The organism is Bradyrhizobium septentrionale, assembly GCF_011516645.4.
Taxonomy (GTDB): Bacteria; Pseudomonadota; Alphaproteobacteria; order Rhizobiales; family Xanthobacteraceae; genus Bradyrhizobium; species Bradyrhizobium septentrionale.
Genome location: NZ_CP088285.1, coordinates 3,752,688 through 3,809,382, shown reverse-complemented (window position 1 = coordinate 3,809,382; position 56,695 = coordinate 3,752,688). Strand labels below are relative to the sequence as shown.

Below are 56,695 nucleotides of genomic sequence, written 5' to 3'. Positions count from 1 at the left end.
ATCGTGCGCGATGCGACCACGATCGTGCACGCCAATGCGCATCATATGGCGACGGCGGTGGAGAACACGCAGGCCGCCATCGCGCGGATCAGGGCCGCCGGCAGCGGCGTCCTGGCGATCAAGCGGCTTTAATCAGCGCCACATGCCACACTCAATCCCGTCATCCTGAGGAGCGCGAAGCGCGTCTCGAAGGATCGACGGCCCCACTCGGGCCACGCCCCCTTCGAGGCTCGCCCAGCGGCGCAAGTGCGCCGCAAGGCTCGCACCTCCAGCGACAACGGCGAAGCCGTTGCGCGGGGTGACGTGGAACGAGAGAGCTACGTCGCCACGGTCCCCTCGCCGGCCGCTTCGATGCGGAACGCGGCGGCGAACAGCGCGCGGGTGTAATCGCTTTTTGGATTCTTGAAGAGCTCGGAGGCCGGCCCCTCCTCCTCGACCTTGCCGGATTTCATCACGATCAAATGGCTCGCGAGCGAGGCCACCACACGCAGATCGTGCGAGATGAACATGTAGGTGAGGTCACGCTTGCGCTGCAGGTCGCGCAGCAGGTCGACCATCTGGGCCTGGAGCAGCATGTCGAGCGCACTGGTCGGCTCGTCCAGCACGACGAAGTTCGGCTCCAGCACCACCGCGCGCGCGATCGAGATGCGCTGGCGTTGGCCGCCGGAGAACTCGTGCGGATAGCGGAAGCGCCATTCGGGATCCAGGCCGACATCCTTGAGCGCCTTGATCACCCGCGCCTCGCGCTCCTCGCGCGACAGCTGCTTCTGGTGCACTTCAAGTCCCTCGGCGATGATGTCAGCCACCGACATGCGCGGGCTGAGCGAGCCGAACGGGTCCTGGAACACGATCTGCATGTCGAGGCGGAACGGCAGCATCTGCTTGAAGCGCAGGCCCTGGATGTCCTTGCCGAGGAACACGATCGGACCATCCGACGAGATCAGCCTGAGCAGCGCCAGCCCAAGCGTGGTCTTGCCGGAGCCAGATTCGCCGACCACGCCGAGCGTCTCGCCCTTGCGCACCGCGAGGCTGACGCCATCGACCGCCTTGATGTGGCCGACGGTCGAGCGCAACAGCCCGCGCTTGATCGGAAACCAGACCTTGAGATTGTCCGTCGATATCACGACCGGCGCATCGGGCTGCGGCGGCGCCGGGTCGGGCTTCGGCTCGGCCGCCAGCAGCGCCTTGGTATAGGCGTGCTTCGGCGCGGTGAAGACCTGCTCGACCGGGCCCTGCTCGACGATCTTGCCGCCGTTCATGACGCAGACCGTGTCGGCGATACGGCGGACGATGCCGAGGTCGTGGGTGATGAACAACAGGCTCATGCCGAGCCGCGCGCGAATCTCCGCCAGCAAGGCCAGGATCTGCGCCTGCACGGTGACGTCGAGCGCGGTGGTCGGTTCGTCCGCGATCAACAGATCGGGCTCGTTGGCGAGCGCCATCGCGATCATCACGCGCTGGCGCTGGCCGCCGGACAATTGGTGCGGATAGCTCTTGAGCCGTGTCTCCGGCTCGGGGATGCCGACCTGGCCCAGTAGCTCCAGCGTCCGCTCCCGCGCCGCCGCACCGCTAATGCCGCTGTGCAACGACAGGATCTCGCCGATCTGGGATTCGATGGTGTGGAGCGGATTGAGCGAGGTCATCGGCTCCTGGAAGATGATCGAGATATCGTTGCCACGAATCCCGCGCATCTCGCGTTCCGACGATCCCAGGAGATCGCGGCCCTTGAAACGGATCGCCCCGGAGGGATGTGACGCCGCCGGATAGGGCAGCAGCCTCAATACCGACAGCGCGCTGACCGATTTTCCCGAGCCGGACTCGCCGACCAGCGCCGTGCATTCGCCGCGCTTGATCGAGAAGGAGACGCGATCGACCGCAAGCGAGTGGCCGAAGGCGACCGAGAGGTCGCTGACGTCGAGCAGAGGCTGGTTGGTCGCGTCCATGCGTCAGCCCTTCGAGAATGTCTTGCGCGGATCGAAGGCGTCGCGCGCGGCTTCGCCGATGAAGATCAGCAGCGACAGCATGATCGCGACCGAGAAGAAACCGGTGAGTCCGAGCCACGGCGCCTGCACATTGGCCTTGCCCTGCGACAGCAATTCACCGAGCGAGGGCGAGCCGGGCGGCAGGCCGAAGCCGAGGAAATCCAGCGCCGTCAGCGTCATCACCGAGGACGAGACGATGAACGGCAAGAACGTCATGGTCGCGACCATCGCGTTCGGCAGCAGATGGCGGAACATGATCACACGGTTGGAGACGCCGAGCGCGCGCGCCGCCTGGATGTACTCGAAATTGCGGCCGCGCAGGAACTCGGCGCGCACCAGACCGACCAGCGAGACCCATGAGAACAACAGCAGAATGCCGAGCAGGATGAAAAAGCCCGGCGGCAGCACCGCCGAGATGATCAGCAGCAGATAGAGCGAGGGGATCGCGGTCCAGATTTCGATGAATCGCTGGAAGCCGAGATCGATCCAGCCGCCGAAATAGCCCTGCACGCCGCCGGCGGCGATGCCGATGATTGAGGACAGGATGGTCAGCGTCAGGCCGAACAGCACCGAGATGCGGAAGCCGTAGATCAGCCGCGCGACGACGTCGCGGCCCTGGTCGTCGGTGCCGAGCCAGTTGTATTCGAGGTCGCGGCAGCCGGTCAGGCCCTTGCGCTTCACCACGTCCTTGCACTGCGCTTCGGTCAACAGCCAGGTCGGCTTCGACGGCACCGCGGTCGGCGGGTCGAGGTTGCGGCTGTCGTAGGAGTAACGGATCGGCGGCCAGATCATGCTGCCGCCCTTGTCGGCGATCTGCTTCTGCAAGTACGGATCGCGATAGTCGGCCGCGGTCTCGAAGTCGCCGCCGAAGGTGGTTTCTGCGTAGGTGAACACCACCGGCCAGTAGAGACGGCCGTCATATTTGACGACGAGCGGCTTGTCGTTGGCAATGAAATTGGCGAACAACGACAGCACGAACAGCACGACGAAGATCCAGAACGACCAGTAGCCGCGACGGTTGGCCTTGAAGTTCTGCCAGCGCCGCTTGTTCAGCGGCGACGGCGCAAAGCCGTGGCGGGTGGCGGGCACCGCCTCGCCGAGCGGCGATTGCGTCGTGGTTTCGACCGGCTGGGGCGCGAGCATCGTCATCAGACCTCCCGCGCCTCAAAGTCGATCCTGGGATCGATCCACATATAGGCGAGGTCGGACAGCAGATTGACCACCAGTCCGACCAGCGAGAAGATGAACAGCGTTCCGAACACCACCGGATAGTCGCGGTTCAGCACGCTTTCGAAGCCGAGCAGGCCGAGCCCGTCGAGCGAGAAGATGGTCTCGATCAGCAGCGAGCCGGAGAAGAACGCGTGGATGAACGCGCCCGGGAAGCCCGCGATCACGATCAGCATGGCGTTGCGGAAGATATGGCCGTACAGCACCTGCCCCTCGCTGCAGCCCTTGGCACGCGCGGTCATCACATATTGCTTGCGGATCTCGTCGAGGAACGAGTTCTTGGTGAGCAAGGTCATGGTGGCGAAGGCGCCGAGCGCCATCGACACCAGCGGCAGCGTCAGATGCCAGAAATAATCGATGATCTTCCAGTACCAGGGAAACTGCGCCCAGCCATCCGAGGTCAGGCCGCGCAGCGGGAAGATATTGAGGAACGAGCCGCCGGCGAACAGCACGATCAGGAGGATCGCGAACAGGAAGCCCGGTATCGCAAAGCCCACGATGATCACGGCCGAGGTCCAGGTGTCGAACCGCGACCCATCCTTCACCGCCTTGCGGATGCCGAGCGGGATCGAGATCAGGTAGGTGAGCAGCGTCATCCAGATGCCGAGAGACATCGAGACCGGCAGCTTTTCCTTGATCAGCTGCAGCACGCTGACGCTGCGGAAATAACTTTGACCAAAATCAAAGCGCGCAAAATTCCACACCATCAGCGCGAACCGCTCCGGCGCCGGCTTGTCGAAGCCGAACTGCACCTCGAGCTTCTTGATGAAATCCGGATCGAGTCCCTGCGCGCCGCGATATTTCGAGTTGGTGGCACCGGCTGCGCCCGCGCCCTGGCCGCGCTGCGCGCCGAAATCGCCGCCGCCACCCGACACGCGCGAAGTGCCGCCGGTGTCGGCGCCGTTGATCTGCGCGATGACGCGCTCGACCGGCCCGCCCGGCGCGAATTGCACGACCACGAAGGAGACGAACAGGATGCCGAGCAGCGTCGGCAGCATCAGGAAGATACGTCGGGCGATATAGGCGCTCATCGGCTATTTCTTCGCCTGTTCGAGCTTTGCGGCCTTGGCCGCATCATACCACCAGTTCTCTGGCGCCCCGACGCCCTGGGTATATTTCGCCAGCTTCTCGGTATGACCGAACTGGTCCCAATAGGCGACCGGATGCGTGTTGCGGTACCATTGCGGCACCCAGTAACGGCCGGCGCGAAACACGCGGTCGAACGCACGGCAGGCAATCGTCAGCTCCTGGCGATTATTGGCGCCGATGATCTTCTCGATCAGGGCATCGATTGCAGGGTTGGAGATGCCCGCCAGATTGTAGGAGCCCTTGGTCTTCGCCGCCTGCGAGGAGAAGAACGGCCGCATGCTGTCGCCAGGCGTCGCCGAAAAGTTGAAGCGCTCCATGGTCATGTCGAAGTCAAAATCTTCCACCCGCGCGCGGCGCTGCACGGCGTCGACGAGGCGGAATGTAGCCTCGATGCCGAGCGTGCCGAGATTCTTGATGTAGGGCCCGTGGTGCGGCTGCAGCGAGGGCTCATCGTTGAGGAACTCGATGGTCAGAGGCTCGCCGTTCGGCAGCACGCGCTTGCCGTCCTTGATCACGCAGCCGGCCTCGTTGAGCAGTTGCACCGCCTTGCGCAGCAGCGCGCGATCCTGGCCGGAGCCGTCGGACATCGGCGGCACGAACGGCAGGCCGAACACCTCGTCGGGCACCTGGCCGCGGAACGGCTCGAGCAGCGCGAGTTCCTCCGGCGGCGGCGGACCCTCGGCTACCATGTCCGAATTCTGGAACGGCGAGACGGTGCGCGCATAGGCATCGTACATGATGGTCTTGTTGGTCCACTCGAAGTCGAAGGCGTAGATCAGCGCCTCACGCACGCGTGGATCCTTGAACTTGTCGCGGCGCGTGTTGATGAACCAGCCTTGCGCGCCGGACGGCGTGTCGTCCGGCAGCGTCTCGCGCTTGACGCGGCCATCCTTCACCGCGGGGAAATCGTAGCGTGTCGCCCAGACGCGCGCGGTGAACTCCTCGCGGAACAAATAGCTCTTCGAGGTGAAGCCCTCGAACGCCACATCGCGGTCGCGGTAGAATTCATAGCGCACGGTGTCGAAATTGTAGCTGCCGCGATTGACCGGAAGGTCGGCACCCCACCAATCCTTGACGCGGTCGAATTCGACGTAGCGGTTGACCTCGAACCGGCCGACCTTGTACGGCCCCGAGCCGAGCGGCGTATCGAGCGTCGATTCCTCGAACGATCGCGTCGCGTAATAGGCCTTGGAGAAGATCGGCAGGCCCGCGACATAGAGCGGCACGTCGCGGGCGCGGCCCGCCGCGAAGGTCACGACGACGGTCGCGTCATCGGGCGCCTCGGCCTTGACGAAGTCGCGCAGCTGCACCTGGATCAGCGGGTGACCTTTTTCCTTCAGCGTGTTGAGCGAGAAGGCGGCGTCCTGCGCGGTCAGCTTGGTGCCGTCATGGAAGCGCGCCTCGGGACGCATGGTGAAGCGATAGGTCAGCTTGTCCGGCGAGATCTGCACCGACTTCGCGGCATAGCCGTACATCGCATCGGGCTCGTCATTGGCGCGCGACATCAGCGTCGCGAACGTCATGTCCATGCCCTGCGCACCTTCGCCCTTCAGGACATAGGCGTTCAACGAGTTGAAGGTGTAGTAGGACTGGTTGTAACCGCGCACCCACGGAATCACCGAGAAGGCACCACCCTTCGGCGCCTTCGGATTGATGTAGTCGAACTGCTGAAAATCCGCCGGATATTTCAGGTCGCCGAACACCGACATGCCGTGCATCTCGGTTCCGTTGTCGGCTGCCGCCGGCGCAGCACGCAATCCTGCAGCACTCAATGCACCGATGCCGAGACCGAGTGCGTGCCGACGGGTAAACAGCGCCATGCGCGAATCCTTAATCTTATGAACGCTTGAGCTTGGCTGCCCTGTCGGCGTCGTACCACCAGAGATTCGGGAATCCCGAGACGCCGTATTTCGGCAGCGGATCGGGATGGCTGAAGCGATCCCAATAGACATAGCGCTGCTTGTCGTAATTGAAGTGCGGAACAAGATAGAAGTTCCAGAGCAAGACCCGGTCCATCGCCTTGGCGGCGGCGATCTGATCGGCGCGGCTGTTGGCGAAAATGATCCGCTCGATGATGGCATCGACGGCCGGATTCTTGATGCCGGGGAGATTGTTCGAGCCTGGCCGGTCGGCAGCCTGCGAGCCGAAATTGTCGCGCTGCTCGTTGCCGGGCGAGATCGACTGCCCCCACACCTGGGTGGTCATCTCGAAGTCGAAATCGCGCACCCGGTTCTGGTACTGCACGGTATCGACGGCGCGCAGATTGACGGTGATGCCGAGACGCTCCAGGCTCGGTTTGTAGAACAGCGAGATCCGCTCCATCCCGGCATCGCCGCTGTTGCCCAGTATCTCGACCGTGAACGGCTGACCGGAAGCATCGACCAGCTTGCGATCGCGGATCTCGAAACCGGCTTCCTTCAGGAGCCGCGTCGCCTCGCGCAGATTGGCGCGGACGTTTTCTGGCGTGCCGCCGACCGGATCCGTGTAGGGCGTCGTGAAGACTTCCGGTGGCACCTTGTCGCGCACCGTCTCCAGGATCTCGAGTTCCTTGCCTTCCGGCAGGCCGGTCGCCATCAGATCGGGGATGCCGTCGAAATAGCTGGAATCGCGATGATACTCGCCGGTCGAGAGCACCCGGTTCATCTCTTCGAAATCGAACGCATAATTGAAGGCGCGGCGCAGCCTGGCATTGGCGAACTTCGGACGCCTCAGGTTGAACACCCAGCCCTGCATCCGGCCCTGATTGCGGACGGTGAAGAGCTCCTTGAGCAGCCGTTTCTCGCGCACCGGCGGAACGTCGTAGGCCGAAGCCCATTCCTTTGCGCTGCGCTCGCCGTACCAATCGAACTGGTCGGCCTTCAACGCCTCGCGCGCGACGGTGTCGTCGCGGAAATACTCGTAGCGCAGCTCTTCGAAATTGTTCTGCCCGATCGCGATCGGGATGTCCTTGCCCCAGTAGTCCTTGACGCGCTCCAGCGCCACCGATCGTCCGGCAACGAACTCCTTGATCCGGTAAGGACCCGAGCCGAGCGGCGGCTCCAGCGTGCTCGCGGTGATGTCGCGCTTCTTGCCCTGCGCGTCGGTGCCTTCCCACCAATGCTTGGGCAGGATGATGAGCTGGCCGGTGATCATCGGCAGCTCGCGGTTGCCCGGGCTGTCGAACGTGAACTTGATGTCGCGATCGCCGATCTTCTCGGCCTTTTCGATATGCCGATAATAGGCGCTGAACATCGGGCTGTTCGTCTTCCACGCCTCGAAGGAGAAGATCACATCCTCCGGCGTGACGGGCTTGCCGTCGTGCCAGCGCGAACCCGGCCGCAGCCGGTAGATCACATAGGAGAAATCATCGGGAAAGGCCGCAGCCTCGGCGAGTTCGCCATAATACGTGTCGGGCTCGTCGAGCGAGGCTTCCATCAGCGAGTCATAGATGCGGCTGACCGCCGCCGAGACCGTGCCCTTCAACCCGGCGACGACCAGGTTGAAGCTGTCATAGGTGCCGGGCTGGAACAGCCGCACCACGCCGCCCTTCGGCGCGTCCGGCTTGACGTAATCGTAGCGCTTGAAGTCGGCCGGGTACTTGATTTCGCCGTAGGTCGAGAGGCCGTGCCGCCATTTCAGCCCGTTGGGGGCGTCGTCGGCGAGCGCCGGCGTGATCGCCGAGATGCCGAGGTTAAGTCCGAGCGCCGGAGCCATTGCCGCCAGTGCGCTGCCTTGAAGGAGGTGTCGTCGGGTGATCGGCAAATTCGCTCTTCCTGCTTGCGGCCCCGGTTACATGGGACCCAATATAAGGCAACGGTTCGACAAATTACGTTGCTTTTTCCTCATGATGTCAGCCCGGGAACAATATCGGTGCGGCGAAACGTCCCTATAACAACCCCGCGACAGCGGATTGCCCATGCGAAAACGGCCAGGCATTGCCTGGCCGTTTCATCCACATGCTTGCGCGAAGCAAATCGTTACTTCGAAGCGGTCGGGAGCGGCGCCGGATGCTCCGAGTTCGAATTCAGATAGGCGATGATGTCGGCGCGCTCGCTGTCCTTCGGAACGCCGGCGAAGCCCATCGCGGTGCCCGGGATGAAGCCCTTCGGATTGGTCAGGAACTTGTTGAGGTCGTCGAAGCTCCAGTTGCCGCCCTTGGCCTTCATGGCCGCCGAGAAATTGAAGCCACGGCCTTCGCCCCTGGCCTCGTTCACGACGCCGAACAGGTTCGGACCGACGCGGTTGGGACCGCCCTTCTCGAAGGTATGGCAGGCCTGGCACTTCTTGGCGGCCGCCGCGCCCTTCTCGACCGAGGCGGTCTGCAGCAACTTCTCGATCGGCTCGGATGCGGCCGCAGCCGCCTCGCCGCCACCATGGGACTCTTCCTTCACCGCGATCTCAAAGCCCGGCTTTTCCGGCAGCTTCGCGGAAAACACCGATCCGGCGGCAAAGCTCATCACCAGGACGACGATGCAGGTGCCGAGAAGCGCACCGAGAATTTTGTTGAGTTCGAAGGAGTCCATTTCGGGTCAGGCTCCGGGCCTTGAATGTCGACTTCAGGCCGGGAATACGGCCGCGGGGAAAGACTTGGGAATCGGCCTTATCGCACCGCCCCAAGCAGGGTTGAGATATCGGTTTGCCCGCGCTCTGGCAACCCGTATAAACGCGCCGAATTCAACCTCCTCCCCGGCAATTTCCGCAGGCCGGACGGGCCCCGACACGAATGACCCAACCCCGCACCCTGGTGCTGATTCCGGCCCGCATGGCCGCCACCCGACTGCCCGGCAAGCCGCTGCTCGATATCGCGGGCGCGCCGATGATCGTCCACGTGCTGCGGCGGGCCGAGGAGGCCGGGATCGGCCGGGTCGCGGTCGCCACCGACACGGCTGAGATCGCTGAAGCGGTGAAGGCTGCCGGCGGCGAGGTCGTGATGACCCGCACCGAGCATCCCTCGGGCTCGGACCGGATTCATGAAGCAATGACGACCCTCGACCCGGACGGCCGTGCCGAGATCGTGGTCAATCTGCAGGGCGATTTTCCGACCATCACCTCTGAGACCATCCGCAGCGTGATGCCGGCGCTCGACGATCCCGCGGTCGATATCTCGACCCTGGCCTCGCGCATCCATACCGAGGAGGAGGATCGGGCCCCCAGCGTCGTCAAGGCGGTGGGCTCGCCGATCGGGGCAAATCGTTTGCGCGCGCTGTATTTTACCCGCGCCACGGCGCCTTATGGCGACGGACCGCGCTACCATCATATCGGCCTCTACGCCTACCGCCGGGCCGCTTTGCAGCGCTTCGTGGCGCTGCCGCCCTCGCCGCTGGAGCAGCAGGAGAAGCTCGAACAGCTGCGCGCGCTGGAGGCCGGGATGCGGATCGACATCACCATCGTCGACACCGTACCGCGCGGCGTCGACACCCCGGCCGATCTCGAAACCGCCCGCAGAATACTTTCCAAAGCCTGACCGGGTGCTAAAAGGCGCCGCAGGAAAGAACCCATGACCAAGAAGCTGAAAATCGCATTCCAGGGCGAGCCTGGCGCCAATTCCCATATCGCCATCGTCGAGGCCTATCCCGACGCCGAGCCGATGCCTTGCGCGACCTTCGAGGACGCGCTGGCCGCGATCACCTCGGGCGAGGCCGATCTCGGCATGATCCCGATCGAGAATTCGGTCGCCGGCCGCGTCGCCGACATCCACCATCTGCTGCCGGATTCCGGCCTGTTCATCGTCGGCGAATGGTTTTTGCCGGTCCGCCACCAGCTGATGGCGGTCAAGGGCACCAAGCTCGCCGACATCAAGAGCGTGGAGAGCCACGTCCACGCGCTCGGCCAGTGCCGGCGTATCATCCGCAAACTAGGGATCAGGCCGATCGTCGCCGGCGACACGGCCGGCAGCGCCCGCGATATCTCCGAGCGCGGCGACAAGAGCGTGGCGGCGATCGCCTCCCGCCTCGCCGCCGATATCTACGGCCTCGACATTCTCGCCGAGGACATCGAGGACGAGGCCCACAACACCACCCGCTTCGTGGTGCTGGCGCGCGAGGCCAAATGGGCGGCGCAGGGCTCGGGGCCGCTGGTCACCACTTTTGTTTTCCGGGTGCGCAACCTGCCCGCCGCGCTGTACAAGGCGATGGGCGGCTTTGCCACCAACGGCGTCAACATGACCAAGCTCGAGAGCTACATGGTCGACGGCAATTTCTTCGCCACGCAATTCTATGCCGACGTCGACGGTCATCCTGACGACCGCGGGCTCGCCTTTGCGCTGGAGGAATTGAAATTCTTCTCGCGCGAATTCCGCATCATCGGCGTCTATCCCGGCCATCCGTTCCGCGCGACGTTTAGCGAGACGCAGGAGTAGGCGGAGCGAGCGCAGTCTCTCTCCACGAGTCGTCCCGGCGCAGGCCGGGACCCATAACCACCGGCCTTCGTAAGCGGCACGGCGACAACCAGCTTGTTCAATAACCGGCGCCGCGGCGTATGGGTCCCGGCCTGCGCCGGGACGACGATCATGATGCGGCGTCGTTCTTCGCAAGCCCGAATGCCTCGGCCAGCAGGCTGTAGGACTTCTTCCGTGCGTCGTGATCGTAGACCGCTGATATCACCATCACTTCGTCCGCCTGGCTCACCGCGATCAGCGGCTGCAGCTTGGTCATCACGGTCGCAGGGCTGCCGACGAACAACCGGGCGCGGTTGCGCGCGATCGAGGCACGCTCGGCGTCGGTGTAGGGATAGGCTTGCGCCTCCTCGACGCTCGGCAGCGGCAGATATTGGCCACGGTCGCGGCGCAGCCGGTTGAGATCCATCGACATCGCGAGCTGCTCGGCCTCCGCGTCGGTCTCCGCCGTGACGACGGCGACTGCGAGAATCGCCTGCGGCGTCGCGCGCCAGCCCGACGGCTTGAAATGCGCACGATAATTCGTCATCGCCGCGACAGCGTCATGGGTCGCGAAATGATGCGCGAACGCAAAGCCCATCCCGACTTGCGCGGCGAGCTCGGCGGAATAGTCGCTCGAGCCGAGCAGCCAGATCGGCGGCAGCGGCGAATCGTCCGGCATCGCCACCACGTTGTTGTAGGGATGGCCGGCCGGGAAATCGCGCGTCTCCCACAAGGTCAGCTCATGCAGCCGCTCGAGGAAATCGTCGCCCTCGCGGCGATCGAGCCGGCTGCGCAGCGCGTAAGCCGTGGCGCCGTCGGTGCCGGGCGCGCGGCCAAGCCCAAGATCGATCCGGCCGGGAAACAGCGCCTCCAGCATCTTGAAGCGCTCAGCGATCACGAGCGGCGCATGGTTGGGCAGCATCACCCCGCCGGAGCCGACGCGGATATGCTGCGTCACCGCCGCGATCTGCCCGATCATCAGATCGGGTGCCGGGCTCGCGACGGAAGCGAGGTTGTGGTGCTCGGCGAGCCAGTAGCGTGTGTAGCCGAGACCATCGACATGGCGCGCCAGATCGATGCTGTTGCGGAGCGCAACGGCTGGCTTGAGCCTGTGGTGACGACGGACAGGTCGAGGACGGAGAGCGGAATCATGGCCGTCAACCTAGTGTGGCGCCACGGGGCGACAAAGGCCCCGGCCGCGCAGGGCAGCCCCACACCGGAAGGTCGGCATCGGCAGCCACGGATTTTGGGACGAAATACAACGATTCACTGACGTACCTGACTGCCCATAGCCGCTTTTTGACCTCCAACCAATCGCATAACATAGTTTTTATCTATATAATTCAAGTTATTAACCGCACCACTATCAAAGAGAACGCCTTGCCCACTATCGGCTCGCGATGGTCAATTTTTGCCATCTCGACGCATTCAATGGGCAATTTCCCATATCCGATGGGCTGTTTGATCCAACCCGTTTGGCCTATCTTACGCAGATCATATCCAGGCCAGACGTCTGCCCTCCAGTTGCGGAGCCCTTGCGTATCATGACCGAGACGATTTCCTCCGTGCCGAACGGGCAGCGTGCGCCGAAGACGCCGAAAATCTCCTTCGAGTTCTTCCCGCCGAAGACCGAGGAGATGGAGCGCAATCTCTGGGAGACCATCAACCGGCTGGCGCCGCTGACGCCGAACTTCGTCTCGGTCACCTACGGCGCCGGCGGCTCGACCCGCGAGCGTACCCATTCCACCATCACGCGCATCCTGCGCGAGACCGATCTGCTGCCGGCCGCGCATCTGACCTGCGTCAGCGCCTCGCGCGGCGAGATCGACGACATCGTCGACCGATACCATGAGGTCGGCGTCCGTCACATCGTGGCGCTGCGCGGCGATCCGCCCGGCGGCATCGGTACGCCCTACTTCACCCATCCCGACGGCTACCAGAGCTCGGCCGAGCTCGTCGCCGCCATCAAGCGGCGCCACGCCGATATCGAGATCTCGGTGTCCGCCTATCCCGAGAAGCATCCGGAAGCCGCTGACTTCGACGCCGACATCGATACGCTGAAGGCCAAGGTCGACGCCGGCGCTGCGCGCGCGATCACCCAGGTGTTCTTCGACAACGACCTCTACCACCGCTATGTCGACCGGGTGCGGGCGCGCGGCATCGAGATTCCGATCGTGCCGGGCATCATGCCGATGCACAATTTCAAGCAGGCCCGCAATTTCGTCACCCGCGCCGGCACCAGCGTGCCGGACTGGCTCGCCGAGAAGTTCGAGGGCCTCGACAACGACGCCGAGACCCGCAAGCTGGTCGCTGCCACCGTCGCCGCCGGTCAGGTGCAGAAGCTGTTCAAGCACGGCGTCGACACCTTCCACTTCTACACCATGAACCGCGCTGACCTCGTGTTCGCGATCAGCCATTTGCTCGGCATCCGGCCGAACGGTGCCCAGAAAGCTGCCTGACACATGTCCGTTCCCGTTTCTCCCAAGCGTAACGCTTTGCTCGCGGCTGCCCGCGAGCGCATCCTGGTGCTCGACGGCGCCATGGGCACAATGATCCAGGGCCTGCAGTTCGATGAAGCCGCCTTCCGCGGCGCGCGCTTTGCAGACTTCCACCGCGACATCAAGGGCAACAACGATCTCCTGATCCTGACCCAACCTGAGGCGATCACGGACATCCACGCCGCCTATCTGCGCGCCGGTGCCGACATCGTCGCGACCAACACCTTCTCCTCGACCTCGATCGCGCAGGCTGACTACGACATGTCGGACCTCGCCTATGAGCTCAACCTGCAGGGCGCGCGGCTGGCGCGCACCGCAGCGGAGCGGGTGAGCGCCGAGGACGGCAAGCCGCGTTTCGTCGCCGGCGCACTCGGCCCGACCAACCGCACCGCCTCGATCTCGCCCGACGTCTCCAATCCCGGCTATCGCGCGGTCACCTTCGACGATTTGCGCAAGGCCTATGGCGAACAGGCCAAGGGCCTGCTCGATGGCGGCGCCGACCTGCTGCTGGTCGAGACCATCTTCGACACGCTGAACGCCAAGGCGGCGCTGTATGCGATCGCCGAGATCATCGAGGAGCGCGGCATCGACGTGCCCGTGATGATTTCCGGCACCATCACCGACAAGTCAGGCCGCCTGCTCTCCGGACAATTGCCGGAGGCGTTCTGGCATTCGGTGCGGCATGCCAGGCCCATCACGATCGGCTTCAACTGCGCGCTCGGCGCCGAGGATTTGCGCGCCCACATCGCCGACATCGGCCGCGTCGCCAACACGCTGGTCTGCGCCTATCCGAACGCCGGCCTGCCCAACGAGTTCGGCCAGTATGACGAGACGCCGGACTACATGGCGCGGCTGATCGGCGAGTTCGCCGCCGCCGGCCTCGTCAACATCGTCGGCGGCTGCTGCGGCACCACGCCCGACCATATCGCCGCGATCGCCAGGGCCGTCGCCCCGCACAAGCCGCGCGCGGTGCCTGACATCGAGCCGCGGCTCAAGCTCTCCGGCCTCGAGCCGTTCACTTTGACCGACGCAATTCCATTCGTGAATGTCGGCGAGCGCACCAACGTCACCGGCTCGGCGCGCTTCCGTAAGCTGATCACCGCGGGCGACTACACCGCGGCGCTTCAGGTCGCACGCGACCAGGTCGAGAACGGCGCCCAGGTCATCGACGTCAACATGGACGAGGGCCTGCTCGATTCGGAAGCGGCGATGGTGACGTTCCTCAACCTCGTTGCGGCCGAGCCCGACATCGCGCGCGTGCCCGTAATGGTCGATTCCTCGAAATTCCACGTCATCGAGGCCGGCCTGAAGTGCATCCAGGGCAAGCCGATCGTGAACTCGATCTCGATGAAGGAAGGCGAGGAGAAATTCCTGCACGAAGCGCTGGTCGCCAAGCGCCACGGCGCCGCCGTGGTGGTGATGGCGTTCGACGAGACCGGCCAGGCCGATACGTTCGCGCGCAAGACCGAGATCTGCAAGCGCGCCTACGACATCCTGGTCAACCGGCTCGACTTCCCGCCCGAGGACATCATCTTCGATCCGAACATCTTCGCGATCGCGACCGGCCTCGAGGAACACAACAATTACGGCGTCGACTTCATCGAGGCGACGCGCTGGATCCGGCAGAACCTGCCAGGCGCCCACATCTCCGGCGGCGTCTCCAATTTGTCGTTCTCGTTCCGCGGCAACGAGCCGGTGCGCGAGGCGATGCACTCGGTGTTCCTGTATCACGCCATCCATGCCGGCATGGACATGGGCATCGTCAATGCCGGACAGATGATCGTCTATGACGACATCGACCCCGAGTTGCGCCAGACCTGCGAGGACGTCATCCTCAACCGCGATCCCGGCGCGTCGGAGCGGCTCTTGGCGCTTGCCGAGAAATTCCGCGGCAAGGAGAAGCAGACCAAGGAGCAGGATCTCGCCTGGCGCGAATGGCCGGTCGAGAAGCGGCTGTCGCATGCCCTGGTGCACGGCATCACCGAGTTCATCGAGCCTGATACCGAGGCCGCCCGCCAGAACGCCACCCGCCCGCTCGACGTCATCGAAGGTCCGCTGATGGCCGGCATGAACGTGGTCGGCGACCTGTTCGGCGACGGCAAGATGTTTTTGCCGCAGGTCGTGAAATCGGCCCGCGTGATGAAGCAGGCGGTCGCCTATCTGATGCCGTTCATGGAGGAGGAGAAGGCGCGCAACCTCGCCAACGGCATCACCGGCGGCCGCAATGCCGCGGGCAAGATCGTGCTCGCGACCGTGAAGGGCGACGTCCACGACATCGGCAAGAACATTGTCGGCATTGTGCTCCAGTGCAACAATTTTGAGGTCATCGACCTCGGCGTGATGGTGCCCGCCAACAAGATCATCGAGACCGCGAAGGCCGAGGGCGCCGACATCATCGGCCTGTCCGGCCTGATCACGCCCTCGCTCGACGAGATGAGCTTCCTCGCCGGCGAACTGGAACGGCAGGGCATGAACCTGCCGCTCCTGATCGGCGGCGCGACGACGAGCCGCGTGCATACCGCTGTCAAGATCGACCCGAACTATCCGGGCGGCCCGGTCGTGCATGTCAACGACGCGAGCCGCGCCGTCGGCGTCGCCTCCTCGCTGCTGTCGGCCGAGAAGAAGCAGGCCTATGCCGCCGAGGTGCGCGCCGAATACGCCAAGATCTCGACGGCGCATTTCCGCGCCCAGGCCGACAAGAAGCGGCTGAAGCTTCCTGACGCGCGCGCCAACAAGGTCGCGATCGACTTTGCGGCAGCGCCGCCGAAGCAGCCGGCCTTCTTCGGGCTGAAGAGTTTTGACGCCTACGACCTCGCGGAGCTCGCCCAGTACATCGACTGGACGCCGTTCTTCCAGACCTGGGAATTGACCGGCCGCTTCCCGGCGATCCTCGACGACCCCAAGGTCGGTGAGGTCGCCCGCTCCCTCTATGATGATGCGCGCACGATGCTCGACCGCATCATTGCGGAGAAGTGGTTCACCGCGCGCGCCACCATCGGCTTCTGGCCGGCGAATGCCGTCGGCGACGACGTCGAGGTCTATGCCGACGAGACGCGGAAGCAAAAAATCGCGACCTTCCATACGCTGCGCCAGCAGCTCGAGAAGCGCGAGGGCCGCTTCAACGCCGCGCTGTCGGACTTCGTCGCGCCTGTCGACAGCGGCGTACCCGACTATATCGGCGGCTTCGTCGTCACCGCCGGCATTGGCGAGGACGCGGTCGCCGACCGCTTCAGGAACGCCAATGACGACTACTCCTCGATCCTGTGCAAGGCGCTGGCCGATCGTCTCGCCGAAGCCTTTGCCGAGCGCATGCACCAGCGCGTGCGCAAGGAGTTTTGGGGCTACGCGCCGGACGAGAGCGCGTCGCCGGACGAATTGATCCTCGAGAAATACGACGGCATCCGCCCCGCGCCCGGCTATCCGGCGCAGCCCGACCACACCGAGAAGCGGACGTTGTTCGCGCTGCTCGATGCCGAGACCACGGCCGGCGTGAAGCTGACCGAGAGCTTTGCGATGTGGCCGGGCTCGTCGGTCTCGGGCCTGTATTTCTCGCATCCCGACAGCTTCTATTTCGGCGTCGGCAAGATCGAACGCGACCAGGTTGAGGACTATGCCGCGCGCAAGAGCATGACGGTCGCCGAGGTCGAGCGCTGGCTTGCGCCGGTGCTCAACTACATCCCGTCGCAGGACGGCGCCAAGGGGCAGCCGATCGCGCCCGCCGCGACGCCCGCCAATGACGAGGAGTTGGCCTCGCATCCGCAGGGCTGCACCTGCGCCGTGCACCTCGCCTGGCGGAAGAAGAAGGTGGGCGCGGGGTAGGCCTCGCCAAGACGTGTCATCGCCGGGCTTGACCCGGCGATCCATCTTCCAACAATCTTCTTGCGAAGATCGATGGATGCGCGGGTCATCTGCGCGAAGACGCGCTTCGCGCTTTTGCACGCGCATGACGAGCGGAGTTCCCCCATGCAATTCTTCTCCTTCTGGCGGTCGCTGGCGAGCTTTCGGGTCCGGATTGCGCTCAATCTGAAAGGCGTGCCGGCCGAGGTCGTGTTCGTCGACATCGATGCGGACACGCATCGCGCCGATGCCTATCGCAAGATCAATCCGCAGATGGCGCTACCGGCACTGGTGACGGACGACGGCACGGTGCTGTTCCAGTCGCTCGCGATCATCGACTATCTCGACGAGATTTATCCAACGCCGCCGCTGCTGCCGGCCGATCCGCTTGGCCGCGCCCGGGTGCGCGGGCTTGCGCTGATCGTCGCCTGCGAGGGCCATCCGCTGCTGACGCCGCGGGTGCGCCGCTATCTCGACCGCGAGCTCGATTTGCGCGACAGCCAGCAGAATGCGTGGCGGCGGCACTGGACAGTCGAGACGCTGGCGGCGCTCGAGGGCCACCTCGCCGGCCACAAGGCCACCGGCCAGTTCTGCCACGGCGACACGCCGGGCCTTGCCGACATCTGCCTGGTCGGCCACGTCACCGCGGCGATCAATCAGCAGATCAGCCTGTCGCCCTGGCCGACCGTGAAGCGCATCCACGAGACCGCAATGGCGCTGCCGGCGTTCGCCAGGGCACATCCGTCCGCGCAACCGGACACGCCCGAGGCAATGCGGGCGAAGTAGCGGGCGATGCAGCGATCTGCGTCGAACCGATTTCAAATTCGAATGTCAAACAGCTTGTTCGGTGTCATCACCCGCGCATGCGGGTGATCCAGTATTCCAGAGACGCCGGAGCATGAGCCGAGAGGCCGCGGCGTACTGGATCGCCCGGTCAAGCCGGGCGATGACAGTTGTGAATGTGGACGCAGCTTCGCATTCTCGCGACATGAATTGTCCGAGGCTTGCTTCTCGTTCCACCCTCTCTTCAAGCAGAGGGCGGAGGGAAAGCCGGGTGCCGATCGGTAAGCCCCGGTTGCGTGGGGAGGGAGCCTAAAGGGCGTGCTCACCTCACGCTCTCCATGCTCCGGCGAACACGCTCTTTGACCGTCTGCGCGATCGCGGCCGGCGCCTCGTCGGGGATCGCGAAGCACGAGCTCGCATTGATCTCGCAGAGCACGTAGGTGTCGGCGCCATCGGCATCGCGCGGACCGTAGAGGAAGTCCGCATCCCAGATCACCGGCAGCGACGCTTCATCGATCACCAGCGTCGCCATCAACTGCGGGATCCATTCGTCCTCCATCAGCCGTCGCAACGTCCTAAATTGCGGGGCATCGGGACCGTGCATGATGCGCGGTCCGGGTTGGGCCTCGGGTGCGTCGGGGCCCTCTGGAGGCGGCGGGATCAAGGCCTTGATCAGCTGGTGCCCGAAGCCCGCGACCTTCGATCCGCTGACATAGCAACGGATCATGCCCTCGGGCAGCCGCGGCTGGAAAGCCTGATCGATGATGCAGCCGCCCCATCCGAAATACGGCTCGCAATGCGCGATGAAGGCGTCCAGCGGCATCTCCTCGGGTTGGCTGCCGCGCAGCGCGTGGAGCACGCGAACCGTCGCGTCCGCATTCGGCAACGCTTCCACCTTCCAGACGCCCTGCCCGCCATTGCCGCGGTTCTGCTTGAGCACGCGTGGACCACCTGTGCGCAGGCGCGACGGGAATTCGGCGCGGAAGGCGTCGGCGGTGGCGTAGCGATGCGTGTCGGCGCCCCAACCCAGATGACGGGTCCGGTAGAGCACCTCCTTGACGCCCATCTTGAGGATGACGTCCGGATGGGCGCTGACCCACGGATGTTGCGTCGGATGTTTCGACGCGACCTCGCGCAGCAGTGGATCGAGCGCCGCGCGCGTCTTGCCTTGATGGATCGGATCGACCCAGACGAGGACGCCGTCCATCGTCAGCAACTGGTCGCGGACGGCATCGGCGAAACTCTCGTCATAGACGACGGGACAAGCCTCGATGCCGGAGGCTTCGAGCGCTTCGAAGACGCGGACGAAACGGTTGTTGTGTGGGGTCGCCTCCCGGCGCGCCGCGGCATCGCCACGCCACAGGATAGCTATTCTGGAACGACGGGGTGTGTGCTGTTCGGTGTCCATATCAAAGCTCCACGACGGGTTGGGTGTCGCGCAGAGCTTGGACCGAGGTCTCACGGGGAGTCTGCCTTTTCCCCGTAGCGAGGAATCTAGACGACCGCGCGCAGGTTTCAAGATGGAAGTGGAACCAATCCCGCTGAGCGGTTGAGAGCGAGGTTCAGCACCGACACCGTCCCTGTCATAGACGGTGAACTTTTGGTGATCCGCTTCAATCGCTCATGAATCCGCTTCGGCAAGACCGTTGACAGCAACGGACATTCGTCTTTTATTGCAGCCACGGGGATGTGCGATCTCCCCGCGAGGCGACATGCCCAAGAATCGCGTCCTGTTCACCAAGGGCGCACCATGTCGTCATACACATCGATCTCATCCGAAAAATTGTCTCGTCTCATCGGCACCGCCAAGGCGCCGACGCTCGTCGACGTTCGCCTCGATGAGGATTTCGCCGCCGATCCGCAGCTGATCCCGGGCGCGATCAGACACTCCCATCGCGACGTCCAGGACTGGGCTTCCCGCTTCTCCGGCCAGTCCGTGGTCGTCATCTGCCAAAAGGGGCAGAAGCTCGCCGAAGGCACCGCCGCCTGGCTGCGATGCGGCAACATTGCTGCCGAGGTTCTCGAGGGCGGCCATCTCGGCTGGAAAACGGCGGAGCTTCCCACCGTTCCCGCCGACAAGATTCCGAAACGCGACGGGCGCGGCCGTACCGTCTGGGTGACGCGATCACGGCCGAAGATCGACCGCATCGCCTGTCCGTGGCTGATCCGCCGCTTTGTCGATCCCGCGGCCGTATTCCTGTTCGTCGCATCAGCGGAGGTCGAGGCTGTCGCCGAACGCTTTGGGGCCACGCCGTTCGACATCGAGAACGTGTTCTGGAGCCATCGCGGCGAACTCTGCACCTTCGACATCATGGTCAAGGAATTCGGTCTCTCGACGCCGGCGCTGGAGCGGCTCGCCACCATGGTGCGGGCCGCAGATACCGCGCGGCTCGATCTTTCGCCGGAGGCGCCCGGATTGCTCGCCGCCTCGCTCGGCCTGTCGCGCATGTTCGACGACGACCTCGAGCAATTGAGCGCCGGCCTTATGCTCTACGACGCCTTCTATCGATGGTGCCGCGACGCGACCCGGGAAACGCACAATTGGCCGACCAGCAAGGTGAAGCCATGACCGACGTCGCAGCGGACCCAAAGGCGCGCGGACAGGAGCACGCCCACGGCATCTCGTTCAACGAGGCGCTTCTGGTGTGGATGCGCGTCGCCATCCTGAGCTTTGGCGGACCGGCCGGCCAGATCGCGGTGATGCATCGCATCCTGGTCGAGGAGAAGAACTGGATATCGGAGGGGCGTTTCCTGCACGCCCTCAACTACTGCATGCTGCTGCCGGGGCCGGAGGCGCAGCAGTTGGCGACCTATATCGGCTGGCTGCTGCACCGGACGCTCGGGGGCATCGTGGCAGGCGGGCTGTTCATCCTGCCCGGCATCTTCGCCATCATGGGCCTCAGCTATATCTATGCCGCGTACGGCAATGTCGGGTTTGTCGAGGCGCTGTTCTTCGGCCTGAAGGCAGCGGTGCTTGCCATCGTCATCCAGGCCGTGGTGCGGGTCGGCAAGCGCGCGCTGCGCAACCGGGTGATGATCGCGCTCGCGGCGACAGCCTTTGTCGCGATCTTCTTCTTCGCGGTGCCGTTTCCGCTGATCATCGGATTAGCGGCTGTCACCGGCCTCGTGGGGGTACGCCTGGGCCGGAGCGAATTTGCGGCCATCGAACATGGCGGCAAGAATTCCGCCGTGATCGACAGCATGCTTGGCGAGGCGGTGCCGGATCATGTCCGGCCCAGCGCGTCACGCGCCTTGCGGGTCGGCGCCGTGTGGCTCGCGCTCTGGCTGGTTCCGGTGTTCGGGATTCTCATTGCGCTCGGCCCCAACGACGTGTTCAGCCAGATCGCGATCTTCTTCAGCAAGATGGCGATGGTGACATTCGGCGGGGCCTATGCCGTGCTCGCTTATGTCGCGCAGCAGGCCGCGGAATATTACCACTGGGTCAGCCCGCGCGAGATGCTGGACGGGCTCGGCATGGCCGAGACCACGCCCGGACCGCTCATCATGGTGGTGCAGTTCGTGGGCTTCATGGCCGCGTTCCGCGAGGCCAGCGGGCTGCCGCCGATGCTCGCCGCCACGCTCGGCGGGTTGCTCGCGACATGGGTCACCTTCACGCCATGCTTCCTGTGGATCTTCGTCGGCGCGCCCTACATCGAAGCGCTGCGCGGCAACAAGGTGCTGGCCGGCGCGCTGTCGGCGATCACCGCCGCCGTAGTCGGCGTGATCCTCAACCTCTCGATCTGGTTCGCGCTGCACACGCTGTTTCGGCAAACCTTCCCGGTGCACGGGCTTGGCCTGTCGTTCGACGCGCCGGTGCCAGGCAGTATCGACTGGCCGGCGCTTGCGCTGTCGGTGGCCGCCGCGATTGCGATCTTCCGCTTCAATGTGGGGATGCTCAGCGTCCTCGCCGCGTCCTGCGGCGCGGGCGTGCTGCTGCGCCTGGCGGGCATCATCTGAGCTGAGACAGGCGCGCATCACAAGAACCTGGGGCAGCACAACACAACCAGGAGAACCGACCATGCAGAAGCGAAAACTCTCTCACCTGATCCTTGCGCTCGCGATCGCGGGCGCCGCCGTGCCCGCCCATGCCATGACCCAGGACGAGCTCGTCACAAAACTTCAGGCCGCCGGCTACGCCGACATCAGCGACGTCAAATCGACGGCCGAAGGCATGACGGCCAAGGCGATGAAGAACGGCAAGCCCGTGAGGCTCGTGATCGACAGCAGCGGTCAGGTCAAGGAACAGAACTGAAACCTCAGCGAAACACCGAAATCGAAGCGAACGAGGAACGATCATGACCAAATCAACTTTGGCGCTGTGCGTTGTCATACTTTGGCCTGCGATGGCTCTCGCGGCACCAACCGAGGTCAGCGAAAACCAGCAAGCCGTCGTCGCGTTGGCCGAGGCGGCTGCCATCCATCCGCCGTCGACCCAGACCTTGCGCGGCGTCGTCGACAGCATCGACGAACGCAACGATACGATCAGGATACGTCTGTCACCGGATCGGACAGAACCGTTCAAGGTTCAGGATGGCCTGCTGTTCAACGCGGTCCGCTTCGGCGATCCCGTCGCGTTCTCGGTGCAGGATATCTCGGGATTCCGGACCATCGTCGGGCTTTCGAAGGAATAGCGCCGCGGCCCTGACGCATCGAACTTTCGCACCTTTGATCCAAGCGAACCGGCATTGCTCAACATCAGGAGGAGCCGATGACCATCGACACAGAGCGCCGCAACTTCATCGCCGCGGCCGGCGTAGCCACAGCATCGGCAGTCGTGCTGGGTGCAAACCGCGCCGCTGCCGAAACCAACCAGCAGACAGGAGCCAGGGCCATGTCCTATCAGGCAAAACCGATGTCGTTCGATCCAAAATCGATCAGCGGCATCTCCGAGAAGATCCTCATCAGCCACTACGAGAACAATTACGTCGGCGCGGTGAAGCGGCTCAACGCCATCGGCACACAGCTAGCCGAACTCGACTTCGCCAAGGCACCGAACTTCGTGATCAACGGCTTGAAGCGCGAGGAGTTGATCGCAGCGAACTCGATGATCCTGCATGAAGTCTATTTCGATGGGCTCGGCGGCGCGGGCAAACCGGGCGGTACGCTCGCCGAGGCGATCACGCGCGACTTCGGCAGCATGGAGCGCTGGCGGGCGGAATTCGCGGCGATGGGCAAGGCGGAAGGTGGCGGTTCCGGTTGGGTGATCCTCGCCTACTCGCCCCGCGACAAGCGGCTGGTCAACCAATGGGCCGCGGATCACACGACGACGCTCGCCGGCGGCCGCCCGGTCCTGGTGCTCGATATGTATGAGCACGCCTATCACATGGACTTCGGCGCTGCAGCGGCGCGCTATGTCGACGTCTACATGGAGGCCATTCGCTGGGACAATGCAGCCCGGCTTTACGAGCAATACGCGAAGGAGACGTGAGGAGAGACGTGGAGCGGCACGGCTGGTTCCATTCGGCGGGCATGTTACCAAACACTGCCGCGTTATCGGCATTGAGAACGTGGCTCGACCACTCTAAATCAGAGCTTGCCCCTCCCCCGGCGCTGTCACCGCGCCGCTCCACCGAAGAGTTAGCCTATGCGACCCCACATCATCTGCCACATGGGCACGTCGATCGACGGCCGGCTCCATCCCAGCCGCTTCACCAAACCCGCCGCCGGCATCCCCGCCGACGTGCTGCGCTCTCATTACGAACGGATCCATGACGAATTCGACGCCGACGGATGGATCATCGGTCGCGTCACCATGAACGAGATGGCGAAGGGATCGCAGCGGCACATCGCCAACGCACCGAAACTGTCGCGCGAGCCGCATCTCGGCCATCGCGATGGCCGCAAGCTCGCGATCGGCATCGATCCGTCGGGCCGCGTGCATTTCGGCAAGGACAATGTCGGCGGCGATCACGCCGTCGCGGTGCTCGGCGAACAGGTTTCCGATGCCCATCTCGCCGAACTGCGCGAGGACGGCGCGTCCTACCTCTTTGCCGGCGCGCAGGGCGATGATCTGGCGAGCGCGATGGCGCAGCTTGCCGCCCTGTTCGGCGCCAGGACGCTGCTGCTCGAAGGCGGCGGCGGGATCAACGGCGCCTTCCTCAAGCACAGGCTGATCGACGAGTTCAGCACGCTGATCCATCCGGCGGTCGACGGCGTCGCCGGATCGCAAGGCATCGTCGACTATCATGGCCCGGAAGGCGACCGGCCCGGCGCCGGGCAGTCGCTGCGGCTCACCCATTGCGAGACGCTGGAGGGCGGCATGGTGTGGCTGCGGCATGCCGTCGAGCGCGCGCCGGGTTGACCGCTGGCCTGCCGCAAGGCAGCGATCTCAAATGCCGGCCGTGGCAGCAACGATGGTGTCTCTCAGCCAGCGGTGCGCCGGCATATCGTCGAAGCGGCGGTGCCAGCTCATGACGCTCTGCAGCTTCGCTGCGTCGAACGGCAATTCGCGCATCTCGATCGGATAGGCGCGGCGGAATTCGAGCGCGAGCTTTCGCCCCAGGATCGCAACCATGTTGGATTGCACCAGGACCGCGCCGGCGGACAGATAGGGGACATCGGCGGCAATGGTCCGCTCGGCATTGCGGGCCTGCAGCCAGGCGTCGACGAAGTCCAGATTCTCGCCGCTGGAGGTGATCGCAAGATGCGGCAGGCCGGCCAGCAGCTCGGCGGTCAGCTTCTTCCTCAAGGCCGGATGCCCGGCCCTCAGCACCGCGACGAAGCGGTCCTCGATCAAGCGCTGCGAGGCAAAGCGCTCGCTCTCAAGCGCGCGTGAGGAGATCGCGAGATCGAGCTCTCCGCGGTCGAGCCGGTCGGCAAGATTCAAGGTGCCACTCGGCAGCAGCGTCAGCCGCACCTTCGGCGCCTGCGCCCGCGCGGCCGCGAGGATCAGCCCGACCGCGACCACCGCGGCATAATTGTTCACCGCGATGGTGAAGCGCCGGTTCGCCTGCGCCGGATCGAACTGATCGCCCTCGACCGCGAGCTGCAACTCGTTGAGCGCCTTGCGGATCGGCAGCGCCAGCGCCTCCGCGCGCGGCGTCGGCAGCATGCCGGATGGCGTGCGGACGAACAGCCTGTCCTTGAGCGCGTGACGCAGCCGGTTCAGTGCGTGGCTGACCGCCGGCTGGCTGAGGGCAAGCGCGCTGGCCGCGCGCACAGCGCTGCGCTCGCGCATCACTGCGTCGAACACCAGGAGCAAATTGAGGTCGAGATTGCGCAGCCGCATATACCCATCATGCACGAAATGAATTGGTGAATAAAGACAATTCATTTGAATAATATCGCGGCGAGGCCCAGCTTCCGGGCATGTCCGAGATCCTGCACAGCGCAGTTCCCGCAAGACCGGTTCGCACCCCTGCGAGCGTGCTGGTCGGTGTCCTGGTCACACCGGACGCACCGGCTGTCGCCATCCCCGAAACCTTCGCGCGCTGGCGGGCGCTGACGCCGCTTGCGACGTGGTTGCCGATCATGCTGGGTGAACCGGGCTATGCCGACATCCTGAGCGGCGTTGCGGCCGCGCTCAGCCGCTCCGGCATGACGCCGCGCCAGCTGATCCTGCTCGGCGAAGGGCCGGTCGCGCGCAGCATGCTCGAACTGGCGCTGCAGGGCGAATTGCCGTGCGGCGGCATCGTCGCGATCGACGTCCCCTGCGGCGCGCTGCCGTTTCGCATCGTGCCCACGGTCACGGCGCTGCGGCTTGTCATTCGCCGCGACGGCGATGAGGAGCTGCGCGGCAATCTCATCGGCGCGCTGCGCTCAGCCGACCTCGACGCACGCATCATCACACTCGACCTGACGGCCGGCCGCGGTGCGGGCGCGGCAGCGAGCGTCACTGAAACCTTCGTTCTCGAGCTGGTCGCAACGATCAGCCGCCGGACAAAAGATGGAGTTGGCGACCTATGACACCGAAGGCCCTCATGATCACCAGCGCTTGTCTGGCGATCGCCGCCGCAATCGGCGCCGGCGCGTATCTCGTGCACCTGCGCGACGGCCGCACAGATCACGTGCCCGCGGCGGCCCAGGCCAAGGCGGCCACACCAGCCGTTCCGGTGACGGCGGCCAAGGTCCTGCAGCACGACGTGCCGATCGTGCTCGAAGGGCTCGGCACGGTGACGCCGATCAACACCGCGACGATCCGCACCCAGGTGCAGGGCACGCTCGACAGCGTCGACTTTGTCGAGGGCAAGCAGGTGAAGCGCGGCGACGTGCTCGCCAAGATCGACCCGCGGGTCTATGAGGCCCAGGTCGATCAGGCCGAGGCCGCGCTGGCCCGCGACGAGGCCAGCCTGAAGAACGCCAGGACCAACCTTTCGCGAACCCAGCCGCTCGCCAACCGCGGCTTTGCCACCCAGCAGCTGCTCGATACCCAGAATTCGCTGGTCTCGCAGGGCGAGGGCACGGTCGCGCTCGACAAGGCGGCGCTGGAGGCCGCGCAGACACAGCTGAGCTTCACCACCATCACCGCGCCGTTCGACGGCGTCACCGGCATCCGCCGCATCGATCCCGGCAACATCGTGCAGCCGTCCGACCTCAACGGGCTCGTGGTCCTGACCCAGCTGCAGCCGATCGCGGTGATCTTCACGCTGCCGTCCGCCGACATCCCGCGGGTGCAGCAGGCGCTCGCATCCGGGATGGTGTCAGTCGATGTCTATGATGCCAAGGACCAGCAGAAGCTCGACCACGGCAGCCTGATGCTGATTGACAACCAGGTCGACAGTTCGACCGGCACGGTGCGGCTGAAGGCGTCCTTCCCCAACGCCGGCCGCATGCTGTGGCCCGGCAACTTCGTCAACGTCCATCTGACCGTTGCTGTCAGCCACAACGCGCTCACTGTGCCGCTGACGGCGGTGCTGCAGGGTCCAAGCGGGGCCTTCGCCTATGTGGTCGGCCCCAACAACGTCGTCAGCGTGCGCAATGTCACAACCGGTCAATCGCGTGAGGGACAGGTCCTGATCGAGCAGGGCCTCGCGGCAGGCGAGACCGTCGTCACCGCCGGCCAGTACCGGCTCAGTCCGGGGGCGACCGCCGAGATCGTGCCCGACGACAAGAAGGACCTGGTCCAGAACGCGACCACCGCAAGCGCAGGCATGCTGCCATGAATATCTCCGAAGGTTTTATTCGCAGGCCGGTCGCAACCGCCTTCCTCGCCATCGCGATCACGCTGGTCGGCATGGTCGCCTTTGTGCGGCTGCCGGTCTCGGCGCTGCCGACGGTGGACACCCCGACCATCCAGGTGACGGCGCAGCTGCCCGGCGCCGACCCGCAGACCATGGCCTCCTCGGTCGCGACGCCGCTGGAGCGGCAGTTCGGACAGATCGCGGGCCTGACCGGCATGAGCTCGAGCAGCGGGCTCGGCAACACTCAGATCACGCTGCAATTCGCCCTGAACCGCAGCGTCGATTCGGCCGCGCAGGACGTGCAGACCGCGATCAATGCCGCAGCCGGGCAACTGCCCAAGACCATGCCGTCGCCACCGACCTTCCACAAGGTCAACCCAGCCGACGTGCCGGTGCTGCTGATCGCGCTGACGTCGGACACCGAGCCGCTGACCAAGGTCGACGATTACGCCGACAGCATCCTGGCCCAGAAACTGTCGCAGGTGCCCGGCGTCGCGCTGGTGACGATCGGCGGCATGCAGAAGCCGTCGATCCGGGTGCAGGTCAATCCGGCCAAGCTCGCCGCCGCGGGCCTCGACCTCGAGCAATTGCGCACCACGCTCGGCAACATCACCGTGAACCAGCCCAAGGGCGTGCTCTACGGCAATCAGCAGGCCTACACGCTTGCCACCAACGACCAGGTGCTGGTCGCGAGCAAGTATGACGATCTGATCATCGCCTATCGCAACGGCGCGCCGGTGCGCCTGCGCGACGTCGGCCAGGCCATCGTCGCCGCGGAAGACGTCACGCTGCACGGCTGGTACAACGACAAGCCCGCCGTCATCCTCGCGATCCAGCGCCAGCCCGGCGCCAACGTGATCAGCACGGTGGACGGCATCAAGAAGCTGCTGCCGCAGCTGGTCTCGGGCCTGCCGTCCGACATCAAGGTCCAGATCGCGTCCGACCGCACGCAGACCATCCGCGCCAGCGTCGCCGACGTGCAGTTCACCCTGCTGTTGACCATCGCGCTGGTGGTCGGCGTGATCTTCCTGTTCCTGCGCAATCTGTGGGCGACCATCATCCCCGCCGTCTCGGTCCCGATCTCGCTGATCGGCACGTTCGGCGTGATGTACCTGCTCAATTACAGCCTCGACAATCTCTCGCTGATGGGCCTGTCGATCGCGGTCGGCTTCGTCGTCGACGACGCCATCGTGATGATCGAGAACATCTCCCGGCACATCGAGGAGGGCCTCTCCCCGATGCAGGCGACGCTGAAGGGGGCGGGCGAGATCGCCTTCACCATCATCTCGATCTCGGTCTCGCTGGTTGCGGTGTTCATTCCGCTCCTGATGATGGGCGGCGTGATCGGCCGCATGTTCCAGGAATTCGCGGTGACGGTGTGCGTCGCCATCCTGGTGTCGGTCGTCGTCTCGGTGACGTTGACGCCGATGATGTGCGCCTATCTGCTGTCGCCGAACCAAGGCGCCGGCGCCGGCCGGGTGTCGCGTGCGCTCGAGCGCGGCTTTGTCGCGATCGAGACCGGCTATGAGCGGCTGCTCGCCGTGGCGCTGCGCTTCAAGGCCACGACGCTGTCGATCATGCTGGCCAGCATCGTGGTGACCGGCCTGCTCTTTGTCGCGATCCCCAAGGGCTTCTTTCCCCAACAGGACACCGGCATGATCACCGGCATCACCGAGGCATCGGCTGACGTCTCGCCGGCGCAGATGGCAACCTTGCAGCGCAGCGCCATCGACATCATCGCGAAGAACCCTGCGGTGGCCAATGCGACCGGCTATATCGGCCCGGGTGGCCCGACTGTCACCGAGAACAATGGCCGCCTGTTCGTGCTGCTGAAGCCAAAAGCGGAGCGCTCTGCTTCCGCGGATCAGGTGATCAGGCAGCTCGACACCGCGCTGCAGAAGATCAAGGGAATGTCGGTGTTCCTGCAGGCGACGCAGGACATCAATCTCGCCAGCCGCCTGTCCAAGACGCAGTATCAGTACACGCTCACCGACGTGAACCAGGACGAGCTCAATCTGTGGGCCGGCAAACTGTATCAGAAGCTGAAGACGCTGCCGGAGCTCGCCGACGTCGCCACCGACCAGGCCAACGCCGCGCGCCAGCTCAAGCTCGAGATCGACCGCGACGCGGCCGCCCGCCTCGGCATCGATCCGGCAGCGGTCGACAACACGCTCTATGATTCATTTGGCCAACGCCATGTCGCGCAGCTGTTCACGGCGCTCAACACCTATTACGTGATCCTCGAGGTCGATCCGTCGTTCCAGCTCGGCCCCTATGCGCTCAACCGCATCTATATCCGTTCGTCCGCCGGATCGATGGTGCCGCTGAGCCAGATCGCCAGCATCGATTACGGCACCGCGCCGCTCGCCGTGAACCATCAGAGCCAGTTCCCGTCGGTGACACTGAGCTTCAATCTCGCGCCGGGCGCGGCGGTCGGAACGGCGGTCGCCGCCATCCAGAAGGCGACCGCCGATATGCACATGCCCGCGACCGTTGCCACCAGCTTCCAGGGCAATGCGCAGGCGTTCCAGGCGGCGCTCGCCAGCACGCCGATGCTGATCGTTGCGGCGATCGTCGCGGTCTATCTGATCCTCGGGATGCTCTATGAAAGCACGATCCATCCGGTCACGATCCTCTCCACCCTGCCCTCCGCCGGCCTCGGCGCGCTGCTTGCGCTATGGGCCTTCGGCTTCGGCCTCGACGTGATCGGGCTGATCGGCATCATCCTGCTGATCGGCATCGTGAAGAAGAACGGCATCATGCTGATCGACTTCGCGCTGGAGGCCGAACGCCACCAGCACCTCTCCGCCGAGCGATCGGTCTATCTGGCCTGCAAGGCCCGCTTCCGCCCGATCCTGATGACGACGATGTGCGCGATGCTCGGCGGCGTGCCGCTGATGATCGGCACCGGAACCGGTTCGGAGCTGCGCCAGCCTCTGGGATTTGCGATCGTCGGCGGGTTGATCGTCTCGCAGCTGATGACGCTGTTCACGACGCCGGTCGTCTACATCTATCTCGACGACATCAGGCGATGGCTGGGCGGCCTGCGCAAAGGCACCGAGCAAGCCGCCTCTCGCCAATCCGAGGCTGTCCCGCCGCTAGCATGAAAGGAATGGACCGATCTGGCATGCGCGCCTCATCTCTCCCGCTTGCGGGAGAGAGAACGCAGGGCCTTTGCTCAGGCCGGTGTCAGAACTTGTAGCTCAACGCAGCGCGAGCAATGCTGAACCTGTTCTCGCGGCTGGCATTGTAACGGATCTGGCTCTCCACCGGATCCGTGCCCTGGAATGTCGCGGTCGTACCGCTTCCGCCGAGATCGACATAGAGGTATTCGCCGCGCAGCGTCCAGTTGCCGGTAAAGGCATATTCGAGGCCGGCGCCGGCGGTCCAACCGACGCGGACGTCGGAGTTGCTGCCAAGCCAGAGCCGCGAGAGGCCCGTGGAAAAGGCTTCCGAATTGACGATATTGGTCTTCACCTCGCCATAGGCCAGACCGCCTGTCGCATAGATCAGCAGGCGCTCGGTCGGCACAAAGCCGATGCGCCCCCGCACGGTGCCGAACCAGTCGATCTTGCTGGTGTTTTGAAAATTGTAGCTTCCTGTCGAGCCGTCAATGAAAGTGACGGTGGTGCTTCCACTCCGGGAAGAGTTCAGGTCGACATAGTTGAAGTCGGCTTCCACACCGAGGACGACCCTGTCGATCTGATAATTGTATCCGAGCAGTCCACCAGCGGTGATGCCCGCCTGGCTACGGTCCGAAACGGGGACACGAACGATGTTGTTGGGGCCGACGATCGAAACGACATTGCTGCTGGTGGTGATATTCCCGCCATCATACCAGCCGCCGCCCAGATTCACGCCGGCGTAGAATCCGGACCAGTTGAACGCGGGAGCCACCAATGGCGGAGCCTTGGTCCAGCTACGCTCCGGCAGGTCAGCGGCTGACGCCGCGCTGGCAAATCCCGTGATGAAAAGCAGGCTAGCCCCAACGATTGCAAAACGACGCACTTCCATTCCCCTTTGCCCTTGCCACAAGCAAGTCACCCCAAAAAGCGAGCGACCAAATCTCTGCCATGGAAGGAAGGAGTGCGACAGCATGCCTCACTCGAATTGCATTCTTTTCCGCGATCTGTGACGAAGTTGCAACGATCCGCGCTCACAACCTGGTGAGCGGACCTCTCTCGGATCATCTCTTGATCAACTCCTAGATCAACCAGAGATCAATCTGTTTCGAGTCAGAAACCATTCCTGCACGCGGCAACGAAAAACGCGACACCGCGCGCCACGTGCTCGTCGATCTCGGGGTCGAGCACTTTCAGGTCCACCTCGAACAGCGCCCGCAGCAGCATCGGCACCGCGATGATGTCGAGAAACAGGCGCGCCGTTGTCGGCAGATGCTCCGGGGCGAAGGCGGGCAACTTGCCGAGTTCATCGGATTGCGTCAGGTCGCGCAGCAGGTGAACGCCGAGCTCGGTGGCGAGCGCGCGCGCCCTGCGATTGACGGTGGCGGCAAGATCCGGAAAGCGATGCGCCTCCGCGATGGCGAGCCGCATCAGTCCGATCCGGTCGGCGTCAAGGCCCCAATGCAGCAGGGTCGAGGCGACGCTGGTGAGACGCTCCTCGACCGTCGCGCCGACCGGCGCATCCGCCTTGAACTCGGCGATGCGTGACAGGATGTCCCGCGTCACCACCTCGGTGAACAGCGCCCGTTTGTCGCGGAAGCGCGCATAGATCGTGCGCTTGCCGGAGCGCGCGGCCTCGGCGATCTCGTCGATGCTCGCGCCCTCGAACCCGCGCTGCAGAAAAACCTCGCGCGCCGCATCCAGGATGCGCCCATCGACCTCGCCGGCCAGCTCCTTCGGCGGCCGGCCGGCACGCACCTCGACCGGCCTCGCCTTGGGAGCCCGCGGCTTCTTCAAGGTACTGGTGGTCATCGCCTCTACCCGGGTGCCATTGGCCGGTCGCGCCGGCAACGCCCCGCAATATAGCCCTATCACATCTGGTTGTAAATAGAACGGTACAGTTCCGTTTCTATTGACGCTGCGCGGCCCCGGGACTATTTGCCGCGTAGAAACGAAACTGTTTCGTTCCTTTATGCAGGCCCGAACGGACCTCGCCGGACAGCAGGAGCCGCCATCATGTTCGAAGACACTGTTTTGGAGCGCGACCAGGAGGGGCATCCGGGCATCGAGGGCGCGCCCTCAGGTCCGGCCCCGCACGAAGCCGATGCCAAATCCGACCGGCCGGAGATCACCGCGAAGGCTCCCTCGCCGGAAGGTCCGGCCGGCAAGCAGCCCGCGCCGCAGGAAACAGTCCCACCGGAGGTTACCGGCAAGGCGCCGCGGCGCAGTTTCCTGCGCCGCCGTCCGGTCGTCTCCGCGATCGGCGCCGTGCTGCTCGCTGCTGCGATCGGCGGCGGCACCCTCTACATGGATTACGCCGGACATTTCGAATCCACCGACGACGCCTTCATCGCAGCACGGCAATCCGCGCTCGCCCCAAAAGTCTCCGGCTACATCACGGCCGTTCCGGTCACCGACAACCAGCATGTCACAGCAGGCGACGTGATCGCCCGCCTCGACGACCGCGACTATCGCGTCGCGCTGGCGCAGGCCGAGGCGCAGGTCGCGGCCGCGCGGGCCAGCATCGAGAATGTCGACGCACAGCTCGATGTGCAGCAGGCGCAGATCGCCGCCAACCAGGCCCAAGTGGACCAGGCGCAGGCGGCGCTGGTGTTCGCCCAGCAGCAGGCGACGCGCTTCCAGCATCTGGAGCAGACCGGCTACGGCACGGTGCAGAATTCCGAGCAGTACACCTCGCAGTTGCATCAGCAGCAGGCCGCGCTGCTGAGCGCGCAGGCGACCCTCAACCTCGCGCAGCGGCAGGTCGAATCGCTGAAAGCGCAGCGCAAGAGCGCGGTTGCCAATCTCGCCCAGGCCGAGGCGCAGCGCGACCAGGCACAGCTCAATCTATCCTACACGACGGTAACCGCCGCGCAGCCGGGCCGCGTCGTCAACCTCTCGGCTGCCGTCGGCCAGTTCGCGCAGGCAGGCACCAACCTGACCATGTTCGTGCCCGACCAGACCTGGGTCACCGCGAACTTCAAGGAGATCCAGCTCAACAAGATGCGGCCTGGCGAGAAGGTGACGCTGAAGATCGACGCCTATCCCGGACGCACGATCAAGGGCCATGTCGAGAGCGTGCAGCCCGGCTCCGGGACCGCGTTCTCGCTGCTGCCAGCGCAGAACGCCACCGGCAATTACGTCAAGATCGTGCAGCGCGTGCCGGTGAAGATCGTGATGGACAATCCGCCGACCGATGTCGCGCTCGGCCCGGGCATGTCGGTGGTGCCGACGGTGCGGATCGATGCGACGCCGTCGCTGCTCGAGCGTCTTGAGAAGCTCAATCTCGGGAGGCTGTGATGAGTGCCGCAGTGATCGACGCCAAAGGCATTCCGGTTCCGGCGGTCAGCGTCAATCCGTGGCTGATCGCCATCGTGGTTGCGCTCGCGAGCTTCATGGAGGTGCTCGACACCACCATCGCCAACGTCGCGCTGCCCTACATCGCCGGCGGCATGGGGGTGAGCGAGGACGAGGCCTCCTGGGTGGTCACCTCCTATCTGGTCTCCAACGCCATCATCCTGACCGCGTCCAGCTTTCTCGCCAGGATGCTGGGGCGCAAGCGGTTCTTCCTGATCTGCCTCGGCATCTTCACGGTGTCTTCGATCCTGTGCGGCTTCGCCTCGAGTCTGAACGCGCTGCTGCTGTTCCGCATCCTGCAAGGCCTCGGCGGCGGCGGCATGGTGCCGGTGGCGCAGTCGATCCTCGCGGATGCGTTTCCGCCGGCCAAGCGCGGGCAAGCGTTTGCGGTGTTCGGCATCGCCGTGGTGGTGGCGCCGGTGGTCGGGCCGACGCTCGGCGGCTGGCTGTCCGACAATCTGTCCTGGCACTGGTGCTTCCTGATCAACGCGCCGGTCGGCGCGTTTGCGACCGCCCTGATCGCGGCGGTGCTGCAGGAGCCTGCAAAGAAGGCCGAGCCGCAACGGCAGGAGGCCGGCTTCGATATCATCGGCTTCGCGCTGGTCGCGACCTTCCTCGGCGCGCTCGAAGTGATGCTCGACCGCGGACTCGAGGACGACTGGTTCGGCTCGCTCTTCATCGTCACATCAGCGGCGATCTGCGCCGCGGCATTCGTGCTGATGATCCCGTGGGAGATGACCCGGCGCAATCCGATGATCGACCTGCGGATGGTGGCGACCCGGCAGTTCGGCGCCTGCTTCCTGGTGATGCTGGCGACCGGCGCCATCCTGCTTGCGACCACGCAATTTTTGCCGCAGCTGGTGCAGCAGGATTTCGGCTACACCGCGACCTGGGCCGGCCTCGTGCTCTCGCCCGGCGGCCTCGTCACCATGGCGATGATGTTTGTGGTCGGCCGGCTCGCCGCCAAGGTGCAGCCGAAATATCTGATCGTGCTCGGCGCGCTGGTGATCGCGGCCTCGATGTACAGCATGACCAACGTCTATGGCGATCTCGGCTTCTGGTTCATGGCGCGCTCGCGCATGCTGATCGGCGTCGGCCTGCCCTTGATCTTCGTGCCGATCATGGCGGCGTCCTATGATGGCATCCCGCCCGACAAGACCGACCAGGCCTCCGCGCTGATCAACGCGGCGCGCAACACCGGCGGCTCGATCGGCGTCTCGATCGTGTCCAACGTGCTGACGCATCGCCAGCAATTCCACCAGAGCCGACTGGTCGAGCAGGTGACGCCGTCGAGCCCGCAATACCAGGACACGCTGCACCAGGTCACCGACTTCTTCGTCGCCCAAGGCAATTCGCTGGCACAAGCGCACCAACAGGCGATCCAGTGGATCGGGCAGCAGGTGCAGACCCAGGCATCGTTCCTGTCCTACATGGATGCGTTCTGGGTGCTGATGCTGATCTCGCTCTCGGCCATCCCGCTGGCGCTGACCTTGCGCAAGGTCAAGCTCGGCGGCCCCGTTCATGCCGGCCATTGAGGATCGCCGCGAAAGGTAATTTTCGAAAGCGCGTCGCCCTTCCGGCGGCGCGCTCTCAGTTGGCGCCTTCCCTCAACCCGCCCTGCGCCGCTGGCCGCGCCACCACAGGCCGAAGGCGATCGTGACCGCGGCAGCGAGCGAGAACCAGGTGATGGCGTATTGCATGTGGTCGTCCTTGAGCCGCACCTTGAGCGGCCCGGGCTTCGGCGTGCCGCTCTCCGGCACCGGCGTCTCAAGGTCGATGTAGAACGGCGCGACCTCACCCCAGCCGAGCGCTTGCGCCATCGCGCGGTGATCGCGCACGAACCATAGCCGCTTCGACGGATCTTCCTTGGGCGTCAGCCGGCCCGGCGGCTCCGGAAAGCGGATATAGCCGGTGAGTTCGACCGGCGCGCCGGTGACCAGGCGGCCGGCGACGCGATCCTCGACGGCGCGGTCCTGCATCGTGTTCTGGACAAAGCCGGCGTTGACCACGACGGTCTCGCCGCTGGTGAGTTTTGTCGGCAGGAACGCCCAGGTGCCGGGTCCGCTGATGTCGTCGCGCACCGCGGAGCCGGAGCTGAACACCATCGCATCCGGCTGTTCCGCGTAGGTCGCGGTCAAGGTGACGCGGCGGAATTCGTCTTTCGCTGAGCTCAGCGTCGACCATGCCGACGGCGGCGGCAGCGCCGCGGTCGGGGCGGCGAGCCGCGTGTCGAGCGCTGCGATCAGCGTATGCTTCTCGACCCTGCGCTGCAATTGCCAGACACCAAGCGCGATGCACACCGCGATCAGGATCAACGTGAAAATGCCGAAGCCGGCCGCGCTCGGCCGGCGCGTGGTGGTATCATTCATTTCGGGTCGCGCTCGATCAACTGGCCTTCGGCGGCCTTGTGGTGGAATTGCAGCGCGATCAGCAGCGCCTTCATGGAACGGAGCGGCAGGATCGTGGTCACCACGATCAGCGGCAGCCACAGCGCGGCATGGACCCAGAACGGCGGCTGGTACTTCACCTCGACGATCAGCGCCGCGGCGACCACGATGGCGCCGGCCAGCATGATGACGAAGATTGCCGGCCCGTCGCCGGCATCGATGAAGGCGAAGTCGAGGCCGCAGGCCTGGCAGCGCGGCGCCAGCGTCAGGAAGCCGGAATAGAGCTTGCCCTTGCCGCAGCGCGGGCAGCGGCAGGCGATGCCGCGCAGCGCGCTCTCGGTCACAGTGGGCGGGGTATCGGTCATCGGGTCTCTTCAAAAGCAAGGGGGCGGCCATCCGGCCGCCCCCTCTTAGCACGTCGGCTTGTGATTAGTGCGCGCCGTGGGCCATCGCCTCGGCGCCGCGGCCCCAGACGTAGATGCAGATGAACAGGAACAGCCAGACCACGTCGACGAAGTGCCAGTACCAGGCGGCGAACTCGAAGCCGAGGTGCTGCTTCGGCGTGAAGTGACCGGCATAGGCGCGGATCAGGCAGACCAGCAGGAAGATGGTGCCGACCAGCACGTGGAAGCCGTGGAACCCGGTCGCCATGAAGAAGGTCGAGCCGTAGACGTTGCCGCCGAACGAGAACGTCGCGTGGGCGTATTCATAGGCCTGCACGCAGGTGAAAAGGGCGCCGAGGATCACGGTGAGGATCAGGCCCTGCTTGAGGCCCTGGCGGTCGTTCTCCAGCAGCGCATGGTGCGCCCAGGTGACGGTGGTGCCGGAGGTCAGCAGCAGCAGCGTGTTGAGCAGCGGCAGATGCCAGGGATCGAAGGTCTCGATGCCGTGCGGCGGCCAGGTGCCGGGAACGGAGCAAGCGCCCATCGCCGTGCCGGCGCCGCAGCCGAACACCGCGTCGCGGGTGGCGTGCACCGCATCGGCCGGGAACAGAGCCGAATTGAAGAAGGCCCAGAACCAGGCGACAAAGAACATCACCTCGGAGGCGATGAACAGGATCATGCCGTAGCGATGGCTGATCTGCACCACGCGGGTGTGGTCGCCCTTGTACTGGGCTTCCTTGATCACGTCGCCCCACCAGCTCGCCATGGTGTAGAGCACGCCGATGGTGCCGACCCCGAACACGATCGGGGCGGCCGAATACATGTGGTGCATCCAGCCGATCGCGCCCACCGCCATGATGAAGGCCGAGATCGAGCCGACCACCGGCCACGGGCTCGGGTCGACGAGATGATAGTCGTGATGCTTGACTTGCGCCTCAGCCATTGCCGTCTCTCCATTCGCGTGCCGCGAGGCACGTCTTAAGTCTTTAATTCCAGAACTAGCCGCCCTTGCGCTGCTCCGCCTCGCCCGCCGCCACGGGCTTCGGCGCGGCGTCGCGCACGGGGAAGAAGGTGTAGGACAAAGTGATCGTCTTCAGCGTGTCGTTCTCGCTGTCCTTGGCCAGCGCCGGATCGACATAGAATACGACGGCCATCTCGCGCTTTTCGCCGGGCGCCAAGGTCTGTTCCGTGAAGCAGAAGCAGTTGATCTTCTGGAAATAGGCGCCGACCGTCAGCGGCGCGACGTTGTAGGACGCCTGAGCCGTGGTGGTGCGGGCCGACTGGTTGGTCACGGTGTAATAGACAGTGACGACCTGGCCGATCTTGACGTCGATATTGTTCTGCTCCGGCTCGAACTTCCAGGGCAGGCCCGGTGCGACGTTGGAATCGAAACTGACGGTGATGGTGCGCTCGAGCGGCGCATCCGAAGGCGCCGAGGTCGCGACCTGGGTGGTGCCGTTGAAGCCGGTGGTGCGGCAGAACCAGTTGTAGAACGGCACCGCCGCGTAGGACGCCCCTAACATCAGCACCACGACGAAGCCGCAGATCGACGCCACCATTGCATCGCGCGACAGCGTGCGGCGCGTGACCTTGGCGCGCTCGCCCTGCGGGCCATCCGGTGTCGGCTGGTTTGCCATCTCACTCACAGCGGCCGCACCAGCACGCCTGGCCCCTTGACGATGGTGACCGCGAAGAACAGCAGGACCATGACGCCGAGCGCGAGCGCAATGGCGATCGAGCGCTGGCGCCGGCTCCTGAGCTGCGCCTCGGTGAGGACGATTCCGTCTGGTTCGCGTTTCTCGTCCATTGATGTCCCATGCGCCCCCATCTCGCCCCCCGGCGTTCCCTATCCGATCAAGACAGGCGCAATCGCGCGGACCACGACCTCGGCGAGGAGGACGGCAAACAGCGCGAACAGATAAAGGATCGAGAACGCGAACAGCCGGCGGGTGGCGCGGTTGGCCGCAACGCCCTCGCGGCGGCGATAGACCTCGATGGCGAGCCACAGCATGCCGGCGCCCAAGACCAGCGAGGTGACGCCGTAGATCGCGTCGAAATAGCCGAGCGGCCACGGCGCCAGCGCCACCGCGACCAGCACGATGGTGTAGAGCAGGATCTGCAGGCGGGTCGCGTCGGGACCGGCGACGACCGGCAGCATCGGAATGCCGGCGCGCGCATAGTCGTCGCTGCGGAACAGCGCCAGCGCCCAGAAATGCGGCGGGGTCCAGAAGAAGATGATCAGGAACAGCAGGATCGGCTCGACCGAGAGCGTGCCGGTCGCGGCCGCCCAGGCCACCACCGGCGGCAGCGCGCCGGCGGCGCCGCCGATCACGATGTTCTGCGCGGTCCAGCGCTTCAGCCACATCGTGTAGACCACGGCATAGAAGAAGATGGTGAAGGCGAGCAGCGCGCCCGCCACCCAGTTGACCAGGATGCCGAGCGTCATCACCGAGAAGAAGGCGAGCGTGATGCCGAATGCGGCCGCCTCGGTCGGGGTGATGCGGCCGCGCGGGATCGGCCGGTTGGCGGTGCGCGTCATCAACGCGTCGACGTCGTTCTCATAGGCCATGTTGAGCGCGCCGGAGGCGCCGGCGCCGACCGCGATGCACAGGATCGAGGTGAAGGCCAGCACCGGATGCACATGCACAGGCGCGATCATCAGCCCGACCAGCGCGGTGAAGATCACCAGCGACATCACGCGCGGCTTCAACAGCGCGATGTAATCGCCCACTTCGGCCTCGGAGATCCGGGGCAACTCGATGGCATTGTGATCGACAACCGACAAGATCAGGTCCCGCTTCTATAAAGAGCACGGCGCACTCTTGAGTGCGCCGCACCGTCTTTGGATTTACTGCACGCGCGGCAGCACTTCGAACTGGTGGAACGGCGGCGGCGAGGTCAGCGTCCACTCCAGCGTGGTCGCACCCGCCCCCCACGGATTGTTCGCGGCCTGCTCCTTGCGGACGAAGGCATCGATCACGCCGTAGATGAAGATCAGCACGCCGATGCCGGAGATGTAGGAGCCCCAGGAGGAGATCAGGTTCCAGCCGGCGAACGCATCCGGATAGTCGACATAGCGGCGCGGCATGCCCGACAGGCCGAGGAAGTGCTGCGGGAAGAACACCAGGTTGACGCCGATGAAGGTGAACCAGAAGTGCGCCTTGGCGATGGTCTCCGAGTACATGTAGCCGAACATCTTCGGGAACCAGTAGTACCAGCCGGCGAAGATGCCGAACACGGCACCGAGCGACAGCACGTAGTGGAAGTGCGCCACCACGTAGTAGGTGTCCTGCAGCACACGGTCGACGCCGGCATTGGCCAGCACCACGCCGGTGACGCCGCCGACCGTGAACAGGAAGATGAAGCCGATCGCCCAGATCATCGGCGCCTTGAACTCGATCGAGCCGCCCCACATCGTGGCGATCCAGGAGAAGATCTTCACGCCGGTCGGCACCGCGATCACCATCGTGGCGGCGACGAAATAGGCCTGCGTCGCCGACGACATGCCGACGGTGTACATGTGGTGCGCCCACACCACGAAGCCGATGCCGCCGATCGCGACCATGGCGTAGGCCATGCCGAGATAGCCGAACACCGGCTTGCGCGAGAAGGTGGAGACGATCTGGCTGACCATGCCGAAGGCGGGCAGGATCAGGATGTACACTTCGGGGTGGCCGAAGAACCAGAACAGATGCTGGAACAGCACCGGGTCGCCGCCGCCGTCGGCGGCAAAGAAGGCGGTTCCGAAATTGCGGTCGGTCAGCAGCATGGTAATCGCGCCGGCGAGCACCGGCAGCGACAGCAGCAGCAGGAACACCGTCACCAGGATCGACCACACGAACAGCGGCATCTTGTGCAGGGTCATTCCCGGCGCGCGCATGTTGAAGATCGTGGTGATGAAGTTGATGGCGCCGAGGATCGACGACGCACCGGCGAGATGCAGCGACAGGATCGCGAAATCGACCGCCGGGCCCGGATGGCCCGAGGTCGACAGCGGCGCGTAGATGGTCCAGCCCGCGCCGACGCCGTTGGCACCCGGCTCACCCTCGACGAAGGTCGACATCAGCAGCAGCGCGAACGAGGCCGGCAGCAGCCAGAACGAGATGTTGTTCATGCGCGGGAACGCCATGTCCGGCGCGCCGATCATCAGCGGCACCATCCAGTTGCCGAACCCGCCGATCATCGCCGGCATGACCATGAAGAAGATCATGATCAGGCCGTGCGAGGTCACGAACACGTTATAGGTGTGCGTCTCGTGGAATATCTGGATGCCCGGATACATCAACTCGGCACGGATCGCGATCGACATCGCGGCGCCGATGATGCCCGCGATCACCGCAAAGATAAGGTACATCGTACCGATATCCTTGTGGTTCGTGGAGTAGAGATAGCGCCGCCATCCGGTCGGATGGTGGGCGTGATCATCATGGGCGTGATCGTCGTGTGTCGCTGCGCCTGTCGCCATGTTCAAAATCCTGCCTTGCAGTCCCTCTCGGACCTTGCGGTCCCGTCGCCCTTATTCCACCAGCGCCGTAAGCCTTGAGGCTTACTGCGCCGCCTGACCAGCCGAGGCGTAGGAATTCGCCGGGTTGGTCGCAAACTTCTTCTTCGCCCCCTCAACCCAGGTCGCGAATTCCTGGTCGCTGACGACCCGCACCGCGATCGGCATGAAGGCATGGTCCTTGCCGCAGAGTTCCGAGCACTGGCCATAGAACACACCGGTCTTGGTCGCCTTGAACCAGCTCTCGTTGAGGCGGCCGGGGACCGAGTCGATCTTGACGCCGAAGGCCGGCACCGCGAAGGAGTGGATCACGTCGGCGCCGGTGGTCTGGATCCGCACCACCTTGTTGACCGGGACCACCATCTCGTTGTCGACGCCGAGCAGACGGGGCTGCTTGTCCTTGTCGAGCAGCGAGTCGAATTCGAACTTGCCGTTATCCGGGTAGGCGTACGACCAGTACCACTGCTTGCCGGTGACCTTCACGGTGAGGTCCGGCTTCGGCACGTCGAGCTCCAGGAACAGCAGGCGGAACGACGGCACCGCGATGCCGACCAGGATCAGGACCGGGATCAGCGTCCAGGCCACTTCGATCAGGGTGTTGTGCGTGGTCCGGGAGGGGACCGGGTTGGCCTTGGCGTTGAACTTGACCACCACGATGATCAGCAGCGCCAGCACGAACAGCGTGATCACGGTGATCAGCACCAGAAGGAAATTGTGGAACCAGATGATGTTCTCCATCACCGGGGTCGCGGCTTCCTGCAGCGTGTGCTCCCACGGCGCCGGCTGTCCCATCTCGGCGGAGGCCGATCCCGCGGCGACTGACGCCAACCCCGCCACCGCCAAACCCAGCAACTGCCTGCCCAACCGGCCAATCGACATCTTCATGCCGTTCGCGCTCCCTTGATAATTCCCCAAAACACCTCCGGCACGTGACCGGAAATGCAGCACGATCCGCCCTGACTAATGGCCTTCCGGACATACCCGTCTCTGAGTCAAGGTGGGTACGGGAGCCAGATCGCTAGAACGCGTCGAAATCCAGCCTCTCAAACCATAATTCGCAGGCGCTCGCAATGCAGTAGTAGGGCCGAAAGCCATGCGCCTGCGATGAACCTGCCGCTTGCGATTTTTCCCGCAGAATCAAGCAAAAGTCGCCGAAACATGGCGGCACGCAGTTGACAGGGGGATTACCGGATGTACGCACAGGCAGGGCAGCCCACAGGAACCTGATTCGCTGCGGGCCGCCCCAATCCGGCGCGGGAATGGCTTCAACATCGCCTTCAAGGCGCCCTATTGCGGTATCAGTCGACTGATGCGTGCTACCGGCGGCCTCGACGGCTGGACCGACCGAACAATCAAAGGATCGACCCGGATGGGCGCTTCGAACATTCAGGCAGGACGAAAGGCCGGCTGGCTTGGCGGACTGCTGTTTCTAGCCCTCAGTCTCGGCCTGACCCAGGCCGCGAACGCGCAAGGCGCGGTGCGCTCGGTCCATGGCGACTGGCAGATCCGCTGCGACACCCCGCCCGGCGCCCAGGCCGAGCAATGCGCGCTGATCCAGAGCGTGGTAGCGGAAGACCGCTCCAACGCCGGCCTGACCGTGATCGTGCTCAAGACCGCCGACCAGAAGAGCCGCCTGATGCGCGTGGTCGCCCCGCTCGGCGTGCTACTGCCGTCCGGCCTCGGCCTCAAGCTCGACAACCAGGACGTCGGCCGCGCCGGATTTGTCCGCTGCCTGCCTAACGGCTGCGTCGCTGAGGTCGTGATGGACGACAAACTGCTCGGGCAGTTGAAGAACGCGAAGACCGCGACGTTCATCATCTTCGAGACGCCCGAGGAAGGTATCGGCTTTCCGCTCAGCCTGAACGGGTTGTCGGAAGGATATGACAAGCTGCCGTAGCCGAGCTTACCGGGCACCGCCCGCATAATAATCAAACAACTGCCCCGCCTCCGCGGACAGCCAGTCCGCCTCTCCCGTCATATAACCCTCGACCTGTCCGCTGACGCCGATCAGGAAAGAGATCGGCATGCCGTAGAGCGCGAATGGCGTGTCGAGTTCGGCGGCATCGACGCGCGAGACGAGGCCGCCGGGATCGAAGCCGATCGCGAGGCGGCGCAGCTTGAACTGCTTGACGTAGGGCGGCACCAGCGCGCGGTTGCGATCGGTGCTGATCGCGACGACTGCAAGATCATTGCGGCCGCTGGCGGCGAGCCGGTCCAGCATCGGCAACTCGGTCCGGCACGCCGCGCACCATGTGGCCCAGAAGTTCACCAGCACCAGCTTGCCTTTGAACGAGGTGAGATCGAGCGCGCCGCCGGCGAGCGCGGGAATCGCGACCGGCGGCACCGGGCGGGCGCCTTGAACCTGCGTGAACTGATGCCGGATGGTGCCGAATGGCGGCGGTCCCGACGCCGCGCGCACCGGTGCTGCCGGCATCGCAAGCGAGGCGCCGGCGCCAATCATGCCGGCGACGATGGCGCGGCGGGTTGGCGCGCGAACTGATGTCATGATGGGTTCTCCGCCTGGCTTGATTGCCGCATCGCTCACGACCGGATGTAGGACCAGCCGGCTTCCTGCAATTCGATGATGCGCCCGGGGCCGTTCGGCACCAGATCGACATTATCGAGCAGGATGACCGGATGGCCCTCGGCGCGCTCCATGCCGAGCTTGGTGGCTTCGCAGACCACGAAGCGGATGCCGGGCGTGAGCCCCCGCACCACCCGCAGCAGATCCTTCACCGGCGAGGTGTCGACACGCAGCATGTGGACGCCGGCATTGTAGGCGACGATTTCGATCTCGAACGGCTCGTTGCGCTCCTGATAATATTTCGGGAGGTTGAGCGCGGTCGAGATCAGCGCCCGCATCGTGGTCGGATCGTCGGAATTGATCGGCAGCACCAGCCGATGCATGCGCGGCTGCACGGCCTGCCTTGTGGGCTCGGGCTTCGAGACCGCCGCGACCGATCCGGTGAGCAGCAATGTCGCGGCGAACGGCACCACGAGTGCCAGCACCAGCCCGGCCGCGACCGTCAGTGTGCTGCGAGAGACGCGCATCGCGTCCCCCTCACGGCGCGATCGCGAACAAAGCGAACTGGCTGCGCTTGGTGTAGGCGACGATCGCGCTCAACGTCAGCAGCACCAGCGCAGGCACCGGCGAGCCGCCGATCACGAACAGATGGGTGATGGTCGCGCCGACCATGATGCAGGCGAGCAGCAGGCCGCCGAAGGCTGCGAGCGACGGCACCAGGATCAAGAGGGCGCCGAACAGCTCCAGCGATCCCGTGAGATAGCGGAACCACTGGCCGAGCCCGATATGCTGGAATTCCTCGACCAGCATCGGGACGCCATAGAGCTTGGCACCACCCGCCGCGGCAAAGGCCAAGGCGAGCAATCCCCGGACCACCCACAGCGTGACGGATTTCCAGCGCGACGGCGCCGAGGCAACAGCAACTGACATTGATCGCTCCCGAGATGTTCAAATCGACCCCACCGCGCGGCCATCTGACCGTTCGGCGGCAGGCCCGTGGCTTTCGGTGCACTAAATTCGGGAGTAAGATGAAAAGAACAAGTAGGATGCTTTTTGTGAGGTAGTATGAAAAAACTGACTATTGAGCCCGCCTCGCCTCCGGCGGCATCCGAACCGTGCAACGGCGACCTGTCGGCGCAATTTCATCGGGCGCTTTCGGTGCTGGCCGGGAAATGGAAGGGCGACATCCTCTGGCAATTGGTCGACCGCAAGCGGCGGTTCGGCGAATTGCGGCAGTCGATCCCCGGCGTGACCCAGCACATGCTGACCACCCAGCTCCGCGATCTCGAGGCCAATGGCCTCGTCAAGCGCACGGTCTATCCCGAGGTGCCGCCGCGGGTTGAGTACGAGATGACGCCGTCCGCCAGGGCGCTTAAACCGGTTTTCGACGAACTGTACCGCTGGGCCCAGGAGCATGGTTTTCCGACCTCGGCGCAGGGCGCGGCCGGCAAAGGCGGGCAGCCGAAGCCGCAATCCAGCGATGGCGGGCCGGAAGACCAGCCGCGCAAGGCGGATCGGCGCTCTCAAGCGCGATGAGTTCAGGTTGAACCGTCATCGTGCTTTAGCTCTTTGTTTAAGCATGATCTTTTCGGAAAACCGCTTCGCACTTTTCCGGATCATGCTCCTGATGACGACAAGGTGAGGATCGCGGGAGACTGCCGTGATCGATCGCATGGCCTCAGCTCTCGCGATTTGCCACCCCAAACCCTATGTTTGACGGTCGCCATCCGGGCCTGAACCGGGACCGGCACAGGTTTCCGGGTTGTGAGATGAGTTTTGCGCTCGTTTCTGCTTCATTTGCCCGAAATCCCTGCTGCAGGTTCCGCACTGGCAATCAGCCGCGCTTCAGGCAAGGATGACGAGGAATCGCCAAGGAATCGCATTGCGTCGGAGTGACCATGACCAATCCTGCTACCACCTCCCTGCTCGACCGCGCCAATCTGGACCGCGATGCCGTTCGCCGCGAGGTGGCGCGCGGGCTTGAAGGCGCCGACGACGGCGAGTTGTTCCTGGAGTACGGGCAGACCGAAGCGCTGGTGTTCGACAACGGCCGGCTGAAGCAGGCGACCTACGACACCTCGCAGGGCTTTGGCCTGCGCGCCGTCAAGGACGATGCGGTCGGCTATGCGCATTCCTCCGACGTCTCGATCCCGGCCCTGATCCGCGCGGCGGATGCGGTGGCGGCGGTGCGCGGCGGCTATGCCGGCAACTTCGCCGCGGCGCCGGCCCACACCAACATCAAGCTTTATGGCGACGACAACCCGCTGGACGGGCCGGCCTTCGAGGCCAAGGTGAAACTGCTCGGCGAGATCGACGCCTACGTCCGCGACAAGGACCCGCGGGTGCGGCAGGTCTCGGCCAGCCTGACTGCGACCTGGCAGGTGGTCGAAATCCTGCGTCCCGATGGCGAGAGCTATCGCGACATCCGCCCGCTGGTGCGCGTCAACATTTCCGTGGTCGCCGGCCAGGGCGACCGGCAGGAGAGCGGCAGCAAGGGCTATGGCGGCCGCGAAGGCTATGCCCGCTTCATCGAGACCAAGGCCTGGCGCGACGCCGCCGACGGCGCGCTGCGCGAGGCGCTGGTCAATCTCGAATCGGTGCCGGCGCCCGCCGGCGAGATGGACGTGGTGCTCGGCGCCGGCTGGCCCGGCGTGATGCTGCATGAAGCCGTCGGCCATGGCCTCGAGGGCGATTTCAACCGCAAGCAGACCTCGGCCTTTGCGGGCCTGATGGGCAAGCAGGTCGCGGCCAAGGGCGTCACCGTGGTCGACGACGGCACCATGGCGTCACGCCGCGGCTCGCTCTCAATCGACGACGAGGGCACGCCGACCAACCGCACCGTGCTGATCGAGGACGGCATTCTGGTCGGCTACATGCAGGACCGCCAGAACGCCCGGCTGATGGGCATGAAGCCGACCGGCAACGGACGGCGGCAGAGCTATGCCCATGTGCCGATGCCGCGCATGACCAACACCTACATGCTGTCGGGCGACCGCGATCCGGCCGAGATCCTGGCCTCGGTGAAGAACGGCATGTATGCCGCCAATTTCGGCGGCGGCCAGGTTGACATCACCTCGGGCAAATACGTGTTCCAGTGCACCGAGGCCTACAAGATCGAGAACGGCAAGCTCGGCGCGCCGCTGAAGGGCGCCATGCTGATCGGCAATGGACCGACCGATCTCCACAGGATCACCATGATCGGCAACGATCTTGCGCTGGATACGGGAATCGGCACCTGCGGCAAGAACGGCCAGGGCGTGCCGGTCGGCGTCGGTCAGCCGACGCTGCGGATGGAACGGATTACGGTCGGAGGAACGGGCTAGTGAGCAGCGGAAACGAAGTCGTGACGGCCAAGCCGACCAGTTGGCGCGGGCAGGCCGTCCAACTGGCCGCGATCGTGGCCGTCGTGTTCCTCGCCAAGGGCGCGATCGCCGAGCCGTTTTATGTGCCGTCGGGCTCGATGGAGCCGACGCTCTTGATCGGCGACGCGCTGGTCGCCTCGAAATTTCCCTACGGCTACGGCGCGGCGTCGCTGCCGATCCAGATCACGCTGCCGGAAACCGGCCGGGTGTTCGGCGAGACGCCGAAGCGCGGCGACGTCGTCGTGTTCCGCTGGCCGGGCGACCGCTCGCAGGCCTGGGTCAAGCGCGTGGTCGGGCTGCCCGGCGACCGCATCCAGATGCGGCAGGGTCAGCTCTTCATCAACGATCATCCAGCGGCGCTGAAGCCCGACGGCACCGGCTTTGCCGAAGACGATCGCGGCGGCGGCGAGGACGCCTACCGTTATATCGAGACCCTGCCGAACGGCGTCAGCCACGCGATCTTCAAGATCCGCGACAATGGCCGGCTCGACAACACGGCCGAAGTGACGGTGCCACCGGGCAATCTGTTCGTGCTCGGCGACAACAGGGACAATTCCGCCGACAGCCGCGTGCCGGTGCGCGACGGCGGCGTTGGCCTGTTGCCGATCGACAATCTGATCGGCCGCGCCGACGCCGTGGTCGGCTCCTGGGACATGGGCATCCGCAGCCAGCCGGTCTGGACCTGGCTGTCCGGCTTCCGCCTCGCGCGCTTCTTCACCTCGGTGCAGTGAAGCGCCGCTCGCTCTTTCGTCATGGCCGGGCACAGCCGTCCGAAGGACGGCGTCGCTTCCGCTCGCCTACGTCCCGGCCATCCACGACTTTCCTGCCTTCTGGTTTCCAACGACGTGGATGCCCGGGACAAGCCCGGGCATGACGTCAGGGATAAAGAACCTTCCTTGGGAGAGAGCGGAGCCGTGACCTTCGACGACATCAGGCACATCGCACTGGCGTGGCCGGAGGTCGAGGACGGCTCTTCCTACGGCACGCCGGCGCTGAAGGTGCGCAAGAAGATGCTGGTGCGGCTGAAGGAAGACGGCGACAGCCTGGTGATGCCGGGCGTACCGCCCGATGAACGCGACATGCTGGTCGAAAGCCAGCCCAAAGTGTTCTATTTCACCGACCATTACCGCGACTACCCGATGGTGCTGATCCGCCTGTCGAAGGCCAGGCGCTCAACCGTCGAACCGCTGCTGCGCCGGCACTGGCGGACGCTGGCGTCGAAGCAGGCGGTCAGGGATTACGATGCGACGGTGGCATAACGCTCATCCGTCATTGCGAGCGCAGCGAAGCAATCCATGTCACAGCATAACGGACCGATGGATTGCTTCGTCGCGGAGCCTGTCATCGGGCGCGCGTTCGCGCGACCCGTTGGCTCCTCGCAATGACGGGGAGAGACATGGAAGCATGACCCGGGATGAATTCCTCACCGCTACGCGGTGGAAGGCACGGTGGCCGGAGATCACCGTGCCGGCGGCTCAGGGTTAGCCTGTCGTCCCTGCGAAAGCAGGGACCCATAACCACCGCAGGAAATTGCAGGCGGGATCGAGGCCCCAGCGTCGCGAAACACCGGCATTTTTGGTTATGGGTCCCGGCTCAAGGCCGGGACGACGTGCAGAGACAACGGGGCGTCACCGCACCACGCCCGAGGTGAAGCCCGCCTTCCGGCGCGGCGGCTTGATCTCTTTTTTCAGGAAGCAATGCGCGTCGCGGCCGGCATAGCCGGGCCGGGCGTAGGTCCACGCGCGGCACTTGTTGTCGGCGGTACAGGCGGCCTGGCAGGCCTCGTCGCCGTCGCTGCTCTTCAATTCAAAATTCTTGTAGTCGCCGCCGAGGCGGTCGATCGAGGTTTCGACGGCGCCGTTGCGCGGCTCGACCACGCCCGCGCCGCGCACTCCGGACACGCAGCAGACGTCCTGCACCCGCGGCGGCACGCTATTCTTCAGCCAGCACACCGCGCCGTTGTTGACGTCGCTCGGATAGCTGAAGCTCCAGGCGCGGCAGCGCCGGTCGCGCTCGCAGGTGAGCGCGCAATCGGCGGGATCGCCCGACGTCACGGGCGCGTTCAGATAGTCGCCGCCGGGACGGTCGAAATTGGTCTGCGCCCATGCCGGGCGCGCGACGAAAGCGGCCATAAAGACCGCGAACATCACCACACACGCCCTAAAGAGGCGGCCTATCCCCATGAGATTGCTTTCAAATTCGCGCGGCCCCGCGCATCCTGCGGGCCGTCATTTGAACGCCATGAACCTGTACGGCTGATGAACGGCGGGTGCGACACCACCGCCGTCCGCGCGCGTTTCGAGCCCGGATTGGGGTTAGCCAGGGATTAAAGCGTGATGGCATTAAGTTCGATAGCCTGAATTTTTCAGGTAATTGGCGCATTCCTCGGGGGTGAAGGCGTCGAGTGCGTGGCCGATTGCGGCGCAGACCGCGTCGACGGTTCGCGCGGCAGCTTTGCGGAGCAGATGCTTGAGCTTGGCAAAGACCTGTTCGATCGGGTTCAGGTCGGGCGAGTATTTGGGCAGGAAGAAGAGTTTGGCGCCGACCGAACGGATGAGTTGGCGAACTGCTTTGCTCCTGTGGCTACCGAGGTTATCCAAGACGACGATATCGCCGGGTCGAAGGACAGGCAGAAGAACCTTCTCGACATAGGTGCGAAAGCTCACGCCATCGATCGGCCCCTCGATGAACCATGGCGCATCGATCCGGTCATGGCGCAAGGCCGCCAGGAAGGTCATGGTCTTCCAGCGACCGTGGGGAACCGTGGCAGGAAGTCTGTGCCCGCGCGGTGCCCATCCACGCAAAGGCGCCATATCGGTTCTGGTCCATGTCTCGTCGATGAAGACGAGCCGCTCAGCTTCGACGCGCCCTTGATATTTTGTCCACTGGGCTCGCCGCCGCGCGACCGCGGGTCGATCCCGTTCGCCAGCCGCCACGCTTTTTTTTGAAGCTTAGCTTCTCGGCGTGCACGAAGTCCCACACCGAGTGATAGTCGACCTTCAGGCCGCGTCCAGCAAGCTCGGCAACGAGCCCCCGTATAGTGAAATCGCCGTCCTTGATCCGCTGCGACAGCCAAGCCGCGTGGTCTCCCGAAACCGCCCTCGGCTTATGACCGCCCATCTGGCCAGGCTCAACGCTGCCGGTCTCCTCGACCCGCTGCATCCAACCGATTGCGGTGCTGATCGCGACCCCAAACTGCTTGGCCGCCTGATTGCGAGACATCCCGCCCTCGATCGCCGACACGACTCGCTTGCGAAGATCCAGAGAATAAGGCTTGCCCATCCATGCTGGCCTCCAACCCAGTCAGCATGGTGAATCAGAAACACACCGATTTGGGAATCCCAAATCGATTCAACCTAACCCCATCCCGCTCTAGAAGGCGTATTCCTGATAGGCCGGCTCCACCGAGCCCTTCCAGGGACCGTTGAACTTCTCCAGCATCTCCTCCGCCGGCGAGCGGCCGGTCTCGATGATGCGCTCGAGCGGTTCGAGGAAGCGGCTTTCGTCGCGCCCGAGATGATCGATCCGGCCGCGCCGCCGCAATCCGGCATGCGACAGGATCAGGCACTCCTTGGCGATCTCGAACAGATAGCGGTCCTTGATCCGCGACTTGAAGCCGAAACGCGGCACGTCATCGCGCAGCGCCTGGCGCTCCGGCGTGGTCCAGTGCCGGACGATGTCCCAGGCTGCATCGAGGCTGTCATTGTCGTAGAGCAGTCCGACCCAGAACGCCGGCAGCGCCGGCAGCCGGCCCCACGGCACGCCGTCGGCGCCGCGCATTTCGAGATAACGCTTCAGCCGCACCTCGGGGAAGATCGTCGAGAGGTGATTGGCCCAGTCCGACAAGGTCGGACGCTCGCCGGGGAAGGCGGCATTCTTGCCGGCGAAGAAATCCCGGAACGAAGAGCCGGCGACGTCGATATATTCCTCGTCGCGCTTGACGAAATACATGGGAACGTCGAGCGCGTAATCGACATAGCGCTCGAAGCCCATGCCGTCCTCGAATGCGAACGGCACCATGCCACTGCGCGCATTGTCGGTGTCGCGCCAGATCTCGGAACGGAACGACAAGAAGCCGTTGGGCTTGCCCTCGGTGAAGGGCGAGTTGGCGAACAGCGCGGTCGCGATCGGCTGCAGCGCCAGCGACACGCGCAGCTTCTTCACCATGTCGGCTTCGGAGGAGAAGTCGAGATTGGTCTGAACCGTGCAGGTCCGGAACATCATGTCGAGGCCGTATTTGCCGACCTTCGGCATGTAGTTTCTCATGATCTTGTAGCGCCCCTTCGGCATCACGGGGATCTGCGCCCGCGACCAGGACGGCGTCATGCCGAGACCGAGGAAGCCGATGCCGAGCGGGGTCGCGATCTCCCGCACCTGCGCCAGATGCGCCATCAGCTCCGACTGCGTCTGATGCACGGTCTCGACCGGCGCGCCCGACAATTCGAACTGGCCGCCCGGCTCGAGCGAAATCGCACCGCCGCCGGTGACGTCATAGAGCCCGATGATGTTGCCGCGCTCCATGATCGGCTCCCAGCCGAGCAGGAGCTTCATGCCCTCGAGCAGCGCGCCGATGCCCTTGGCGCCTTCATAGGGCACGGGCTGGTGGCCCTCGAGCGTGAACGGGGTCTTCTCATGCTCGGTGCCGATCCGGAATTCGGATTCGGGTTTCACGCCGGCTTCAAGCCACGCCACGAGTTCGTCGCGCGACTGCAGCGGCGTCATGTCGATCTGGTCACGCGCCATACGAAATCCAACTCAAGGGCGCTTCGATCGAACGCGCGCGGTGGCAGGGACATCCGCGAGCCACAACGGCTGCGGATGATGGGATCAGGACTATCATCGGGCAGGCGCGCCGTCTCGGGCAGGCACAGCCTTGCTATCGTTCTTGGTCTCATTGGCGTCGCCGCAGAAGCAGCCGAGCCGGTCGAGCAGACCGCATAGCCGGGCCGCATCGGCATCGGATAATTTCGAGCCGACATGCTTGTCGATCGCGGCCGAATAGGCGCTCCACATCTTCTTCTGCAGCTCGCGTCCAGCCTCGGTGATCTCGACGAACTGGCCGCGCTTGTCGATCTTGCATTCGCGCCGCGCCGCAAGCCCCTCGTCGACCAGCTTGTCGATCAGCCGCGACGTCGAATATTGCGGAATCAGCATCTGCCGCTCAAGCTCGACCGGACGCAGCTCGCCGGACGGCGCGCGGGACAGCTCGAGCAAGGCGTCATACCAGGCGAGCGGCGGAAAGCCGGCCTTCTTCAGATCCTGCTCGACGCAGTCCAGCACCCGACTCGGCACTCGCATCAGGCGGATCCAGGCGGAGGTCGCCTCGCTCGATAGCTTGCGTTTCATGGTCTAGCTCATAAGGTCCCGGAACCCAGTCTACCGCACTGAATGCATCTGCATCAATCTTGACTATTTCATGCAGGTGCATGTAGGCAATCCCTCTCCGGACGCCAAGAACAAGGGAAGGAATACCCCCATGAAGCTTTACTACTCCCCCGGCGCCTGCTCCCTCTCCCCCCACATCGCCCTGCTCGAGGCCGGCCTGCCCTACGACCTGATCAAAGTCGATCTGCGCGCCAAAAAGCTCGAAAACGGCGACGATTTCCTGCAGGTGAACCCCAAGGGCCAGGTGCCCGCGCTGGCGCTGGAGACCGGCGAGATGGTCACCGAGGGGCCGATCATCATCCAGATGATCGCCGACAGGGTCGCCGACCGGAAGCTGGCGCCCGCCCGCGACTCCAACGAGCGCTACAAGCTGCTCGAATGGCTGAACTACATCACGACCGAGCTGCACAAGAATCTCGGCCCGATGTTCGCGCCGGCGCTCGCCGACGACGCCAAGGCCTTCTTCAAGGACCGCGCCATGGGCAAGTTCAAATATGTCGAGAGCCAGCTCGCCGGACGCGAATACCTGATGGGCAACCAGTTCACGGTCGCCGACGGCTACCTCTTCACGATGATGATGTGGGCGAACGACCGGCTCGGCTTCGACTTCTCCGGCCTACCCAATGTGACGGCCTACAAGGCCCGCGTCGCGGCGCGCCCGAAGGTGCAGGAAGCGCTGAAGAAGGAAGGCCTGCTCAAGGCAGCCTGAGCTCTCAAGCCAGTTTCATCAGACGTGAAAGGGCCGGATCACGATCCGGCCCTTTCGTGCCCGACCAGAGCGTCGCGCGACAAGACGGCCTCGACCTATTTCCTTGTTCGCATTGCGGTTCCACCGCCGGAACTGGAAAGCTGGCAACTACGCATCTGCTGCCGGGCGCGTGCACCGCGCTTTCGGGGAAAAATGAGCGGTGCAAACCTTCGAAACGGGCTGGAACGAGTCAAATTTAATCCGCATTTTACCGGTTAAGACTAAGTCGTTGTATTTCCGGCTGAGGGCGTTGCTGTCCTTGTTCGAGCCATTCAACTGACCCACTATGACCCCCGGCGCGCCCTCCGCTCCAACCGGTCTGAAAATGTGACGATCGCCTCTACGCTTTTATTGATCAGCACCCTCGTTGGGCTGGCAACCAGTTTGTACTTTCGGGTTTGGACATTGATGCTGGTGTCACCGCTGATCGCGGTGTTCACGGCGATCGTGCTCCAATCCGACGGCTTTGCATTTGCCACCGGCGCTCCAATCGTCGTCGCCTGCCTCGCGTTCAGCCAACTCGCCTATCTCGTCGGCGCCTTGCTGTCGGCGGAGGCTGACGGCTCAGTTGTGGAAGAAATCGACGGCGTGCCAGGCGGCCACCGCGAGCATCAGATCCGCCGCCAGAAAAAGTAGCACCAGGCCGGTCCACAGCGGGCCTTTGCCACGCAGGCGAAGGGAAATCCGGCGCGGTCGCGGCAGCAACGCGTGTCTATCCGCGGTCTCGGCGGCACCTTCCTTGAACGTAGAACTCATGGCACGCCCACCCTTGATGCCGATCGTCGTCCCGACGATCGCCTTTGGCGATCGTCCTCGGTGATCGTCTTCGATCAACCCGGCGATCGACATGCGATCGCCCAGCAAGAGTGATGCCAGCAGCGTGGTGGCAGTGCGGAGCAGGCGTGGCGGGAGTTTGACCGGCGTGACCGTCACGCAACAGGATCAAGTCGGATCGATGACCCGGCCTGATCCTGTAGCGATTTGGAACGCGACGAAGGTTTACGCCGCCTGCTTCTTCGGCGGGAAACGGCCGTAGAAGGTTTCGCCCTTGGCCGCCATCTCCTCGAGCAGTTTCGGCGGCGTGAAGCGCGAGCCGTACTTCTTCTCGAAGGCGTGGCAGAGCGCGACGAAGTTCTTGGTGCCCATGAAGTCGATATAGGACAGCGCACCACCGGTGAACGGCGCGAAGCCGAAGCCAAGGATCGAGCCGACATCGGCCTCGCGCACGTCGGTGATGACGTGATCCTCGACGGTGCGCGCGGCTTCCACCGCCTGCACCACCAGGAAGCGCTGCTTCAATTCCTCGACGCTGAGGGTATCGGGATCGAGCTGCTTCGGCTGCAGGCTGGCGAGCCCCGGCCACAGGCTCTTCTGGCCCTTGCCCTTCTCGGGATAGTCGTAGAAGCCTTTGCCGTTCTTGCGGCCGAAGCGGCCCTGCTTCTCGACCATCTCGACCATCAGCTTCTTCTGCGCCTGGTCGATCGCGTTGGGGCCGAGATCGGCCTCGGTCGCCTTGGTGATCTTCAGCCCGAGATCGAGCGCGACCTCGTCCTGCAGCGACAGCGGCCCGACCGGCATGCCGGCCATCTTGGCGGTGTTCTCGATCATCGCCGGCGGCACGCCTTCGAGCAGCATCTCGTTGCCTTCGGAGATGTAGCGCATCACGCAGCGGTTGGCGAAGAAGCCGCGGGAATCGTTCACAACAATCGGCGTCTTGCCGATCGCACGCACGTAGTCGAGCGCGGTCGCCAGCGCGACGTCGCCGGTGTTCTTACCCAGGATGATCTCGACCAGCATCATCTTCTCGACCGGCGAGAAGAAGTGGATGCCGATGAACTTGCCCTGGTCCTTGAACTCCTCGGCCAGCGAATTGATCGGCAGGGTCGAGGTGTTGGAAGCGAAGATCGCGTCCGACTTCAGCAGCGGCTGCGCCTTGGCATAGGTATCGGCCTTGACCTTGCGGTCCTCGAACACGGCCTCGATGACCAGGTCGCAGTCCGAGACCGCGTTGTAATCAGATGTTGCCGAGATGCGCGCCAGGATGGCGTCGCCGGCCTCCTGCTTCATCCGCCCCTTGGCAATCTGCCCGTCGACCACGGTCTTGGCGTGGCCCTTGCCCTTGTCGGCGCTGTCCTGGTCGCGATCGACAAGCACGACGTCGATGCCGGCCTGCGCCGAGACATAGCCGACGCTGGCGCCCATGAAGCCGGCGCCGATCACGGCGAGCTTCTTCACCTTGGTCGGCGGCACATTGGCTGGGCGGCGCGCGCCCTTGTTCAATTCCTGCATCGACAGGAACAGCGAGCGGATCATCGCCGCCGCCTCCTTCGAGCGCAGCACCTGGGTGAAGTAGCGCGACTCGACGCGCAGCGCGGCGTCGATCGGCAGCTGCAGGCCTTCATAGACGCAGCTCATGATGGCGCGCGCGGCCGGATAATTGTCGTAGGTCTCGCGGCGATAGATCGCGTTGCCGGCCGGGAACATCTGCATGCCGGCCTTGGAGAACACCAGACCGCCGGGCAGCTTGAAGCCCTTCTCGTCCCACGGCGCGACCGCCTTGCCACCGCTCTTGATCCAGTCCTTGGCGGCCTTGATCAGGTCGGTCGCCGGCACGACGGCGTGAATCAGATTGAGCGCCTTGGCCCGATCGACCTTGACCGCCTCGCCCTTGAGCAGCAGCGTCATCGCATCCTGCGGCTGCACCAGACGCGGCACGCGCTGGGTGCCGCCGGCGCCGGGGAACAGGCCGACCTTGATTTCCGGCAGGCCGAGCCGGGCCTTCGGATTATCGGCTGCGACGCGGTAGTGACAGGCCAGCGTGATCTCGAAGCCGCCGCCGAGCGCAAGGCCGTTGATCGCGGCGACCCACGGCTTGCCCGAGGTCTCGATCGCGCGGAACGCCTGCGACATCTGGCGGCTCCGCTCGAACAGCATCTGGTTCGCGGCTTCCTCGCCCTTCTCCTTCAGGAGCTCGGCATAGCTGCGGTTCATGCCCTCGAGCATCGAGAGGTCGGCGCCGGCGCAGAACGCCTCCTTGGCCGAGGTGATCACGACGCCCTTGATCGCAGCGTCGCTCGTCGTCTGCTTGATGATCTCGCCGATCTCCTGGGTCGAGAGATCGTCGAACACGTTCATCGAACGATCAGGGATGTCCCAGGTGACCAGCGCAATGCCGTCGGCGTCGACTTCGAACTTGAAATTCTTGTAGGCCATCTCTTGCTCCCTCGGTGCCAGCGGCCGATCTCAGGCGCGGCGGTTGACTGTGAACCCGTAGGGTGGGTTAGCCGAAGGCGTAACCCACCGCGTCTGTTGCGTTGGCATGGCGGGTTACGCTTCGCTAACCCGCCCTACGACCGACGGCCGTTACACCCGCTCGATGATGGTAGCAGTGCCCATGCCGCCGCCGATGCACAGCGTCACCAGCGCCGTTTCCTTGTTGGTGCGCTCGAGCTCGTCGAGCACGGTGCCGAGGATCATCGCGCCGGTCGCCCCGAGCGGATGGCCGAGCGCGATCGCGCCGCCATTGACGTTGATCCTGGCGTTGTCGATGTCGAAGGCCTGGATGTAGCGCAGCACCACCGAGGCGAAGGCCTCGTTGAGCTCGAACAGGTCGATGTCCGACTTCTTCATGCCGGAGCGCTCGAACAGCTTTTCGGTGACGTCGACCGGACCGGTCAGCATCATCGCGGGCTCCGAGCCGATATTGGCGAAGGCCCGGATTTTTGCCCGCGGCTTCAGGCCGTGCTTTGCGCCCGCCTCCTTGCTGCCGAGCAGCACCGCGCCGGCGCCATCGACGATGCCGGAGGAGTTGCCGGCGTGATGCACGTAATTGACCTTCTCGACTTCGGGATGCGACTGGATCGCCACCGCGTCGAAGCCGGCCATCGCCGCCAGCGCCGCGAAGGACGGCTGCAACTGCGCCAGCGACTGCATCGTCGTGGTCGGGCGCATGTGCTCGTCCTTGGCGAGGATGGTCAGGCCGTTGACGTCCTTGACCGGGACCACCGAGTTCTTGAAGCGGCCCTCGTCCCAGGCC

At 64.6% G+C, this 56,695-nt stretch carries 52 protein-coding genes and 1 pseudogene (2 of these 53 only partly in view); 24 read left to right on the top strand and 29 right to left on the bottom strand.

The window, feature by feature from the left end:
- Nucleotides 1-132 carry the 3' end of an NlpC/P60 family protein gene (locus tag HAP48_RS19730; protein WP_166211079.1) on the top strand. 711 nt of this gene lie to the left of the window's left edge, so only the last 132 of its 843 coding nucleotides appear in the window; the start codon falls outside the window, past its left edge; its stop codon occupies nt 130-132.
- 185 nt (nt 133-317) lie between these two features.
- Here the strand turns inward: HAP48_RS19730 and HAP48_RS19725 are convergent, their stop codons facing one another.
- The 6 genes from HAP48_RS19725 to HAP48_RS19700 form a co-directional block, all read right to left on the bottom strand.
- Nucleotides 318-1,943, bottom strand: a complete 1,626-nt coding sequence (locus HAP48_RS19725) for an ABC transporter ATP-binding protein (protein ID WP_166211082.1) — start codon at nt 1,941-1,943, stop codon at nt 318-320.
- Between the two features lie 3 nt (nt 1,944-1,946).
- The gene (locus tag HAP48_RS19720; protein ID WP_166211085.1) at nt 1,947-3,131 is read right to left on the bottom strand and encodes an ABC transporter permease; all 1,185 of its coding nucleotides are present in this window, start codon (nt 3,129-3,131) and stop codon (nt 1,947-1,949) included.
- The gene (locus tag HAP48_RS19715) at nt 3,131-4,240 is read right to left on the bottom strand and encodes a microcin C ABC transporter permease YejB (protein WP_166211088.1); all 1,110 of its coding nucleotides are present in this window, start codon (nt 4,238-4,240) and stop codon (nt 3,131-3,133) included. The genes HAP48_RS19720 and HAP48_RS19715 overlap by 1 nt, the downstream gene beginning before the upstream one ends.
- Before the next feature lie 3 nt (nt 4,241-4,243).
- A complete protein-coding gene (locus HAP48_RS19710) occupies nt 4,244-6,118 on the bottom strand; it encodes an extracellular solute-binding protein (RefSeq protein ID WP_166211091.1) in 1,875 nt (624 codons plus the stop codon).
- 16 nt (nt 6,119-6,134) lie between these two features.
- Nucleotides 6,135-7,991: an extracellular solute-binding protein gene (locus HAP48_RS19705; RefSeq protein WP_175612414.1), complete on the bottom strand. Its 1,857-nt coding sequence runs from the start codon at nt 7,989-7,991 to the stop codon at nt 6,135-6,137.
- Nucleotides 7,992-8,254: 263 nt separating this feature from the next.
- A complete protein-coding gene (locus HAP48_RS19700) occupies nt 8,255-8,800 on the bottom strand; it encodes a c-type cytochrome (RefSeq protein WP_166211097.1) in 546 nt (181 codons plus the stop codon).
- Between the two features lie 200 nt (nt 8,801-9,000).
- On the opposite strand from HAP48_RS19700, the gene HAP48_RS19695 reads away from it, so the two are divergent.
- Both HAP48_RS19695 and HAP48_RS19690 read left to right on the top strand, forming a co-directional pair.
- Entirely contained in the window at nt 9,001-9,741 is a 741-nt protein-coding gene (locus HAP48_RS19695; RefSeq protein WP_166211100.1) for a 3-deoxy-manno-octulosonate cytidylyltransferase, read from the top strand.
- A 33-nt stretch (nt 9,742-9,774) separates the two neighbouring features.
- A complete protein-coding gene (locus HAP48_RS19690; RefSeq protein WP_166211102.1) occupies nt 9,775-10,635 on the top strand; it encodes a prephenate dehydratase in 861 nt (286 codons plus the stop codon).
- Between the two features lie 148 nt (nt 10,636-10,783).
- On the opposite strand, the pseudogene HAP48_RS19685 reads toward HAP48_RS19690, so the two are convergent.
- Nucleotides 10,784-11,805: pseudogene (locus tag HAP48_RS19685) on the bottom strand (LLM class flavin-dependent oxidoreductase).
- A 392-nt stretch (nt 11,806-12,197) separates the two neighbouring features.
- Between HAP48_RS19685 and metF the strand changes: the two are divergent.
- The 3 genes from metF to maiA all read left to right on the top strand — a co-directional run bounded on the left by metF (nt 12,198) and on the right by maiA (nt 17,774).
- The gene (metF, locus tag HAP48_RS19680) at nt 12,198-13,112 is read left to right on the top strand and encodes a methylenetetrahydrofolate reductase [NAD(P)H] (RefSeq protein ID WP_166211105.1); all 915 of its coding nucleotides are present in this window, start codon (nt 12,198-12,200) and stop codon (nt 13,110-13,112) included.
- A gap of 3 nt (nt 13,113-13,115) precedes the next feature.
- On the top strand, nt 13,116-16,970 hold the full coding sequence (gene metH, locus HAP48_RS19675; protein ID WP_166211108.1) for a methionine synthase: 3,855 nt from the start codon (nt 13,116-13,118) through the stop codon (nt 16,968-16,970).
- Between the two features lie 144 nt (nt 16,971-17,114).
- Nucleotides 17,115-17,774, top strand: coding sequence for a maleylacetoacetate isomerase (gene maiA, locus HAP48_RS19670; RefSeq protein ID WP_166211111.1), 660 nt, complete (start codon nt 17,115-17,117; stop codon nt 17,772-17,774).
- Between the two features lie 319 nt (nt 17,775-18,093).
- Here maiA and HAP48_RS19665 read toward each other — a convergent pair whose 3' ends face one another.
- Nucleotides 18,094-19,179 carry a Cj0069 family protein gene (locus tag HAP48_RS19665; protein ID WP_166211114.1) on the bottom strand — a complete coding sequence of 362 codons (1,086 nt, stop codon included), beginning with the start codon at nt 19,177-19,179 and terminating at the stop codon, nt 18,094-18,096.
- Between the two features lie 342 nt (nt 19,180-19,521).
- Here HAP48_RS19665 and HAP48_RS19660 point away from each other — a divergent pair, with 342 nt between their 5' ends.
- The 6 genes from HAP48_RS19660 to HAP48_RS19635 all read left to right on the top strand — a co-directional run bounded on the left by HAP48_RS19660 (nt 19,522) and on the right by HAP48_RS19635 (nt 24,072).
- Nucleotides 19,522-20,340 carry a chromate resistance protein ChrB domain-containing protein gene (locus HAP48_RS19660; protein WP_166211117.1) on the top strand — a complete coding sequence of 273 codons (819 nt, stop codon included), beginning with the start codon at nt 19,522-19,524 and terminating at the stop codon, nt 20,338-20,340.
- The gene (gene chrA / locus HAP48_RS19655; protein WP_166211120.1) at nt 20,337-21,728 is read left to right on the top strand and encodes a chromate efflux transporter; all 1,392 of its coding nucleotides are present in this window, start codon (nt 20,337-20,339) and stop codon (nt 21,726-21,728) included. The genes HAP48_RS19660 and chrA overlap by 4 nt, the downstream gene beginning before the upstream one ends.
- Nucleotides 21,729-21,789: 61 nt before the next feature.
- A complete protein-coding gene (locus tag HAP48_RS19650) occupies nt 21,790-22,023 on the top strand; it encodes a PepSY domain-containing protein (RefSeq protein ID WP_166211123.1) in 234 nt (77 codons plus the stop codon).
- A gap of 43 nt (nt 22,024-22,066) precedes the next feature.
- Nucleotides 22,067-22,402: a copper-binding protein gene (locus HAP48_RS19645; RefSeq protein ID WP_224496514.1), complete on the top strand. Its 336-nt coding sequence runs from the start codon at nt 22,067-22,069 to the stop codon at nt 22,400-22,402.
- 200 nt (nt 22,403-22,602) lie between these two features.
- Nucleotides 22,603-23,199, top strand: a complete 597-nt coding sequence (locus tag HAP48_RS19640) for a superoxide dismutase (protein WP_166216216.1) — start codon at nt 22,603-22,605, stop codon at nt 23,197-23,199.
- A gap of 156 nt (nt 23,200-23,355) precedes the next feature.
- Nucleotides 23,356-24,072 (top strand): dihydrofolate reductase family protein, encoded by a 717-nt coding sequence (locus tag HAP48_RS19635; protein ID WP_166211126.1) that lies wholly within the window; start codon nt 23,356-23,358, stop codon nt 24,070-24,072.
- A 27-nt stretch (nt 24,073-24,099) separates the two neighbouring features.
- Here the strand turns inward: HAP48_RS19635 and HAP48_RS19630 are convergent, their stop codons facing one another.
- Nucleotides 24,100-24,999 carry a LysR family transcriptional regulator gene (locus HAP48_RS19630; protein WP_166211129.1) on the bottom strand — a complete coding sequence of 300 codons (900 nt, stop codon included), beginning with the start codon at nt 24,997-24,999 and terminating at the stop codon, nt 24,100-24,102.
- An 80-nt stretch (nt 25,000-25,079) separates the two neighbouring features.
- Here HAP48_RS19630 and HAP48_RS19625 point away from each other — a divergent pair, with 80 nt between their 5' ends.
- From HAP48_RS19625 to HAP48_RS19615, 3 genes are read left to right on the top strand one after another with little or no spacing between them, the layout of a single operon-like run.
- On the top strand, nt 25,080-25,676 hold the full coding sequence (locus HAP48_RS19625) for a hypothetical protein (RefSeq protein WP_224496513.1): 597 nt from the start codon (nt 25,080-25,082) through the stop codon (nt 25,674-25,676).
- 14 nt (nt 25,677-25,690) lie between these two features.
- Complete coding sequence (locus HAP48_RS19620) at nt 25,691-26,872, top strand: efflux RND transporter periplasmic adaptor subunit (RefSeq protein ID WP_166211132.1); 1,182 nt, start codon at nt 25,691-25,693, stop codon at nt 26,870-26,872.
- Nucleotides 26,869-29,997: an efflux RND transporter permease subunit gene (locus tag HAP48_RS19615; RefSeq protein WP_166211135.1), complete on the top strand. Its 3,129-nt coding sequence runs from the start codon at nt 26,869-26,871 to the stop codon at nt 29,995-29,997. The genes HAP48_RS19620 and HAP48_RS19615 overlap by 4 nt, the downstream gene beginning before the upstream one ends.
- Nucleotides 29,998-30,079: 82 nt before the next feature.
- Here HAP48_RS19615 and HAP48_RS19610 read toward each other — a convergent pair whose 3' ends face one another.
- Nucleotides 30,080-30,988: an outer membrane protein gene (locus tag HAP48_RS19610; RefSeq protein WP_166211138.1), complete on the bottom strand. Its 909-nt coding sequence runs from the start codon at nt 30,986-30,988 to the stop codon at nt 30,080-30,082.
- A gap of 137 nt (nt 30,989-31,125) precedes the next feature.
- Nucleotides 31,126-31,824, bottom strand: coding sequence for a TetR/AcrR family transcriptional regulator (locus tag HAP48_RS19605; RefSeq protein WP_166211141.1), 699 nt, complete (start codon nt 31,822-31,824; stop codon nt 31,126-31,128).
- A gap of 204 nt (nt 31,825-32,028) precedes the next feature.
- Here HAP48_RS19605 and HAP48_RS19600 point away from each other — a divergent pair, with 204 nt between their 5' ends.
- The gene (locus HAP48_RS19600) at nt 32,029-33,312 is read left to right on the top strand and encodes an HlyD family secretion protein (RefSeq protein ID WP_420869881.1); all 1,284 of its coding nucleotides are present in this window, start codon (nt 32,029-32,031) and stop codon (nt 33,310-33,312) included.
- On the top strand, nt 33,312-34,904 hold the full coding sequence (locus tag HAP48_RS19595; protein ID WP_166211144.1) for a DHA2 family efflux MFS transporter permease subunit: 1,593 nt from the start codon (nt 33,312-33,314) through the stop codon (nt 34,902-34,904). Before HAP48_RS19600 ends, HAP48_RS19595 begins: the two co-directional genes overlap by 1 nt.
- Nucleotides 34,905-34,976: 72 nt before the next feature.
- Here HAP48_RS19595 and HAP48_RS19590 read toward each other — a convergent pair whose 3' ends face one another.
- The 8 genes from HAP48_RS19590 to coxB all read right to left on the bottom strand — a co-directional run bounded on the left by HAP48_RS19590 (nt 34,977) and on the right by coxB (nt 41,525).
- Nucleotides 34,977-35,738 carry an SURF1 family protein gene (locus tag HAP48_RS19590; RefSeq protein WP_166211147.1) on the bottom strand — a complete coding sequence of 254 codons (762 nt, stop codon included), beginning with the start codon at nt 35,736-35,738 and terminating at the stop codon, nt 34,977-34,979.
- A complete protein-coding gene (locus HAP48_RS19585) occupies nt 35,735-36,121 on the bottom strand; it encodes a DUF983 domain-containing protein (RefSeq protein ID WP_163159550.1) in 387 nt (128 codons plus the stop codon). Before HAP48_RS19585 ends, HAP48_RS19590 begins: the two co-directional genes overlap by 4 nt.
- A 64-nt stretch (nt 36,122-36,185) precedes the next feature.
- On the bottom strand, nt 36,186-37,082 hold the full coding sequence (locus tag HAP48_RS19580) for a cytochrome c oxidase subunit 3 (RefSeq protein ID WP_166211150.1): 897 nt from the start codon (nt 37,080-37,082) through the stop codon (nt 36,186-36,188).
- A gap of 55 nt (nt 37,083-37,137) precedes the next feature.
- Complete coding sequence (locus HAP48_RS19575) at nt 37,138-37,776, bottom strand: cytochrome c oxidase assembly protein (protein ID WP_166216225.1); 639 nt, start codon at nt 37,774-37,776, stop codon at nt 37,138-37,140.
- Nucleotides 37,777-37,781: 5 nt separating this feature from the next.
- The gene (locus HAP48_RS19570; protein WP_166211153.1) at nt 37,782-37,946 is read right to left on the bottom strand and encodes a CoxF protein; all 165 of its coding nucleotides are present in this window, start codon (nt 37,944-37,946) and stop codon (nt 37,782-37,784) included.
- Between the two features lie 39 nt (nt 37,947-37,985).
- Nucleotides 37,986-38,924, bottom strand: a complete 939-nt coding sequence (locus HAP48_RS19565) for a heme o synthase (protein WP_166211156.1) — start codon at nt 38,922-38,924, stop codon at nt 37,986-37,988.
- Between the two features lie 63 nt (nt 38,925-38,987).
- Complete coding sequence (gene ctaD, locus HAP48_RS19560) at nt 38,988-40,604, bottom strand: cytochrome c oxidase subunit I (RefSeq protein WP_166211158.1); 1,617 nt, start codon at nt 40,602-40,604, stop codon at nt 38,988-38,990.
- A gap of 81 nt (nt 40,605-40,685) precedes the next feature.
- Entirely contained in the window at nt 40,686-41,525 is an 840-nt protein-coding gene (gene coxB, locus HAP48_RS19555; RefSeq protein WP_166211161.1) for a cytochrome c oxidase subunit II, read from the bottom strand.
- A 484-nt stretch (nt 41,526-42,009) separates the two neighbouring features.
- On the opposite strand from coxB, the gene HAP48_RS19550 reads away from it, so the two are divergent.
- Nucleotides 42,010-42,537: an invasion associated locus B family protein gene (locus HAP48_RS19550; RefSeq protein WP_166216228.1), complete on the top strand. Its 528-nt coding sequence runs from the start codon at nt 42,010-42,012 to the stop codon at nt 42,535-42,537.
- A 6-nt stretch (nt 42,538-42,543) separates the two neighbouring features.
- Here HAP48_RS19550 and HAP48_RS19545 read toward each other — a convergent pair whose 3' ends face one another.
- The 3 genes from HAP48_RS19545 to HAP48_RS19535 are packed head-to-tail and all read right to left on the bottom strand — an operon-like array spanning nt 42,544 to nt 44,094.
- Entirely contained in the window at nt 42,544-43,146 is a 603-nt protein-coding gene (locus tag HAP48_RS19545; RefSeq protein ID WP_166211164.1) for a TlpA family protein disulfide reductase, read from the bottom strand.
- Nucleotides 43,147-43,181: 35 nt separating this feature from the next.
- Nucleotides 43,182-43,691 (bottom strand): DsrE family protein, encoded by a 510-nt coding sequence (locus HAP48_RS19540; RefSeq protein ID WP_166211167.1) that lies wholly within the window; start codon nt 43,689-43,691, stop codon nt 43,182-43,184.
- A gap of 10 nt (nt 43,692-43,701) precedes the next feature.
- Nucleotides 43,702-44,094 carry a DoxX family protein gene (locus HAP48_RS19535; protein ID WP_166211171.1) on the bottom strand — a complete coding sequence of 131 codons (393 nt, stop codon included), beginning with the start codon at nt 44,092-44,094 and terminating at the stop codon, nt 43,702-43,704.
- 135 nt (nt 44,095-44,229) lie between these two features.
- On the opposite strand from HAP48_RS19535, the gene HAP48_RS19530 reads away from it, so the two are divergent.
- The 4 genes from HAP48_RS19530 to HAP48_RS19515 all read left to right on the top strand — a co-directional run bounded on the left by HAP48_RS19530 (nt 44,230) and on the right by HAP48_RS19515 (nt 47,785).
- A complete protein-coding gene (locus tag HAP48_RS19530) occupies nt 44,230-44,700 on the top strand; it encodes a winged helix-turn-helix transcriptional regulator (RefSeq protein ID WP_166211174.1) in 471 nt (156 codons plus the stop codon).
- A gap of 362 nt (nt 44,701-45,062) precedes the next feature.
- Entirely contained in the window at nt 45,063-46,487 is a 1,425-nt protein-coding gene (gene tldD, locus HAP48_RS19525; RefSeq protein ID WP_166211177.1) for a metalloprotease TldD, read from the top strand.
- Complete coding sequence (gene lepB, locus HAP48_RS19520; RefSeq protein ID WP_166211180.1) at nt 46,487-47,257, top strand: signal peptidase I; 771 nt, start codon at nt 46,487-46,489, stop codon at nt 47,255-47,257. The genes tldD and lepB overlap by 1 nt, the downstream gene beginning before the upstream one ends.
- 183 nt (nt 47,258-47,440) lie before the next feature.
- Nucleotides 47,441-47,785: an MmcQ/YjbR family DNA-binding protein gene (locus HAP48_RS19515; RefSeq protein ID WP_166211183.1), complete on the top strand. Its 345-nt coding sequence runs from the start codon at nt 47,441-47,443 to the stop codon at nt 47,783-47,785.
- A gap of 369 nt (nt 47,786-48,154) precedes the next feature.
- Here the strand turns inward: HAP48_RS19515 and HAP48_RS19510 are convergent, their stop codons facing one another.
- From HAP48_RS19510 to HAP48_RS19495, 4 genes are all read right to left on the bottom strand, one after another.
- Nucleotides 48,155-48,709 carry a PAN domain-containing protein gene (locus tag HAP48_RS19510; protein ID WP_166211186.1) on the bottom strand — a complete coding sequence of 185 codons (555 nt, stop codon included), beginning with the start codon at nt 48,707-48,709 and terminating at the stop codon, nt 48,155-48,157.
- Between the two features lie 159 nt (nt 48,710-48,868).
- A protein-coding gene (locus HAP48_RS19505; RefSeq protein WP_420869839.1) for an IS630 family transposase occupies nt 48,869-49,808 on the bottom strand; the annotation gives its coding sequence in 2 pieces (ribosomal slippage) (nt 48,869-49,471 and nt 49,473-49,808; 939 coding nt in all).
- A gap of 90 nt (nt 49,809-49,898) precedes the next feature.
- The gene (locus tag HAP48_RS19500; RefSeq protein WP_166211189.1) at nt 49,899-51,269 is read right to left on the bottom strand and encodes a glutamate--cysteine ligase; all 1,371 of its coding nucleotides are present in this window, start codon (nt 51,267-51,269) and stop codon (nt 49,899-49,901) included.
- 93 nt (nt 51,270-51,362) lie between these two features.
- A complete protein-coding gene (locus tag HAP48_RS19495; protein ID WP_166211192.1) occupies nt 51,363-51,872 on the bottom strand; it encodes a MarR family winged helix-turn-helix transcriptional regulator in 510 nt (169 codons plus the stop codon).
- A gap of 130 nt (nt 51,873-52,002) precedes the next feature.
- Here HAP48_RS19495 and gstA point away from each other — a divergent pair, with 130 nt between their 5' ends.
- Both gstA and HAP48_RS19485 read left to right on the top strand, forming a co-directional pair.
- Entirely contained in the window at nt 52,003-52,620 is a 618-nt protein-coding gene (gene gstA, locus HAP48_RS19490; protein ID WP_166211195.1) for a glutathione transferase GstA, read from the top strand.
- Nucleotides 52,621-52,986: 366 nt separating this feature from the next.
- A complete protein-coding gene (locus tag HAP48_RS19485) occupies nt 52,987-53,295 on the top strand; it encodes a hypothetical protein (RefSeq protein WP_224496511.1) in 309 nt (102 codons plus the stop codon).
- Here HAP48_RS19485 and HAP48_RS19480 read toward each other — a convergent pair.
- The 3 genes from HAP48_RS19480 to HAP48_RS19470 form a co-directional block, all read right to left on the bottom strand.
- On the bottom strand, nt 53,224-53,592 hold the full coding sequence (locus tag HAP48_RS19480) for a hypothetical protein (protein WP_166211198.1): 369 nt from the start codon (nt 53,590-53,592) through the stop codon (nt 53,224-53,226). The two genes, HAP48_RS19485 and HAP48_RS19480, sit on opposite strands and share 72 nt — an antisense overlap.
- 66 nt (nt 53,593-53,658) lie before the next feature.
- Complete coding sequence (locus HAP48_RS19475; protein WP_166211201.1) at nt 53,659-55,872, bottom strand: FAD-dependent oxidoreductase; 2,214 nt, start codon at nt 55,870-55,872, stop codon at nt 53,659-53,661.
- A gap of 150 nt (nt 55,873-56,022) precedes the next feature.
- On the bottom strand, nt 56,023-56,695 hold the 3' portion of the coding sequence (locus HAP48_RS19470; protein WP_166211204.1) for an acetyl-CoA C-acetyltransferase. 536 nt of this gene lie beyond the right edge of the window; only the last 673 of its 1,209 coding nucleotides appear in the window; the start codon falls outside the window, past its right edge; it ends in the stop codon at nt 56,023-56,025.

Excerpts from the sequence above, each read along its gene's own strand:
- HAP48_RS19530 (WP_166211174.1), top strand. The coding sequence starts at position 44,230 with ATGAAAAAACTGACTATTGAGCCCGCCTCGCCTCCGGCGGCATCCGAA.
- tldD (WP_166211177.1), top strand. The coding sequence starts at position 45,063 with ATGACCAATCCTGCTACCACCTCCCTGCTCGACCGCGCCAATCTGGAC.
- metH (WP_166211108.1), top strand. The coding sequence starts at position 13,116 with ATGTCCGTTCCCGTTTCTCCCAAGCGTAACGCTTTGCTCGCGGCTGCC.
- HAP48_RS19615 (WP_166211135.1), top strand. The coding sequence starts at position 26,869 with ATGAATATCTCCGAAGGTTTTATTCGCAGGCCGGTCGCAACCGCCTTC.
- HAP48_RS19595 (WP_166211144.1), top strand. The coding sequence starts at position 33,312 with ATGAGTGCCGCAGTGATCGACGCCAAAGGCATTCCGGTTCCGGCGGTC.
- HAP48_RS19705 (WP_175612414.1), bottom strand. The coding sequence starts at position 7,991 with ATGGCTCCGGCGCTCGGACTTAACCTCGGCATCTCGGCGATCACGCCG.
- HAP48_RS19500 (WP_166211189.1), bottom strand. The coding sequence starts at position 51,269 with ATGGCGCGTGACCAGATCGACATGACGCCGCTGCAGTCGCGCGACGAA.
- HAP48_RS19540 (WP_166211167.1), bottom strand. The coding sequence starts at position 43,691 with ATGCGCGTCTCTCGCAGCACACTGACGGTCGCGGCCGGGCTGGTGCTG.
- HAP48_RS19630 (WP_166211129.1), bottom strand. The coding sequence starts at position 24,999 with ATGCGGCTGCGCAATCTCGACCTCAATTTGCTCCTGGTGTTCGACGCA.
- HAP48_RS19600 (WP_420869881.1), top strand. The coding sequence starts at position 32,029 with ATGTTCGAAGACACTGTTTTGGAGCGCGACCAGGAGGGGCATCCGGGC.
- chrA (WP_166211120.1), top strand. The coding sequence starts at position 20,337 with ATGACCGACGTCGCAGCGGACCCAAAGGCGCGCGGACAGGAGCACGCC.
- HAP48_RS19475 (WP_166211201.1), bottom strand. The coding sequence starts at position 55,872 with ATGGCCTACAAGAATTTCAAGTTCGAAGTCGACGCCGACGGCATTGCG.
- HAP48_RS19580 (WP_166211150.1), bottom strand. The coding sequence starts at position 37,082 with ATGGCTGAGGCGCAAGTCAAGCATCACGACTATCATCTCGTCGACCCG.
- HAP48_RS19570 (WP_166211153.1), bottom strand. The coding sequence starts at position 37,946 with ATGGACGAGAAACGCGAACCAGACGGAATCGTCCTCACCGAGGCGCAG.
- HAP48_RS19575 (WP_166216225.1), bottom strand. The coding sequence starts at position 37,776 with ATGGCAAACCAGCCGACACCGGATGGCCCGCAGGGCGAGCGCGCCAAG.
- HAP48_RS19610 (WP_166211138.1), bottom strand. The coding sequence starts at position 30,988 with ATGCTGTCGCACTCCTTCCTTCCATGGCAGAGATTTGGTCGCTCGCTT.
- HAP48_RS19625 (WP_224496513.1), top strand. The coding sequence starts at position 25,080 with ATGTCCGAGATCCTGCACAGCGCAGTTCCCGCAAGACCGGTTCGCACC.
- HAP48_RS19650 (WP_166211123.1), top strand. The coding sequence starts at position 21,790 with ATGCAGAAGCGAAAACTCTCTCACCTGATCCTTGCGCTCGCGATCGCG.
- gstA (WP_166211195.1), top strand. The coding sequence starts at position 52,003 with ATGAAGCTTTACTACTCCCCCGGCGCCTGCTCCCTCTCCCCCCACATC.
- HAP48_RS19665 (WP_166211114.1), bottom strand. The coding sequence starts at position 19,179 with ATGGACACCGAACAGCACACACCCCGTCGTTCCAGAATAGCTATCCTG.
- HAP48_RS19605 (WP_166211141.1), bottom strand. The coding sequence starts at position 31,824 with ATGACCACCAGTACCTTGAAGAAGCCGCGGGCTCCCAAGGCGAGGCCG.
- HAP48_RS19545 (WP_166211164.1), bottom strand. The coding sequence starts at position 43,146 with ATGACATCAGTTCGCGCGCCAACCCGCCGCGCCATCGTCGCCGGCATG.
- coxB (WP_166211161.1), bottom strand. The coding sequence starts at position 41,525 with ATGAAGATGTCGATTGGCCGGTTGGGCAGGCAGTTGCTGGGTTTGGCG.
- HAP48_RS19690 (WP_166211102.1), top strand. The coding sequence starts at position 9,775 with ATGACCAAGAAGCTGAAAATCGCATTCCAGGGCGAGCCTGGCGCCAAT.
- HAP48_RS19640 (WP_166216216.1), top strand. The coding sequence starts at position 22,603 with ATGTCCTATCAGGCAAAACCGATGTCGTTCGATCCAAAATCGATCAGC.
- HAP48_RS19535 (WP_166211171.1), bottom strand. The coding sequence starts at position 44,094 with ATGTCAGTTGCTGTTGCCTCGGCGCCGTCGCGCTGGAAATCCGTCACG.
- HAP48_RS19720 (WP_166211085.1), bottom strand. The coding sequence starts at position 3,131 with ATGACGATGCTCGCGCCCCAGCCGGTCGAAACCACGACGCAATCGCCG.
- metF (WP_166211105.1), top strand. The coding sequence starts at position 12,198 with ATGACCGAGACGATTTCCTCCGTGCCGAACGGGCAGCGTGCGCCGAAG.
- HAP48_RS19695 (WP_166211100.1), top strand. The coding sequence starts at position 9,001 with ATGACCCAACCCCGCACCCTGGTGCTGATTCCGGCCCGCATGGCCGCC.
- HAP48_RS19510 (WP_166211186.1), bottom strand. The coding sequence starts at position 48,709 with ATGGGGATAGGCCGCCTCTTTAGGGCGTGTGTGGTGATGTTCGCGGTC.
- HAP48_RS19710 (WP_166211091.1), bottom strand. The coding sequence starts at position 6,118 with ATGGCGCTGTTTACCCGTCGGCACGCACTCGGTCTCGGCATCGGTGCA.
- HAP48_RS19700 (WP_166211097.1), bottom strand. The coding sequence starts at position 8,800 with ATGGACTCCTTCGAACTCAACAAAATTCTCGGTGCGCTTCTCGGCACC.
- HAP48_RS19725 (WP_166211082.1), bottom strand. The coding sequence starts at position 1,943 with ATGGACGCGACCAACCAGCCTCTGCTCGACGTCAGCGACCTCTCGGTC.
- HAP48_RS19715 (WP_166211088.1), bottom strand. The coding sequence starts at position 4,240 with ATGAGCGCCTATATCGCCCGACGTATCTTCCTGATGCTGCCGACGCTG.
- HAP48_RS19660 (WP_166211117.1), top strand. The coding sequence starts at position 19,522 with ATGTCGTCATACACATCGATCTCATCCGAAAAATTGTCTCGTCTCATC.
- HAP48_RS19585 (WP_163159550.1), bottom strand. The coding sequence starts at position 36,121 with ATGACCGATACCCCGCCCACTGTGACCGAGAGCGCGCTGCGCGGCATC.
- HAP48_RS19550 (WP_166216228.1), top strand. The coding sequence starts at position 42,010 with ATGGGCGCTTCGAACATTCAGGCAGGACGAAAGGCCGGCTGGCTTGGC.
- HAP48_RS19590 (WP_166211147.1), bottom strand. The coding sequence starts at position 35,738 with ATGAATGATACCACCACGCGCCGGCCGAGCGCGGCCGGCTTCGGCATT.
- maiA (WP_166211111.1), top strand. The coding sequence starts at position 17,115 with ATGCAATTCTTCTCCTTCTGGCGGTCGCTGGCGAGCTTTCGGGTCCGG.
- HAP48_RS19495 (WP_166211192.1), bottom strand. The coding sequence starts at position 51,872 with ATGAAACGCAAGCTATCGAGCGAGGCGACCTCCGCCTGGATCCGCCTG.
- HAP48_RS19645 (WP_224496514.1), top strand. The coding sequence starts at position 22,067 with ATGACCAAATCAACTTTGGCGCTGTGCGTTGTCATACTTTGGCCTGCG.
- HAP48_RS19635 (WP_166211126.1), top strand. The coding sequence starts at position 23,356 with ATGCGACCCCACATCATCTGCCACATGGGCACGTCGATCGACGGCCGG.
- HAP48_RS19620 (WP_166211132.1), top strand. The coding sequence starts at position 25,691 with ATGATCACCAGCGCTTGTCTGGCGATCGCCGCCGCAATCGGCGCCGGC.
- ctaD (WP_166211158.1), bottom strand. The coding sequence starts at position 40,604 with ATGGCGACAGGCGCAGCGACACACGACGATCACGCCCATGATGATCAC.